The organism is Reyranella sp. (genome assembly GCF_004296935.1).
Classification (GTDB): Bacteria; Pseudomonadota; Alphaproteobacteria; order Reyranellales; family Reyranellaceae; genus Reyranella.
Genome location: NZ_SCVH01000083.1, coordinates 52,697 through 96,074, shown reverse-complemented (window position 1 = coordinate 96,074; position 43,378 = coordinate 52,697). Strand labels below are relative to the sequence as shown.

At 66.5% G+C, this 43,378-nt stretch carries 45 protein-coding genes (1 of these 45 only partly in view); 27 read left to right on the top strand and 18 right to left on the bottom strand.

Annotated elements, in window-relative coordinates:
• Positions 1–139 precede the first annotated feature (139 nt).
• Genes EPO55_RS12050 through EPO55_RS12025 form a run of 6 tightly spaced genes read left to right on the top strand, consistent with a single transcriptional unit; the run spans position 140 to position 5,489 of the window.
• On the top strand, positions 140–664 hold the full coding sequence (locus EPO55_RS12050) for a gamma carbonic anhydrase family protein (protein WP_296337063.1): 525 nt from the start codon (positions 140–142) through the stop codon (positions 662–664).
• A 4-nt stretch (positions 665–668) separates the two neighbouring features.
• The gene (locus EPO55_RS12045) at positions 669–1,370 is read left to right on the top strand and encodes a VOC family protein (protein WP_296337061.1); all 702 of its coding nucleotides are present in this window, start codon (positions 669–671) and stop codon (positions 1,368–1,370) included.
• A 2-nt stretch (positions 1,371–1,372) separates the two neighbouring features.
• A complete protein-coding gene (locus EPO55_RS12040; protein ID WP_296337060.1) occupies positions 1,373–2,113 on the top strand; it encodes a DUF2272 domain-containing protein in 741 nt (246 codons plus the stop codon).
• Positions 2,114–2,123: 10 nt separating this feature from the next.
• A complete protein-coding gene (locus EPO55_RS12035; protein WP_296337059.1) occupies positions 2,124–3,731 on the top strand; it encodes a choline dehydrogenase in 1,608 nt (535 codons plus the stop codon).
• 12 nt (positions 3,732–3,743) lie between these two features.
• Complete coding sequence (locus EPO55_RS12030; RefSeq protein ID WP_296337058.1) at positions 3,744–4,274, top strand: helix-turn-helix transcriptional regulator; 531 nt, start codon at positions 3,744–3,746, stop codon at positions 4,272–4,274.
• A 51-nt stretch (positions 4,275–4,325) separates the two neighbouring features.
• Positions 4,326–5,489 carry an MFS transporter gene (locus EPO55_RS12025; RefSeq protein ID WP_296337057.1) on the top strand — a complete coding sequence of 388 codons (1,164 nt, stop codon included), beginning with the start codon at positions 4,326–4,328 and terminating at the stop codon, positions 5,487–5,489.
• Positions 5,490–5,492: 3 nt separating this feature from the next.
• Here EPO55_RS12025 and EPO55_RS12020 read toward each other — a convergent pair whose 3' ends face one another.
• The gene (locus EPO55_RS12020) at positions 5,493–6,287 is read right to left on the bottom strand and encodes a DUF2272 domain-containing protein (RefSeq protein WP_296337056.1); all 795 of its coding nucleotides are present in this window, start codon (positions 6,285–6,287) and stop codon (positions 5,493–5,495) included.
• A 69-nt stretch (positions 6,288–6,356) separates the two neighbouring features.
• On the opposite strand from EPO55_RS12020, the gene EPO55_RS12015 reads away from it, so the two are divergent.
• From EPO55_RS12015 to EPO55_RS11990, 6 genes are all read left to right on the top strand, one after another.
• Positions 6,357–7,109 (top strand): GNAT family N-acetyltransferase, encoded by a 753-nt coding sequence (locus tag EPO55_RS12015; RefSeq protein ID WP_296337055.1) that lies wholly within the window; start codon positions 6,357–6,359, stop codon positions 7,107–7,109.
• Between the two features lie 47 nt (positions 7,110–7,156).
• Positions 7,157–8,878 (top strand): long-chain fatty acid--CoA ligase, encoded by a 1,722-nt coding sequence (locus tag EPO55_RS12010; RefSeq protein ID WP_296337053.1) that lies wholly within the window; start codon positions 7,157–7,159, stop codon positions 8,876–8,878.
• A 136-nt stretch (positions 8,879–9,014) separates the two neighbouring features.
• Positions 9,015–9,602: a hypothetical protein gene (locus EPO55_RS12005; RefSeq protein ID WP_296337051.1), complete on the top strand. Its 588-nt coding sequence runs from the start codon at positions 9,015–9,017 to the stop codon at positions 9,600–9,602.
• A gap of 12 nt (positions 9,603–9,614) precedes the next feature.
• The gene (gene ggt / locus EPO55_RS12000; protein ID WP_296337050.1) at positions 9,615–11,213 is read left to right on the top strand and encodes a gamma-glutamyltransferase; all 1,599 of its coding nucleotides are present in this window, start codon (positions 9,615–9,617) and stop codon (positions 11,211–11,213) included.
• Between the two features lie 2 nt (positions 11,214–11,215).
• Entirely contained in the window at positions 11,216–12,256 is a 1,041-nt protein-coding gene (locus EPO55_RS11995) for a hypothetical protein (protein ID WP_296337049.1), read from the top strand.
• Entirely contained in the window at positions 12,253–13,068 is an 816-nt protein-coding gene (locus EPO55_RS11990) for an alpha/beta hydrolase (protein WP_296337048.1), read from the top strand. The genes EPO55_RS11995 and EPO55_RS11990 overlap by 4 nt, the downstream gene beginning before the upstream one ends.
• A 4-nt stretch (positions 13,069–13,072) precedes the next feature.
• On the opposite strand, the gene EPO55_RS11985 is transcribed toward EPO55_RS11990, so the two are convergent.
• Entirely contained in the window at positions 13,073–13,444 is a 372-nt protein-coding gene (locus EPO55_RS11985; RefSeq protein ID WP_296337047.1) for a VOC family protein, read from the bottom strand.
• A gap of 92 nt (positions 13,445–13,536) precedes the next feature.
• On the opposite strand from EPO55_RS11985, the gene EPO55_RS11980 reads away from it, so the two are divergent.
• Positions 13,537–14,088 carry an ABATE domain-containing protein gene (locus tag EPO55_RS11980; protein ID WP_296337046.1) on the top strand — a complete coding sequence of 184 codons (552 nt, stop codon included), beginning with the start codon at positions 13,537–13,539 and terminating at the stop codon, positions 14,086–14,088.
• A 95-nt stretch (positions 14,089–14,183) separates the two neighbouring features.
• Here EPO55_RS11980 and EPO55_RS11975 read toward each other — a convergent pair whose 3' ends face one another.
• Complete coding sequence (locus EPO55_RS11975) at positions 14,184–14,480, bottom strand: SCP2 sterol-binding domain-containing protein (protein WP_296337044.1); 297 nt, start codon at positions 14,478–14,480, stop codon at positions 14,184–14,186.
• 150 nt (positions 14,481–14,630) lie between these two features.
• Here EPO55_RS11975 and EPO55_RS11970 point away from each other — a divergent pair, with 150 nt between their 5' ends.
• From EPO55_RS11970 to EPO55_RS11930, 9 genes are read left to right on the top strand one after another with little or no spacing between them, the layout of a single operon-like run.
• Positions 14,631–15,497, top strand: coding sequence for an SDR family oxidoreductase (locus tag EPO55_RS11970; RefSeq protein ID WP_296337043.1), 867 nt, complete (start codon positions 14,631–14,633; stop codon positions 15,495–15,497).
• Between the two features lie 3 nt (positions 15,498–15,500).
• Entirely contained in the window at positions 15,501–17,117 is a 1,617-nt protein-coding gene (locus EPO55_RS11965) for a carboxyl transferase domain-containing protein (protein ID WP_296337042.1), read from the top strand.
• Between the two features lie 4 nt (positions 17,118–17,121).
• Positions 17,122–18,282 carry an acyl-CoA dehydrogenase family protein gene (locus EPO55_RS11960; RefSeq protein WP_296337041.1) on the top strand — a complete coding sequence of 387 codons (1,161 nt, stop codon included), beginning with the start codon at positions 17,122–17,124 and terminating at the stop codon, positions 18,280–18,282.
• Position 18,283: 1 nt separating this feature from the next.
• Entirely contained in the window at positions 18,284–19,444 is a 1,161-nt protein-coding gene (locus EPO55_RS11955; protein ID WP_296337040.1) for an acyl-CoA dehydrogenase family protein, read from the top strand.
• Positions 19,445–19,458: 14 nt separating this feature from the next.
• Positions 19,459–20,277, top strand: a complete 819-nt coding sequence (locus EPO55_RS11950) for an enoyl-CoA hydratase-related protein (protein ID WP_296337039.1) — start codon at positions 19,459–19,461, stop codon at positions 20,275–20,277.
• On the top strand, positions 20,277–22,148 hold the full coding sequence (locus EPO55_RS11945; protein WP_296337038.1) for an acetyl-CoA carboxylase biotin carboxylase subunit: 1,872 nt from the start codon (positions 20,277–20,279) through the stop codon (positions 22,146–22,148). Before EPO55_RS11950 ends, EPO55_RS11945 begins: the two co-directional genes overlap by 1 nt.
• Positions 22,132–22,905: an ABC transporter ATP-binding protein gene (locus EPO55_RS11940; RefSeq protein ID WP_296337037.1), complete on the top strand. Its 774-nt coding sequence runs from the start codon at positions 22,132–22,134 to the stop codon at positions 22,903–22,905. The genes EPO55_RS11945 and EPO55_RS11940 overlap by 17 nt, the downstream gene beginning before the upstream one ends.
• Positions 22,898–23,686, top strand: coding sequence for an ABC transporter permease (locus EPO55_RS11935; protein ID WP_296337036.1), 789 nt, complete (start codon positions 22,898–22,900; stop codon positions 23,684–23,686). Before EPO55_RS11940 ends, EPO55_RS11935 begins: the two co-directional genes overlap by 8 nt.
• 52 nt (positions 23,687–23,738) lie before the next feature.
• The gene (locus EPO55_RS11930) at positions 23,739–24,710 is read left to right on the top strand and encodes a tripartite tricarboxylate transporter substrate-binding protein (protein WP_296337035.1); all 972 of its coding nucleotides are present in this window, start codon (positions 23,739–23,741) and stop codon (positions 24,708–24,710) included.
• A gap of 4 nt (positions 24,711–24,714) precedes the next feature.
• Here EPO55_RS11930 and EPO55_RS11925 read toward each other — a convergent pair whose 3' ends face one another.
• Positions 24,715–26,172 (bottom strand): amidase, encoded by a 1,458-nt coding sequence (locus EPO55_RS11925; RefSeq protein WP_296337034.1) that lies wholly within the window; start codon positions 26,170–26,172, stop codon positions 24,715–24,717.
• Positions 26,173–26,253: 81 nt separating this feature from the next.
• Here EPO55_RS11925 and EPO55_RS11920 point away from each other — a divergent pair, with 81 nt between their 5' ends.
• Together EPO55_RS11920 and EPO55_RS11915 are read left to right on the top strand one after the other, a co-directional pair.
• Positions 26,254–27,108, top strand: a complete 855-nt coding sequence (locus EPO55_RS11920; RefSeq protein ID WP_296337033.1) for an NAD(P)-dependent oxidoreductase — start codon at positions 26,254–26,256, stop codon at positions 27,106–27,108.
• Positions 27,109–27,116: 8 nt separating this feature from the next.
• Positions 27,117–27,836 (top strand): alpha/beta fold hydrolase, encoded by a 720-nt coding sequence (locus EPO55_RS11915; protein WP_296337032.1) that lies wholly within the window; start codon positions 27,117–27,119, stop codon positions 27,834–27,836.
• 3 nt (positions 27,837–27,839) lie between these two features.
• Here EPO55_RS11915 and EPO55_RS11910 read toward each other — a convergent pair whose 3' ends face one another.
• From EPO55_RS11910 to EPO55_RS11865, 10 genes are all read right to left on the bottom strand, one after another.
• Positions 27,840–28,697, bottom strand: a complete 858-nt coding sequence (locus EPO55_RS11910) for a CmcJ/NvfI family oxidoreductase (protein ID WP_296337031.1) — start codon at positions 28,695–28,697, stop codon at positions 27,840–27,842.
• A 120-nt stretch (positions 28,698–28,817) separates the two neighbouring features.
• Complete coding sequence (locus EPO55_RS11905; RefSeq protein WP_296337030.1) at positions 28,818–29,333, bottom strand: 2,4'-dihydroxyacetophenone dioxygenase family protein; 516 nt, start codon at positions 29,331–29,333, stop codon at positions 28,818–28,820.
• 18 nt (positions 29,334–29,351) lie between these two features.
• Positions 29,352–30,113 carry an SDR family NAD(P)-dependent oxidoreductase gene (locus EPO55_RS11900; RefSeq protein ID WP_296337029.1) on the bottom strand — a complete coding sequence of 254 codons (762 nt, stop codon included), beginning with the start codon at positions 30,111–30,113 and terminating at the stop codon, positions 29,352–29,354.
• Positions 30,110–30,829: an ABC transporter ATP-binding protein gene (locus EPO55_RS11895; RefSeq protein ID WP_296337028.1), complete on the bottom strand. Its 720-nt coding sequence runs from the start codon at positions 30,827–30,829 to the stop codon at positions 30,110–30,112. The genes EPO55_RS11900 and EPO55_RS11895 overlap by 4 nt, the downstream gene beginning before the upstream one ends.
• Positions 30,822–31,550: an ABC transporter ATP-binding protein gene (locus EPO55_RS11890; RefSeq protein ID WP_296337027.1), complete on the bottom strand. Its 729-nt coding sequence runs from the start codon at positions 31,548–31,550 to the stop codon at positions 30,822–30,824. The genes EPO55_RS11895 and EPO55_RS11890 overlap by 8 nt, the downstream gene beginning before the upstream one ends.
• The gene (locus EPO55_RS11885; RefSeq protein WP_296337026.1) at positions 31,547–32,464 is read right to left on the bottom strand and encodes a branched-chain amino acid ABC transporter permease; all 918 of its coding nucleotides are present in this window, start codon (positions 32,462–32,464) and stop codon (positions 31,547–31,549) included. The genes EPO55_RS11890 and EPO55_RS11885 overlap by 4 nt, the downstream gene beginning before the upstream one ends.
• Positions 32,461–33,333: a branched-chain amino acid ABC transporter permease gene (locus tag EPO55_RS11880; protein ID WP_296337025.1), complete on the bottom strand. Its 873-nt coding sequence runs from the start codon at positions 33,331–33,333 to the stop codon at positions 32,461–32,463. Before EPO55_RS11880 ends, EPO55_RS11885 begins: the two co-directional genes overlap by 4 nt.
• Positions 33,334–33,404: 71 nt before the next feature.
• Positions 33,405–34,607, bottom strand: coding sequence for an amino acid ABC transporter substrate-binding protein (locus tag EPO55_RS11875; RefSeq protein ID WP_296337024.1), 1,203 nt, complete (start codon positions 34,605–34,607; stop codon positions 33,405–33,407).
• 112 nt (positions 34,608–34,719) lie between these two features.
• Positions 34,720–35,895, bottom strand: coding sequence for an iron-containing alcohol dehydrogenase (locus EPO55_RS11870; protein ID WP_296337022.1), 1,176 nt, complete (start codon positions 35,893–35,895; stop codon positions 34,720–34,722).
• 10 nt (positions 35,896–35,905) lie between these two features.
• Positions 35,906–36,649, bottom strand: coding sequence for a dienelactone hydrolase family protein (locus EPO55_RS11865; protein WP_296337021.1), 744 nt, complete (start codon positions 36,647–36,649; stop codon positions 35,906–35,908).
• Positions 36,650–36,723: 74 nt separating this feature from the next.
• On the opposite strand from EPO55_RS11865, the gene EPO55_RS11860 reads away from it, so the two are divergent.
• Both EPO55_RS11860 and EPO55_RS11855 read left to right on the top strand, forming a co-directional pair.
• Positions 36,724–37,932, top strand: a complete 1,209-nt coding sequence (locus EPO55_RS11860) for a CaiB/BaiF CoA-transferase family protein (protein WP_296337020.1) — start codon at positions 36,724–36,726, stop codon at positions 37,930–37,932.
• A 10-nt stretch (positions 37,933–37,942) separates the two neighbouring features.
• Positions 37,943–38,800 (top strand): SDR family oxidoreductase, encoded by an 858-nt coding sequence (locus tag EPO55_RS11855; RefSeq protein ID WP_296337019.1) that lies wholly within the window; start codon positions 37,943–37,945, stop codon positions 38,798–38,800.
• A 209-nt stretch (positions 38,801–39,009) separates the two neighbouring features.
• Here EPO55_RS11855 and EPO55_RS11850 read toward each other — a convergent pair whose 3' ends face one another.
• Entirely contained in the window at positions 39,010–40,092 is a 1,083-nt protein-coding gene (locus EPO55_RS11850; protein WP_296337018.1) for an AI-2E family transporter, read from the bottom strand.
• 126 nt (positions 40,093–40,218) lie between these two features.
• Between EPO55_RS11850 and EPO55_RS11845 the strand changes: the two genes are divergently transcribed.
• Positions 40,219–41,814: a GMC family oxidoreductase N-terminal domain-containing protein gene (locus EPO55_RS11845; RefSeq protein WP_296337017.1), complete on the top strand. Its 1,596-nt coding sequence runs from the start codon at positions 40,219–40,221 to the stop codon at positions 41,812–41,814.
• 7 nt (positions 41,815–41,821) lie between these two features.
• Here the strand turns inward: EPO55_RS11845 and EPO55_RS11840 are convergent, their stop codons facing one another.
• The 3 genes in view from EPO55_RS11840 to EPO55_RS11830 are tightly spaced (at most 4 nt apart) and all read right to left on the bottom strand, a layout consistent with a single transcriptional unit that may run on beyond the window.
• Positions 41,822–42,244 (bottom strand): acyl-CoA thioesterase, encoded by a 423-nt coding sequence (locus tag EPO55_RS11840; RefSeq protein WP_296337015.1) that lies wholly within the window; start codon positions 42,242–42,244, stop codon positions 41,822–41,824.
• A gap of 4 nt (positions 42,245–42,248) precedes the next feature.
• Positions 42,249–42,656 carry a hotdog fold thioesterase gene (locus EPO55_RS11835; RefSeq protein ID WP_296337014.1) on the bottom strand — a complete coding sequence of 136 codons (408 nt, stop codon included), beginning with the start codon at positions 42,654–42,656 and terminating at the stop codon, positions 42,249–42,251.
• Positions 42,653–43,378 carry the 3' end of an indolepyruvate oxidoreductase subunit beta family protein gene (locus tag EPO55_RS11830; RefSeq protein ID WP_296337013.1) on the bottom strand. The gene runs 780 nt beyond the window's last position, so the window shows 726 of its 1,506 coding nt (coding positions 781–1,506); its start codon lies beyond the right edge, outside the window; its stop codon occupies positions 42,653–42,655. Before EPO55_RS11830 ends, EPO55_RS11835 begins: the two co-directional genes overlap by 4 nt.

Sequence of the window (43,378 nt, the reverse complement as noted above, 5' to 3'; positions counted from 1 at the left end):
GCTCTTCCGATCTGTCGCGAGATGCGGAGCTCTCGGCCGTGGAAGCGGCCGGCGGGGCGGCGACGGACATGATGGAAGACTTCATAGTTAACGTTTACGTAAACGTCAATGTGGGTTTACGTAAACGGAAGGGAGCGAAATGGCGATCTATCAGCTGAACGACCGCAAGCCGGTCATCCCCGCGTCCTGCTACATCGCCGAGGAGGCCACGATCATCGGCTCGGTGATCCTGGGTGAACGCGTCAACATCTGGTTCGGCGCGGTGCTGCGCGGCGACAACGAACCGATCGTGATCGGCGACGACAGCAACATCCAGGAACTCTGCGTGCTGCACACCGATCCCGGCGCGCCGCTCACCATCGGCAAGGGCGTGACGGTGGGTCACCAGGTGATGCTGCACGGCTGCACCATCGGCGACGGCGCGCTGATCGGCATCCAGTCGGTGGTGCTGAACCGCGCCGTGATCGGCAAGGACTGCCTGGTCGGCGCCGGCGCGGTGGTGACCGAGGGCAAGAGCTTCCCCGACCGCTCGGTGATCTTCGGCGCGCCGGCCAAGGTGGTGCGCGAGCTGAACGAGGAGAACGCCACGCGCCTGCGCATGAGCGCCGAGAGCTACGTCGTGCGCGGCCAGAACTACAAGGCGAACCTGAAGCGCATCGGCTGACGCCATGATCGAGGCGCTGGATCACCTCGTCATCGGCGGATCGGCGGCGGTCTACGAGGCGCTACTGGGCCGCCGCGCGCACGACGGCCGGCTGCGTACCGGCAATGTCGGCCTGGCCTTTGCAGGCGGCGCTCCGGGGCTGCAGTCGATGGTGTTCGCCACACCCGACCTCGACAAGGCGGCGAAGCTGCTCGAGAGGCGCGCCGTTGCCACGACGCGCGTGGGCGATGCGCTCGCACTCACCGGCCACGGCGTGGCGATCGGGCTCGCGGCGAAAGAAAGCGAAGCGCCCTCGCCGCTCGCGGCCGACGAGGCCGCGTGCGTTTCCGCGCTCGACCATGTCGTGGTGCGCACGCCCAACCCCGAGCGGGCGATCGCCTTCTATGCCGGCCGGCTGGGACTCGATCTTCGGCTCGACCGCAGCAACCCGCAGTGGGGCGCGCGGCTGCTGTTCTTCCGCTGCGGCGACCTGGTGGTCGAGATCGCACATGACCTGAAGAAGGGCATGTCCGACGCACCCGACCAGCTCTGGGGCCTCTCGTGGCGCGTGCCCGACGTCGCCAAGGCGCATGCGCGCCTGAAAGCCGCCGGCCTCGACGTCAGCGAGCCGCGCGACGGCCGCCGGCCCGGCAGCCAGGTCTTCTCGGTCAAGAACAGGACCGAGGGCGTCCCCACTCTGATTATTGGCGGCATCGGGCGCTGGTAGTCATGCGACGGCTGGCACTTCTGCTTTTTCTGACCGTCGCTGCCTGCGCCGCCCAGCCGACGGTGACCAAGCAGGCGAAGGACCTGGCTCCGCTCGGACCCTGCCCGCCCTCGTCGTGGAAGCCGGAGGCGCCGCCGCCGACGGCAAGCGCCAAGACCTCGATGGTCCTGCTCGCGGTCGGCGAATGGGCGCGCTTCGGCCGCCAGGTCACGATCTATTCCGCCGACGCGCCGCCACGCACCGAACAATTGGGCGTCCAGGAACGCGACGCGCCGGAACGCATCGCCGACTATTGGCGCGCCGTCGACAAGCCCAACCGCACCGGCCTCGACGACATTCCCTGGTCGGCCGCCTTCATTTCCTGGGACATCGAGAGCGCCGGCGTGCCGCGCAGCCTGTTCTGCCCCAGCCAGACCCACACGATCTATGTCGAGCGCATGGTCGAACGAGCGCGCCAGCCCAACGCCGTCTTCATCCCGCAGCCGCCCCAGGCGCGCGCACCGCAGGTCGGCGACCTGATCTGCGCCTCGCGCAACGGCGGCGGCACCACGCTCGACAACCTCAACCGCGGCGCCGGACACTGCGATATCGTGGTCGAAGTCCGGCCCGGCGAGGTCGACGCCATCGGCGGCAACGTGGGCGACTCGGTCACACGCAGCGTCTTTCCACTGGACGAAAGCGGGTTTTTGTCGCCCATTTCCGCCCGTCCGGTATTCACCGTGATCGAGAATCGTCTGCCTTAGGGAATCGTCCATGTCAGCGCTGTCGCTCTACGACTACGTCATCATCGGTGCCGGATCGGCCGGCTGCACCATGGCCAACCGGCTCGCCGCAAAGGACGGATTGCGGATCCTGGTGCTCGAGGCGGGCGGGCCCGACAAGTCCTTCATGCTCAGGATGCCGGCGGGCTTCGCCAGCCTCGGCGAGAAGTCGCCCTACAACTGGCACTACGAGACCACGCCGCAGAAGCACTGCAACGACCGGCGCATGTACTGGCCGCGCGGCAAGACCTTGGGCGGCTCATCCTCGATCAACGCCATGCTCTACGTGCGCGGCCACGCCTGGGACTACGACCAGTGGCGCCAGCTCGGCAACGAGGGCTGGAGCTACAACGACGTCCTGCCCTACTTCAAGAACGCCGAGAACAACGAGCGCGGCGCCGACGATTTTCACGGCGCCGGCGGGCCGCTCAACGTCGCCGACCAGGTCGACCCGAGCCGGCTCAACGAGGCATTCCTCAAGGCCGCAGAGCAGGCCGGCCACAAGCGCGTCACCGACTTCAACGGCGCCGAGCAGGATGGCGTCGGCTACTACCAGGTGACGCAGAAGGACAAGGCGCGCTGGAGCACGGCCAGTGCCTACCTGCGGCCGGCGGTGGCGCGCGGCAACAGCCATGTCGAAATCATCACCAATGCGCTCGTCGAACGCATCATCTTCGACGGCACACGCGCCATGGGCGTGCGCTACGTCGTCGACGGCCGCGATGAAGTCGCGCGCGCCAACCGCGAGATCATCCTGTGCGGCGGCGCCGTCAATTCACCGCAGCTGCTGATGCTGTCGGGGGTCGGCCCGGCCGATCACCTGACGTCGCTCGGCATCACGCCGATCGCCGACCTGCCCGGCGTCGGCGGCAACCTGCAGGATCATCTCGACGCGGCGCTGCTGCAGTTCTGCAAGACGCACGACACCTACGACACCGCCAACAAGCTGGTCTCGCTCTACCAGTACGTGGTCAACAAGAAGGGCCCGGGCACCTCGCCGATCGCCGAGTCGGGCGGTTTCCTGCGCACGCGTTCGGGCCTCGCCGCCCCCGACGTCCAGCTCCATTTCCTTCCCGTGCTGGTGATGGATCACGGCCGCACCAAGCTGAACAAGAACGGTTTCAGCCTGCATGTCTGCGCGCTCAGGCCCGAGAGCGCCGGCACCATCCGGCTGCGCAGCAATGACCCGAAAGACACGCCGCTGATCGATGCCAACTACCTGGCCGAGCGCAAGGATCTCGATACGCTGATCGCTGGCGTAAAGATGGGCCGCGATATCTTCGCCCAATCCGGGCTCGATCCCTACCGCGCCGAGGCGCTCCAGCCCGGCGCTGCCGCCAAGACCGACGCCGAACTCGAGCAGTGGATCCGCGCCAGGTGCGAGACGATTTATCACCCGGTCGGCACCTGCAAGATGGGCCCGGCCACCGACAGCATGGCGGTCGTCGACGACAAGCTGCTGGTGCGCGGCATCGAGGGCCTTCGCGTGGTCGATGCCTCGGTGATGCCGACGCTGGTCGGCGGCAACACCAACGCCCCGACCATCATGATCGCCGAACGCACCGCCGCCATCATGCACGCGGCGGGGCTCACGAACTGAGCGCGAGCCGCCATGAATGAGTTCGGGCGGGCGCTGAGACGATGGCGCCGCCTGCGCGGCGTCAAGCAGAGCCATGCCGCGGAGTTATTCTGCGTCACCCAGGCGACACTGTCGCGCTGGGAAAGCGGGCGTCACCGCATTCCGGGCAAGGCAGCGCATGAGCTCTCGCGCCTGCTCCGCGCGCCGCTCGACGCCGCGGGCGATGCCGGGTTGCGGCGGCTGGTCGAGAGCTCGGTGCTTCCGGTCCACCTGATCTGCGACCTCTCGCACCGCTTGCTGGCGGCTTCGCCCGCCCGCTTCGCCACCTGGAACGCAGATGCGGCCGAGCTGCGCGGCGTGTCGCTGTGGGGCTTCGCCACCGACGAGATCCGCCTGGCCGAGAGCCGGCTGGGCGAACTCGGCTGGTACGACGACAACGTCGCGCAGGTGAGCTTCCGGACCGGCGCCAACGACAACCCGATCGATCCGGGCATCCTGATGTGGGAGCGGCTGCAACTCAGCGACGGGACCCTGGCCCGTCTGGTGACCACCATCAGGCACTAGCGAATACTTTATTCGTGGGCCGGCGCGTGGCGCGTCCCTACAGTCGCCGGCATGACGACCTCCTGGGGACGAATTTCCCTGCTCTACGGGATCGGCGTGCTGTCGGCCGGCCAGCTCGGCATCGTGCCGCCGCTGGTGCCGGCGCTGCAGCGCGACCTCGGACTGTCGCTCGCCATGGCCGGCATGGCCGTGTCGATCATCACGCTGGTCGGTGCGGTGCTGGGCCTGCTGGCCGGCGGCTGGTCCGAAAGGGTCGGCCACGCGCGCGCGCTGCGCATCGGCATCCTGACCATGGCGTCGGCGGCGGCACTCTGCGCCGCGTCGCACGACGCCACGACCCTGCTCGCCGCACGCGGCCTGGCGGGCATCGGCTATCTGCTGGTCGTCGTCGCCGGCCCCTCCTTGATGGCCAGCACCTCGGAGCCGAGGCACCACGCCTTCACGCTGTCGCTGTGGGGAACATTCGTGCCGGTCGGCATCGCGATCGCGGGACTCGTCGCGGCCGGTTTCGCCGATCGTGCGGGCTGGCGGATGGTCTTCGCCGGCGACGCCGTTGTCCTGGCCCTTGCCTTGATCGTGGCCCTGATCGTGGCGCGGGGCGCCGCCCCGGACCTTCGCGCGCCCCAACCAAGCCCCAGCGCCGTCACGCTCCGATGGCTCGGTCCTGCGGTCCCGCTGTCGCTCGGATTCTTCTGCTTCGCGCTGCTCTTTCTCGCGCTCGCCGGTCTGTTGCCGACCTATCTCGTCGAACGGTGCGGCCTGGCTGTCGCAGAAGCCGGACGATTCATCGCCATCGCCACCGCCTTCGGAATCGCCGGCAGCCTTCTCGCCGCCTGGATGATGCGGCGCGGCGTGTTGCCCGGCATGCTGATCGCGGTCGGGCTGATCACCTCCACCGTGATCGCCGCCTTCGCCTTCAGCGCTGCGGCGCCGGTGCCGCTCGCCGTCACGGGCTTCGCCGTCTCGTTTGCCCTCGGCGGGCTGGTGCCGGCGGCGGCCTTCGCCTCGGTGCCGCTGATCGCCGTGGACCCGCGCGCGATCGGGCCCATCAACGGGCTGCTGGCGCAGGCAGGCAGCCTCGGATCGCTGGCCGGCCCGCCACTCCTGGCATTGTGGGTCGAGTGGGCCGGCTGGTCGCTGGCGCCGGTGCTCCTGCTGGCCGTCGCGGCGATCGGTGCTGCGAGCGCACTCGTCGTTGCCGCGCCTCGGCGCTGAGACCTAGCTGCGCTTCTCGACCACCAGCAGCCACGGCCTTCCGCCGACCGGCTGCAGCCGGCCGCGCGAGTCGACCGGATAGAGGCTCATGGTGACGCTGTTCTTCACATTGCCGCCCACGGCATGGACGAAACCGCCGCGCACGTCGGTGACGACATCGCAGTGGTTCGCTGTGTTGTCGATGCGCCGGTGCGCGGTGCGCGAATCGGCGTGGCGCCAGGTCGGGCCCGCCGTGCCGCTACAGACGAGGTCACCCGGCTTGGGCGAGTATTCGTTCGGCGCATGAAGGTAGAACGGAGCGCCTCGCTGCTTCTCGCGATCGTAGAGCGCGGCGAGGTAGCTGCCGTGGCGACCGTCGCGCGGGAACTGCTGGGGCGTGTAACCGGACCTGGCCATCACCCAGGACACGAACGCGCCCGACCACGGCTTGCTGGACGTGCGGCCGTTCCAATCCGGCTTACCGCAGGCGCCCCAGTAATCGCCGACGCGGCTGGCGAGCGGCTCGCTGCGTTCGCTGACGCCGGTCCGGTTGGTGTAGCCATTGGCCTGGCCGCCGTAGACGACGGTCGAGCGGCCGAATTTGGTCCATTCCTGCCACGCCGTCAGGGCGACGCGGTCGGTCGGCGGCCGTTCGCTGTAGCCACCGCCGTAACGGGAGCTTCCAGAACTGCCGCAGGCGGCCAGAAGAAGGGTGAGCAGAAGAGTTGCTGGCAGCCGGAGACCGAACACACGGGAGGAGGGTGCGGCGGGCGACTGCCAGCGAACACGAACACCGACGAAGGGGCTGCCGTAGTTCATGTATAACTTGCAGGGGAAAAAATAAACGATTGTTATTATTGCTTATTAAACTAACACGAATACTGAACAATGTCATGCTTGGATAATCCTGCCGAGGTCCGCCGCCTGGAAGAACTGGCCTTCCGGGGCTGGCCCGCCCTGGAGAGCCGCGATTTCGCCGGCTGGCGCCTGCGATTCTCCCACGGCTATACAAAAAGAGCGAATTCGATCAATCCCTTGGGCCCGGAGGCTCAGTGTGACCCTGAGGTCGTCTCGGCCTTGGAGGCGCCCTATGTCGACCTCGGCCAGACACCGACCTGGCGACTGACACCGCTGGCGCCGCCAGCCATCCGTCCCCTCCTGGCCGTTCGCGGCTATCGGGCGATCGAGCGCAGCCTGCTGCAGGTCTGCCCGCTGCACGCGCGCTTCGCCGCCGACGCCGCCGTTCACATCTACCCCGCGCCCACGGCCGCGTGGATAGAAGCCTTTTGCCTCCACAGCCCGGTGCCGCCGCAGCATCGCGAGACCATGCAGCGCATGCTGGCGGCAATCGCGGCGCCGGCGGGCTTCGCCTTCGTCGAGGAAGCCGGCCAGCCGATGGCCATGGCGATCGGGGCGATCGAGGGCGATCACATGGGCCTGTTCGACGTGCTGGTGATGCCGGCAGCCCGCCGTCGCGGGCTGGCGCGACGGGTCACCGAAAGCCTCTATGCCTGGGCGTGGGGCCATGGCGCACGCTTCGCCTATCTGCAGGTCGTCGCCACCAACGCTGCGGCGTTGCCGCTCTATGCCGACCAGGGCTTTCGCACGGTCTATGGCTACGAGTATCTGCTGCCGCCTTGACCCCCCGGCGCCTCGCCTCACATAGTCGGCGCCGGGAGGAACATAAAATGTCGAACTATCCTTGGGAGAAGAGCTATCCGCCCGGCGTGAAGTGGGAGCTCGAGATCCCGAAGAAGACCATCCACCAGACCTTCGAGGACAGCTGCGCCCAGTACGGCGACCGGCCGTTCACCGATTTCCTCGACAAGGTGATGACCTTCCGCGACTACAAGGTGGCCTCCGACAGGGCCGCCGCCGGCTTCCAGAAGCTCGGCGTCAAGCCCGGCGTCCATGTCGGCCTCTACCTGCCCAACACGCCGCACTACATCATCGCCTTCTTCGGCGTGCTCAAGGCCGGCGGCATCGTCGTCAACTACAGCCCACTCGATGCGGCGCGCGAATTGGAGCACAAGATCGGCGATTCCGAGACCGACATCCTGGTGACGCTCGACGTCAACGCCCTCTACCCCAAGATGGCGGCTATGCGCGGCAAGACCCGGCTGAAGAAGCTGATCGTGGGCTCGATCGCCGACTACCTGCCGTGGCCCAAGAGCTGGCTCTATCCGATCGCCAAGAAGAAGGAGCTCTCGACCTGGCCGCGCGACGACTGGCACATGTCGTTCAAGGACCTGCTGGCCAACGACGGCAAGTACGCGCCCCATGCCTCGAACGACAACCTGTGGGACGAGGTCGCCATCCTGCAGTACACCGGCGGCACGACCGGCCTGCCAAAGGCCGCCATGCTGACGCACGGCTGCGTCATGTCGGCGATGAGCCAGGGCATGGCCTGGACCAAGCCCTACACGACCCCGGGCACGGAAAAGGTCGTGTGCGTGCTGCCGCTGTTCCACATCTACGCACTGTCGGGAATCATGCTGGGCGCGGTGGCCAACGGCAACCAGCTCATCCTCTACCCGCGGCCCGATATCGACATGATCGTGGCCGATCTCTCGACCAAGAAGCCGACCTTCCTGCCCGGCGTGCCGACACTCTATACCGCGATCCTGAAGCATCCCAAGGCGCAGGGACTCGACCTCAAGTCGCTGAAGATCTGTATGTCGGGCGGCGCGCCGCTGCCGGTCGAGGTGCAGCAGAGCTTCGAGAAGCTGACCGGCGCCACGCTGATCGAGGGTTACGGCCTTACCGAAACGTCGCCGACCGGTGCGATCTGCCCGGTCGACAAGACCGTGCGCCGCACGGGCTCGTGCGGCCTGCCGATGCCGGGCACCATCATCGAGATCCGCGACATGGAGAACAAGGACCGTGTCCTGCACGCCGGCAAGGACCAGGTCGGCGAGGTCTGCATCATCGGCCCGCAGGTCATGAAGGGTTACTGGAAGAAGACCGAGGACACCGAGCAGGTGCTGTTCAGCCATCCCGCCAGCAACTGGAAGGGCCTGCGCACCGGCGACATGGGCTACATGGACGAGGACGGCTGGCTCTACCTGGTCGACCGCTCCAAGGACCTGATCATCTCGTCGGGCTACAACGTCTACCCGCGCATGATCGAGGAAGCGGTCTACGAGCATCCGGCGGTCGACGAGTGCATCGTCATCGGCATCCCCGATCCCTACCGCCAGGAAGCGCCCAAGGTGTTCGTGAAGCTGAAGCCCGGCGCCTCGCTCACCTTCGAGGAGCTGAAGAAGCATCTGGAAGGCAAGATCGGCAAGCACGAGATGCCGGTGGCGCTCGAGATCCGGGCCGAACTACCCAAGACTCCGGTCGGCAAGCTCTCCAAGAAGGAACTCAAGGAGGAAGAGCGCGCCAAGGCGAAAGCCAAGGCGGCGTGAACTTTTCGGGCTCCTCTCCCCCTTGGGGGAGAGGTAGGGTGAGGGGGTGATGCGGCGCATGACCCACCTCACCTCCCCCACGCTCACGCGTGGGTCCCCTTCCTCGCCCCCCGCTAAAGCGGGCGGAGAGGACGTTTTGCGGAGATCGTTCCTGTTGGGCGGTGCCGGCGTCGTCCTCGGCGGCTGCTTCGACCGGCCCTGCCACGAGCGCATTCCGGCGCAGAAGGCGTTCCTCAACGGACTGCAGGCGCTGGCCAGGCCCGCGCTCGGCTCCAACAATCCGCTCGCCGTCGAGGAGGCGGCGCGGCAGAGCGTGGCGCTGGCTGACAAGGTCGGCGCCTTTTCCGACTGGTGCGGCACCATCCGGAAGATCGAGGGCACCGCCCAGACAGCCGCCGTCACCATCGAGGTCGGCGGCCAAGTTTCGCTCTACGCATTCAACGACTGGGCGCTGGCCTTTGCCGGCTCGGTAACGGACCTTTTCTCCACACGATCGCGTCAAACGCCGCCGCCGGGCCTTTCCGAAGCGGCCATCGCGGCGCTAAAAACCCTGCGGCTCGGTGAACGCGTGACGCTCTCCGGACGGATGGGCGAGATCGCGGGCTCCGGCGTGTTCGATCTCTCCCGCCTGTTCGGCAAGAGCGACGCGGAGCACCGCCAGTTCCTGCAGACGCCACGCTTCGTGGCGCGCATCGAGGCCCTCGCGGCATCGAAGAAGACCTAGAAAGGACTCCGAGTGCCGTCTTTCAATTACGATTTCCCCTACTCGACCAAGAAACTCCCGATCTTCGCCGGCAACGTCGTGGCTTCCTCGCAGCATCTCGCGGCGACGGCCGGACTGCGCATGATGGCCAGGGGCGGCAACGCGGTGGATGCCGCGATCGCCAGCGCGATTGCCATCACGGTGGTGGAGCCGACCATGAACGGCATCGGCGCCGACGCCTTCTGCATCCTGTGGGACGGCAACAAGCTCGTTGGTCTCAACGCGTCGGGCCATTCGCCCGGGCTGATGACGCCCGACCAGTACAAGGGCCAGGACAAGATGCCCAACGTCGGCTGGGGCAGCGTCACCACGCCGGGCGCGGTGTCGCTCTGGATGGAACTGCACAAGCGCTACGGCAAGCTGCCCTTCGCCGACCTGTTCGAGCCGGGGATCAAGTATGCGCGCGACGGCTTTCGCGTCTCCTACATGGTCTCGCGCCAGTGGGAGCGCGCCATCGACCGGCTGAAGGGCCAGGAGAGCTGGGTGAAGGCCTTCCTGCCCGGCGGCCGCGCGCCCAGGCCGGGCGAGTTGTGGAAATTCCCGGACCAGGCCAAGACGCTCGCCAAGATCGCCGAGAGCAAGGGCGAGGCCTTCTATCGCGGCGAGCTCGCCGAGGCGATGGACAAGTACGCCAAGGAAACCGGCGGAGCTCTGCGCAAGGAAGACCTCGCCGCACACAAGCCCGACTGGGTCGACCCCATCGGCCTCAGCTACCGCGGCACGACGCTGCACGAGATCCCGCCGTCGGGTCAGGGGATCGCGGCCTGCATGGCGCTCGGCATCCTGGAGAATTTCGACATCGCCGGCCACGATCCTGATGGCCCGGAGGTCGCGCATCTCCGCATCGAGGCGATGAAGCTCGCCTTCGCCGACATCTATCGCTACGTGGCCGATCCGCGCTTCATGGAAGTGACGCCCAAGCAGATGCTCGACAAGGCATACCTCAAGAGCCGCGCCAAGCTGATCGACGCCAAGAAGGCCAAGGACTTCGGCCCCGGCACGCCCAAGGACGGCGGCACGATCTATCTCGGCACCGCCGACGAGTCCGGCATGATGGTGTCGCTGATCCAGTCGAACTACACGGGCTTCGGTTCGGGCATCGTCGTGCCGGGCACCGGCATTGCGCTGCAGAACCGCGCCACCGGGTTCGTCACGACCAAGGGCCATGCCAACGAGGTCGGCCCCAAGAAGCGGCCGTTCCACACCATCATCCCGGCCTTCATCACCAAAGACGGCAAGCCGGTGGCGACCTTCGGCCTGATGGGCGGCGCCATGCAGCCGCAGGGCCACATGCAGGTCTTCTCGCGCATCGTCGACTACGGCCAGAACCCGCAGGCCGCCATCGACGCGCCACGCTGGCGCGTGCACGAGACCGACGGCACGGTCTGGACCGAGGATCACATGCCGGCCGACACGGCGACCGGCCTCGAGGCGCGCGGCCACAAGCTCACGCGCACCAAGGCGCCGAGCTTCGACTTCGGCTCGAGCCAGATCATCTGGCGCTATCCCGACGGCGGCCCCTATCTCGGCGCGTCCGAGAGCCGTCGCGACGGCGCTGCGGTCGGCTTCTAGCCATGAGCGGCACCGTCGTCTCGATCCAGGACGGCGGCTTTGCGATCAACGGCCGGCCGACTTACGCCGGCCGGAGCTGGAAGGGCCATCGCATCGAAGGGCTGCTGTTCAACAGCCGCATGGCCAATGCCATCGCCGACGACGAGAACCCTTCTACCCGCGGCGGCTGGGCCTATGCCGACGGCGACTGGGATGCCGAACGCAACACGGCGGAGTTCATTGCGGCACTCCCCGCCTACCGTGCGCACGGCCTGCTCGCGGTCTGCCTGAACATCCAGGGTGGCAGCCCGCAGGGCTACTCGTGGCATCAGCCGTGGAAGATCGGCGGCTTCACCTCCGAGGGTACGCTGAAGCCCGCCTGGGCGGCGCGATTGGCAAAGGTGATCGAGGCCTGCGACCGCCACGGCATGGCGGTGATTCTGGGTCTCTTCTACGGCAAGCAGAGCGGCACGCTGAAGGACGAAGCTGCCGTGAAGGCGGCCGTCACCAACACGGTCGACTGGCTGGTCGAAAAAGGCACGACCAACGTGCTGCTGGAAATCGGCAACGAGGTCGACCTCGAGAATGTCTGGGCGCACCCCATCATTGCCGCCGCGCGCTGCCACGAGCTGATCGAGCTGGCGCAAAGGCGCAGCAAGGGAAAATTGCTGGTGAGCACGAGCCTGATCGGGCTCGACGCGCCACCCGCCAGGGCCGTGGCGGCGGCCGATTTCCTGCTGCCGCACGGCAATCGTGTCCACGGACCCGACGGCCCTTTCCAGCCGAGCCCGCACGGCATCCGCCTGCAGGTCGCGCGCTGGCGTGCGGCACCGGACTATCGCGGCCAGCCGATCGTCTACAACGAGGATGATCACTTCGAGTTCGACAAGGCCGACAATCACTTCGTGGCCGCCGTCGAGAGCGGCGCGAGCTGGGGCTTCTTCGACTACCGCCGCTCGCGCGAACGCTTCGAGGACGGTTTCCAGTCGCTGCCGGTCGACTGGACGATCTCGTCGGCCCGCAAGCGCGGCTTTTTCGGATTGCTGAAGGAAGTCACGGGATGAACTGGGGCATGATGAGCCGGGCCGAACGCGACGCGGCCTACAACAATTCGATGGCGGTGAAGAACAGCGCCGAGCTCAGCGCCGCCCGCGAGGCCGCGTCCGCCGCCTTTCGCAAGGCACATCCCGGGCATCTCGACCTGCGCTACGGCGCCCGCGAGCGCAACACCTGGGACCTGTTCCCCGCCGCCAATCCCAATGCGCCCTGCATCGTGTTCATCCACGGCGGCTACTGGCAGCGCAACAGCAAGGACGGGTTCGCCAACCTGATCTCAGGCCTTCACGCCCGCGGCTGGGCCGGCGCGCTCCCCGGCTACACGCTGGCACCGGACGCCACGCTCAGCGAGATCGTGGCCGAGATCAACGCCGCGCTCGACTGGCTGGCGGCGAACGGCAAGGCGCACGGTATCGAGGGCAAGGTCGTGCTCTCGGGCTGGTCGGCCGGCGGTCACCTGACGGCCATGTGCCTCGGCCACAGGCGGGTGAGCGCCGGTCTGGCGATTTCCGGCGTCTACGAACTCGGGCCGATCCGCGACACCTACCTCAATGAAAAGCTGCAGCTCAGCGACGGCGAGATCGAGACGCTCTCGCCGATGCGCCTGCCGATGGTCGCCAAGCCGATGCTGATCACCTACGGCACGGCGGAGCTGCCGCCGCTGGTCTCGGACAGCCGCCATCTCCACGCCAAGCGCGCGGCGGGCCATTTGCCGGGCGCCCTGCTGCCGATCGCGGGTGCGGACCATTTCACCATCGTCCATGAGTTGCGCGACTCCGACGGCGCGCTCACCAAGCAGGCCCTTCTGCTCGCAGACTGAACGCTCACTTCCCGCAATATGCCTCGACCCTGTAGCCGTCGGGGTCGATCGCGAAGGCGGCGTAATAGTTCGGGCTGTAGTCGGCCCGCACGCCGGGTTTGCCGTTGTCCTTGCCGCCGGCCTTGAGGGCTGCGGCATGGAAGGCATCGACCGCCTTACGGTCGGGGGCGACGAAGCAGAAATGCAGGCCCGATTCCATGTCGGGCTTCACCGGCTTCTTGCTGGCACTGATCCACAGGCCAACCGCCTTGTCGCCGTAGCCCAGCGAACTCTCGCCATCGCTGAGCAGCGTGTAGCCCAGCGGCTTCAGCGCGGCGTCGTAGAACTTCCGGGTCCGGGCGATGTCGGCGACGCCGATGGAAACATGGTCGAACATGATCTGATCCTCCTATAACTTAATAACTGGTTATATGGTTATTCAGTCACATCAGCCTTGTCAACCACCCAACCGGTTACTAAGTCCTGATTATGAATCGCCCCGACCTGTGCCTGGAATTCGCCAATACGCGCTATTGGCGGGGGCAAGCCGCGCCGACCGAGACGCTGAACGCGCCCGAGGATCTCGCCGCCTGGACGGTGGCCAACGAGGGCCTGAAGGCCGCCAAGCCACCGGCGCGACGCGAGTTCGAGCGCGCACTCGAGTTGCGCGAGCTCGTCCATCGCCTGTTTGATGCCCACGCCCAGGCCAAGGCCCCGGCGGCACGCGACGTCGAAAGCCTGAACGCGGCGCTGGCAGAGGCGCCCGCGCGCACGATGCTGAAGCGCGAGCGCGGCGGCTACGCCTGGGATGTCGACATGCGCGCAGGCACGGCACTCGCCTTGCTCGCGCCGGTTCTTTGGACGGCGGGCGATCTGTTGGCCGGCCCCAGGCTCGGCCGCGTGCGGCGCTGCGCCAATCCCGAGTGCGGCTGGCTGTTTCTCGACGACAGCCGCGCCGGCAAGCGACGCTGGTGCTCGATGCAGAGCTGCGGCAACCGCGCCAAGGCGCGGCGGCATTATCACAAGAGTCGCGAGGCTTAGCGGGCAACAAAAAGGGGGCCATCGGGCCCCCTCTTCACAACTACTGTGCGGGCTTCCGCGCCTGTGAAGGCGCTGCCGCCCGCCCCATTTCGCGCTCAGCGCAAAATGGTTTGCAGTTTCATGGCGACGCCCATGTCGCCTTCGATCTTGAGCTTGCCGGTCATGAACGCGGTCATGCCGTCGAGCTTGCCGCCGATCAGATCGGCGAAGTCGCTGAAATCCATCTTGATCGTGCAGTCGGCGGCCTTGTCGTCATTGCTGACGGAGGGCGGGTTCTGCATGCCGTCGATATGGACAACGCCCTGATCGGTGCTGAACTTCACGGTATTGCCGAAGGCGGTCTTCTTCGACGCGCCTTCCTTCATCTTGGCGGTAATTTCCTGCAACGTCATGGTTTGCTCCCGGCTTTCGATGGACCCGCCCCGATTACTTGACCTTTACGTAAACGTCAACTACAGCCCGACCAACGAACCGCACATCACAACATGCTTTGATGCACGGGCTGCCGGCCGATAAGAGCCGGGGAGAAACGCGGAGGAAACATGTCGTATCGCTCGGTCTTCAAACCGGGGCTGTTTGAGGGCCAGACCGTCGTCGTGACCGGCGGCGGCAGCGGCATCGGCCGCTGCACGGCGCACGAAATCGCGGCCCTGGGCGCCCATGTCGTGATCACCGGACGCAAGGCCGAGAAGCTCGCAACGGTTAAGGCCGAGATCGAGGCGGCCGGCGGCTCCTGCGAGGGCCATACGTTCGACATTCGCGAGGAAGCGCAGGTCAAGGACGCGGTGGCAGCGATCGTGGCCCGCAACGGCCGCATCCACGGCCTGTTCAACAATGCCGGCGGCCAGTTCCCCTCGCCGGCCGCAAACCTCAGCGCCAAGGGCTTCGATGTCGTGGTGCGCAACAACCTCACCGGCGGGTTCATCGTCAGTCGCGAGGTTTTCACCCAGTCGATGCAGAACCACGGCGGCTCGATCGTCAACATGACCGCCGATTACCGCAACGGCTTCCCGAACATGGTGCATACGGGCGCCGCGCGGGCCGGCATGGCGAACCTCACAATGACGCTCGCCTACGAATGGGCGGTCGCAGGCGTGCGCGTGAATTCTGTGGCGCCGGGCTGGATCGCCTCCTCCGGCATGGACACCTACACCGGCGAGTTCAAGGCGCAGATCCCGAAGCTCAAGGGCTATAGCCCGCTTGGCCGGCTCGGCACCGAGAGCGAAGTCTCGGCCGCGGTCTGCTTCCTCTTGAGCGACGCCTCCGCCTACATCACCGGCACCGAAATCAGGATCGACGGCGGCGTGCCGCTTGCCAATCGCTCGGTCGACCTGCCGGTCGCCGACCGCTCCAAGCCTTTCAATGGCTTCCATCTCGCCACGACGCCCAAAGTGTTGGGAGGCGAGTGATCCATGCCGGTCCTTGAAAGCCAGATCGACATCAACAGCGACGAGTTCAGGCGCAACCGGGACGGGATGCTGGCGGCGATCCGGGAGTTCCGCGACGCCGAGGCCGTCGTGCAGGCCGCCACCGGAAAATCCCGCGCCCGCTTCGCCAAGCGCAAGCAGCTGATGCCGCGCGAGCGCATCGCCCTGCTGCTCGACCGAGGCGCGCCGTTCCTCGAGCTGATGAGCCTGGCCGGCTATCGCATGTTCGACGACAAGGACGGCACCGGTGCGGGCGGCGGCGCGATCGCCGGCATCGGCTACGTGCAGGGCGTGCGTTGCATGGTGTCGGCCTCCAACAGTGCGGTGAAGGGCGGCACCATCTCGCCGTCGGGCCAGCGCAAGGGCCAGCGCATGCAGCAGGTCGTGATGGAGAACAAGCTGCCGCTCGTCTACCTGGTCGAATCGGGCGGCGCCAACCTGATGTACCAGGCCGAGATCTTCATTCCCGGCGGCCGCGGCTTTGCCAACCAGGCGCGCATGTCGGCGCGCGGCATCCCACAGGTGACGGTCGTGCACGGCTCCTCGACGGCGGGCGGCGCCTACCTGCCCGGCCTCTCCGACTACGTCATCATGGTGCGCAATCAGGCCAAGGTGTTCTTGGCTGGCCCGCCGCTCCTGAAAGCCGCGACCGGCGAGATCGCCACCGACGAGGACCTGGGCGGTGCCGAGATGCACGCCACCGTCTCGGGTGTCGCCGAATGGATGGCCGAGAACGACGCCGACGGCATCCGCATGGCGCGCGAGGTGATCGCAACGTGGCACTGGAACGATCGCCTGCCGCCACGCAAGGACAAGCCGTTCAAGGAACCGCTCTACGACATCGCGGAGCTGTGCGGGGTCGTGCCGCCTTCGTACAAGGATCCGTACGACGTGCGCGAGGTGATCGCGCGCCTGGTCGACGGCTCGGATTTCCTCGAGTTCAAGGGCCTCTACGACCAGCAGACGATCTGCGGCTGGGCCGAGATCGAGGGCGAGCCGGTGGCCTTCATCGGCAACAACGGGCCGATCACCACCAAGGGCTCGGTCAAGGCCGCCCAGTTCATCCAGCTCTGCTGCCAGCAGGGCACGCCCATCGTCTACCTGCAGAACACCACCGGCTACATGGTCGGCACCGAGGCTGAGCGTGGCGGCATCGTCAAGCACGGCTCCAAGATGATCCAGGCGGTGGCCAACGCCACGGTGCCGCAGATCACGATCGTGATCGGCGGTAGCTTCGGCGCCGGCAATTACGGCATGTGCGGGCGTTCCTACGATCCGCGCTTCATCTTCGCCTGGCCCAACAGCCGGACGGCAGTGATGGGCGGTGAGCAGGCGGCGGGTGTGATGAAGACCGTGACCGAGCAGAAGTTCCTGCGCGAGGGCAAGGAGCCGCCCACGGAGCAGATCGACAAGATGTTCAAGGGCATCGTCGACCAGTTCGAACGCGAATCGACGGCGCTCTACGGTACGGCGCATCTGTGGGATGACGGCATCATCGATCCGCGCGACACGCGACGGGTACTGGCTTTCACGCTGTCGATCGCCCGCGAGTCGATCGTGCGGCCGCTCAATCCCATCACCTTTGGCGTTGCAAGGATGTAGCGAGATGAAATTCACGCCGGAACATGAGGCGTTGCGCCAGACCTGGAAGACGCTGATCGATCGCGAGGTCAATCCCTACGTCGATGAATGGGAGGCCGCCGGCCAATTCCCCGCCCATGAGCTGTTCAAGAAGATGGGCAATGCGGGCCTCCTGGGTGTCGACAAGCCGGTGCAGTTCGGCGGCTCGGGCCTCGATTTCTCCTACGCCATGATGTGCGCCGAATCGCTCGGCCTGGTGAACGGCGGCTCGATCCCGATGGCGACCGGCGTGCAGATTTCGATGGCGACGCCGGCCCTCGCCCGCTACGGCAGCGACGAGCTGCGCCAGGAGTTTCTCGCCCCGGCGATCAGCGGAGATTACGTGGCCTGCCTCGGCGTGTCGGAGACCGGCGCAGGCTCTGACGTGGCCTCGATCAAGACCACGGCCAACCGGGTCGGCGGCGACTGGGTGATCAATGGCGGCAAGATGTGGACGACCAACGGCGCCCAGGCCGACTGGATGTGCCTGCTCGCCAACACCGGCGACGGCCAGGCGCACAAGAACAAGTCGCTGATCATCGTGCCGATGAAAACCAAGGGCATCACCGTGGCCAAGAAGCTCGACAAGCTCGGCATGCGCGCCTCCGACACGGTGCAGACCTTCTTCGACAATGTGAAGGTGCCGGTGCGCAACACGGTCGGCCAGCCAGGCTCGGGGTTCATCTACCAGATGCAGCAGTTCCAGGAGGAGCGGCTGTGGGCCGGCGCCGGCACCTTGATGGGCTGCGACCGCATCATCAACGCCACCATCGACTATACGCGCGAGCGCAAGGTGTTCGGCCGGCCCCTGCTCGACAATCAGGTCGTCCATTTCCGCCTGGCCGAGCTCAAGAGCGAGGTCGAGGCGCTGCGTTCCCTCGTCTACCGAGCCTGCGAAGAATATCTCGCCGGCACCGACGTCACCATGCTGGCCTCGATGGCCAAGCTCAAGGCCGGACGGCTGCGCCGCGAGGTCTCCGATGCCTGCCTGCAGTACTGGGGAGGCGCCGGCTACCTCTGGGACAATCCCGTCGCGCGCAGCTACCGCGACGGCCGGCTGGGCTCGATCGGCGGCGGCGCCGACGAGGTCATGCTGCAGATCATTTCCAAATTGATGGGCACCCTGCCGCGCCTCGGGAATCGTTGAGATGCAGTTCACCCAGGAACATGACGAGATCCGCCGCACCCTGCGGAGCATCATCGACAAGGACATCAACCCGCATGTCGACAAGTGGGAAGAGGCCGGCATCTTCCCCGCCCATGAAGTCTTCAAGAAGCTGGGCGACGCCGGCCTGCTCGGCATCAACAAGCCGACCGAATACGGCGGCATGGGCCTCGACTATTCGTACGCCATGGTGATGGCCGAGGAGCTGGGCCACATCAACTGCGGCTCGGTGCCGATGGCGATCGGCGTACAGACCGACATGGCGACGCCAGCGCTCGCCCGCTACGGCAGCGATGCGCTGCGCCAGGAATTCCTGACGCCCTCTATCAGCGGCGACTACGTCGCCTGCCTCGGCGTCTCGGAAGTGGGCGCGGGCTCCGACGTTGCCTCGATCAAGACCACGGCCCGCAAGGTGGGCGGCGACTGGGTGATCAACGGCGGCAAGATGTGGACGACCAACGGCACCCAGGCCGACTGGATGTGCCTGCTTGCCGGCACCGGCGAGGGTCCGGCGCACAAGAACAAGTCGCTGATCTGCCTGCCGATGAAGACCAAGGGCGTGCAGATCGTGAAGAAGCTCGACAAGCTCGGCATGAGGAGTTCCGACACCGCACAGATCTTCCTCGACGAGGTCAAGGTGCCGGTGCGCAATCTCATCGGCCAGGAAGGCATGGGCTTCGTCTACCAGATGCAGCAGTTCCAGGAGGAGCGGCTGTGGGGCGCGATCAGTTCGGTTGTCGGGATGGGCCGGCTGATCGACCAGACCGTGGAATACACGCGCGAGCGCAAGGTGTTCGGCCGGCCGCTGCTCGACAACCAGGTGATCCACTTCAAGCTGGCCGAGCTCAGCACCGAAGTCGAGCTGGTGCGCTCGCTCTGCTACCGCGCCTGCGAGGACTATCTCGACGGCACCGATGTCACGATGCTGGCCTCGATGGCCAAGCTCAAGGCCGGCCGCATGGTCAGGCTCGTGACCGACGGCTGCCTGCAATACTGGGGTGGCGCCGGGTATCTCTGGGACTCGCCCACGGCGCGCGCTTTTCGCGATTCGCGCCTGGCCTCGATCGGCGGCGGCGCCGACGAGGTCATGCTGCAGATCATTTCCAAGCTGATGGGCACCCTGCCCCGGCTCGAGAACCGCTGATGTCGGAGCCTGCCATGCCCGAATTCGCCTCCAAGTACGACACCCTCCTGCTGCGGCGCGATCGGTCCCGTCTCTACGTGACGTTGAACCGTCCGTCGGTGAAGAACGCGCTCAATCCGACGCTGATCGGCGAGCTGCGCACGGTGTTCGAGAATCTGCGCGACCGCCGCGACATCAAGGTCGTGATCTTGCGGGGCGCCAGCGGCACCTTCTGCGCTGGCGCCGATCTCAAGAGCATGGAGCAGAGCTTTACCGACAAGCCGATGCCGGGCGAAAAGGACCCCATCGCGGTTTGGAATCGCCAGTTCGGTACGTTCCTGGAAATGGTGAACACGACGCCGCAGGTCGTGGTGGCGGCGGTCGAGGGCTATGCTATCGCCGGCGGCTTCGGCATCCTCTGCGTCTCGGACGTGGCGATCTGCACCGAGGACGCGGGCTTCGCCATGAGCGAGACGGCGATCGGCATCGTGCCGGCCCAGATCGCGCCATTCGTGGCCGCCCGCATCGGCGTGCCGCAGACGCGCCACCTTACGCTGACGGCCGCGCGCTTCAAGGGCCCCGAGGCGTTTCGGCTCGGCATCGCCCACTATCTGGTGAAGGATTCGGCAGCCCTCGACGCCAAGCTGGAAGAGCTGCTGAAGCAGATCGACAAGTGTGCGCCGATCGCCAACGCGCTCACCAAGCAGGTGGTGATGAAAGTCGGCACCGAGCCGCTGTCGCAGGTGCTCGATTTCGCCGCCGACAAATTCGCCGAGGCGCGGCGCGGCCCGGAAGCTTCCGAAGGCTTGCGCGCCTTTGCCGAGAAGCGCCCGCCGCGGTGGGCAGTCGAATAATGGCCTTCACGAAAGTCCTGGTCGCCAACCGCGGCGAGATCGCCTGGCGCGTCATGCGCACGGCCAAGGCGATGGGCTATCGCACGGTCGCGGTCTATTCCGACGCCGACAAGGACGCCCCGCACGTCGCCTTCGCCGACGAGGCCGTGCGGATCGGTCCGCCGCCGGTGGCCGAGAGCTATCTCAGCATCGACCGCATCCTGGAGGCCGCCCACAAGAGCGGCGCCGACGCGATCCACCCGGGCTACGGCTTTCTCTCGGAAAACGACGCCTTCGCCGCAGCCTGCGAGAAGGCGGGCCTGGTGTTCATCGGCCCGCCGGCGGCCGCCATTGCGGCGATGGGCAACAAGGCGGCCGCCAAGCGGCGCATGATCGATGCCGGCGTGCCCTGCGTGCCGGGATATCAGGGCACCGACCAGGGCGACGTCAACCTCGAGAAAGAAGCGCGCAAGATCGGCCTGCCGGTGATGGTGAAAGCCGCGGCCGGCGGCGGCGGGCGCGGCATGCGCCTGGTCGAACACGACGGCGATCTTCTGGAAGCCATCCGCACCGCGCGCGCCGAGGCGGAGAGCGCCTTCGGCTCGGGCGAACTGATCCTCGAGAAAGCCGTGGTCGATGCGCGGCACGTCGAGATCCAGGTCTTCGCCGACGCCCACGGCAACGTCATCCATTTGGGCGAGCGCGACTGCTCGGTGCAACGGCGCCACCAGAAGGTGATCGAGGAAGCGCCCTCGCCGGCCGTGAATGCCGATCTGCGGGCCCGCATGGGGGCGGCCGCCGTCGCCGCCGCCCGCGCCATCGGCTATCGTGGCGCCGGCACGGTCGAGTTCCTGCTGGCCGCCGACGGCGCGTTCTACTTCCTGGAGATGAACACCCGCCTGCAGGTCGAGCATCCCGTCACGGAGGCCATCACCGGCCAGGATCTCGTGGCCTGGCAGCTCCGAGTTGCGGCCGGCGAGCGCATGCCGTTCACCCAGGAACAGGTGCGTCTGGAAGGCCACGCCATCGAAGTCCGGCTCTATGCCGAGGATGCCTATGCCGGTTTCCTGCCGCAGACCGGCCGCATCGACGTGTGGCGGCCGGCGTCAGGGCCCGGCGTGCGCATCGACCACGGCATGAAGGACGGCCTCGCCATTTCGCCCTTCTACGATCCGATGATCGCCAAGGTGATCGCGCGCGGTGCGACCCGCGAGGAGGCGCGCACGCGCCTGATCCGCGCCTTGCGCGACACCGTGGTGCTGGGGCCGACCACCAACCGGCATTTCCTGATCCGCCTGCTGGAGCATCCCGAGTTCGCGGCCGGCAAGGCCACCACCGCTTTCCTGACGAAGCATGAATTTCCCGCGCCCGAAGTGAGCGAGCATCATTGGAAGCTGGCGGCGTTGCTCCTGTGGCGCCAATCTGCCGAACGCTACCCGCTGGCGCTGCGCGGCTGGCGCAATTCCAATCCCGAGCCGACACCGATCCGGCTCTCCGCTGCCGGCCAGGAACGGACGATCAACGTCACACCGGAGGACGCTCTGAGCGACGCCGTGCCGTTCCATATCGACGGCGACGATATCGTGATCGACCTCGATAGTTTTACCGTGCGCTTCACCGACAAGACCTATGCGCCGCCTGCTGCCGCGGCAGCCGGCAGCGATGGCAAGCTCCGCGCGCCGATGGACGGCCGCATCGTCGCCATCAAGGTCGCGGCCGGCGACACGGTCGCGCGCGGCCAGACCCTGGTCGTGCTCGAGGCCATGAAGATACAGCACCAGCTCAAGGCCGTGCTGGATGCCAGGATAGAATCCATTTCGGTGCAGGAAGGCCAGCAGGTCGCCAATCGCGCCGTGCTCATTACAATGGCGGCCGATGCCGCTGCACATTGAGAAGGTCTCGCACAGCTACGGCACCGTCGAGGCGCTGAAGGACATCGATCTCGATATCGCCGACGGCGAGACCGTCGTCCTGATCGGCCCCTCGGGCTGCGGCAAATCCACCCTGCTCGGCATCATCGGTGGGCTGCTGCAGCCCACGGCGGGGCGGGTGAGCCTGTCCGGGCCGCCACCGGCCGATTCGCTCAACCCCTTCACCTACATCTTCCAGGACTTCGCCCTGCTGCCCTGGCGCAGCGTGGCCGCCAACGTGGCGCTCGTCCTTGAGCACCGAGGCCTCGGGGCCGCCGAATGCCGCGAGCGGGTGGTGGCGGCGCTCGCCCTCACCGGCCTCACCGAGTTTGCCGCCGCCTACCCCAAGCAGCTCTCCGGCGGCATGCGCCAGCGCGTCGGCATCGCCCGCGCCCTTGTCGTGCGGCCGGCCGTGCTGCTGCTCGACGAGCCGCTGTCGGCGCTCGATGCGCAGACACGTGAGCTGCTGATGGAAGACCTGCTCGCGATCTGGGCCCGCGAGCAGAGCACGCGCGTCTACGTCACGCACAATCTCGAGGAAGCCGCCCGCCTCGCCGACCGTGTCGTGGTGCTGTCACGCCGGCCCGGCCGCATCCGCGAGGTTCTCAGGATCGACGTGCCGGTGGCCGAACGCGGCCGGCCCGAGCACGCAACGCTGCTGATCGACGTGCACCGCAGGCTGTGGGCGATGATCCGCGACGAGGCGGCCACCGCCGAACGCGAGATGCTGAATGTCTGAAAGACGCCCCGTTCCCTTCCGCGGCGGCGGCTTCGCGCCGGCACCCCGCCGTGCCGTGCCGTGGATCGTGTTCGCCGTGCTGATCGGCCTGTGGCAGGCGGCGTCGAGCAGCGGCCTGCTGCCGCCGCTCTTCATGCCGAGCCCGGCCGCCATCGTCCGCGCGCTCCGCGACCTGTGGTTCGACGGCACGCTGATGGAGCATGTGACGGCGTCATTGAAGCGCATCGTCCCGGGCTGGATCATCGGTACAGCCGCGGGCCTCGCCCTGGGTCTCGCCATGGGCATTTTCTCCTCGGCCCGGGCGGCCGGACTGCCGATCGTATCGGCGTTGTTCCCGATTCCCAAGATCGCGCTGCTGCCGGTGCTGATCCTGTGGCTGGGCATCGGTGAGCCTTCCAAGGTCGCCACCATCGCCCTCGGCGTTTTTTTCCCTACGGTCATATCGGCCTACAGCGCCTGCGATTCCGTGCCGCGCAACCTCATCCGCATGGCCCAGAGCTTCGGCCTGCCGGCGCGGGACATCGTGGCCAAGATCCTGCTGCCCGGCGCCATGCCCGGCATCCTTGCGGGCTTCCGCATCTCCGCCTCGGTGGCGCTGCTGCTGGTGGTCGCAGCCGAGATGATCGGCGCCCAGCACGGCATCGGCGCCTTTGTGCTCACGGCCGGCAACCTGATGCAGACCGACCAGCTCCTGGCCGGCGTGGTCGTGCTGTCGGTGTTCGGCCTGCTGATCTCCTGGGGCCTTGGACGGTTGGAGCGGTCTGTCCTGCGGTGGCGCTGACGGCACCGCCCGGCTAGTCTCCTGCCAACAAGGAGTTCAGGGAGGAATCGTCATGCTGCGCAGAACCGCGCTTGCCTTGCTGGCCGTTGCGGCTGCCGGGCCTGCTTTCGCCCAAGCCTACCCCACCAAGCCGATCAGCCTCATCGTGCCTTTCGCGGCCGGCGGCCCGACCGACGTCATGGCCCGCATCGTGGGCGAGCGCATGAGCCGGGAACTCGGCCAGCAGATGATCATCGACAACGTCGCCGGAGCCGCCGGCACCATCGCCATGGGCAAGCTCGCGCGCTCGGCGCCCGACGGCTACACGATCGGCATCGGCCACCTCGGCACCAACGTGGTCAACGGCGCGATCTACAAGAAGCTGACCTACGACCTGCAGAACGACCTGGTTCCGGTCGCACTGCTGCCGTCCAACCCGCTTCTGGTCGTGACTTCCAACCAGATCCCGGCGAAGGACCTCAAGGAACTGGTCGCCTACCTGAAGGCCAACGCCGATAAGGTCTCGGGCGGCACCGCCGGCATGGGCTCGGGCTCGCACATCGGTGTGCTCGCCTTCTTCGCCGCCACCGGCACCAACTACCAGCTCGTGCCCTATCGCGGCACGGGACCGGCCGTACAGGACCTGATCGCCAACCAGATCCAGATCATGATCGACCAGTCGTCGAATTCGCTGCCGCACATCCGCGCGGGCAAGATCAAGGTCTATGCGGTGACCGCCAAACAGCGCAACGCCGCCGCCCCCGACATCCCGACGACGGCTGAGGCCGGCTTCCCCGGCATCGAGGTCGCGATCTGGCACGGGTTGTGGGCGCCCAAGGGCACGCCGCCGGAGATCATCGCCAAGCTGAATGCCGCCGCCGTCGTGGCGCTGAAGGACCCGGAGATCCGCCGCAAGCTGGAAGACCTCGGCCAGGACATTCCGACACCCGAGCAGATGGCGCCGGCCGCCTTCACGGCTTTCCAGAAGGCCGAGGTCGCCAAATGGACGCCGATCATCGAGAAGGCCGGCGTGAAGGTCGAATGAGGCGTCAGTCCTTGTAGCTCGGCGGCACCGGACAGGGCGGTAGAAGCCTTTCCAGCACCTTGGCGACGCCCAGCAGCTTGGCCTCGCTCCAGCGCCTGCCCATGAGCTGCAGCCCGATGGGCAGGCCATCTCGCGAAAAGCCGCAGGGCAGCACGATCGACGGCTGACCTGTCAGGTTGGCCAGGTAGTTGTAGGACGTGCCGGCGAAAAAATACGGATACGCCACGCCGTCGATGTACAAAGGCTCACTCGACTTCTGGCGGATGAAGGCTGCGTCCGGCATCACCGGCATCAGCCAGGCGTCGTAGTCGTCGAGCAACGCCTCGCATTGGCGAATGACCCGATCCCGACGATCGAGCACGGCGAAGAATTGCGCCATGTCGAGACGGGCCGCGCGCGCCACCGAGCGCGCCGACGGATCGATGGCGCCGCCCATAGCATAGAAGCGCTCACGCTCGGCCAGGGGCTGAAGCGCGCGGACCTCGTACTGCAGCAGGTCGGACCAGTCGTCCCAGCTCTGCTGCCAATCGAACGCGGCGGGCTCGGCGCGCCTCACCTTGGCGCCGGCCTTGCCCAGCAGGCGGGCGGTTGCCTGGACCACGGCGGCGGTATCGGCCGATACCCGCACCAACGGATTGCTGTCGAGAACCGCGATGCACAGGTCGCCAGGCTTGAAGATGGGCGTCCGCCCCAGCGGCACCGGCGCCGCTTCGGCCTCGTTGCCGTCGGGACCGGCGATGATCCGGAGCGCCGTCTCGAGATCGGCGACCGAGCGCGCCAGCGGCCCGAATACGCCCATGTAGCGGACGGTCCGCGTCCGCCCCGGGAGATCGGGCACATGGCCGCGGCCGGGCACTCGCCATTCGCTGGGCTTCAGGGAAAAGATACCGTTGTAGTGGGCTGGATTGCGCACCGAACCGCCGATGTCGCTGCCAAATTCCAGCGGTGACAGGCGCGCCGCCACCGCGACGCCGCCGCCGCCCGTCGAGCCGCCGGCTGTGCGCCGCGCATCCCAGGCGTTCTTGGTCGTACCGAACAGCGGACTCTCGGTCTGAAAATCCATGCAGAGTTCGGGCACGTTGGTCTTGCCGAGGATGACCGCACCGGCGGCGCGCAGCCGCGCCACCAGACTGGCATCGGCCCTGGCGACATTGTCCTTGAGCGGCGGGTGGCTCGAGGTCGTCCTGAGGCCGGCGACATCGAAGGCCTCCTTGATGGTGATCGGCACGCCGTGCAGCGGCCCGAGCTTGGCCTCTTTCCCGGCGCCGCTCCTGCCGAGCGCACGATCCGCCGCCCGCGCGGCCTTCATCGCGCCGGCGCGGTCGACGACCACCAGCGCATTCAGCGGACCGTTAATCCGGGCAATCCGCTGCAGGTGCGCTTCGGTCGCTTCGGCCGAACTCAGGCGGCCGTTTCGTATAGCGCGTCCAAGGCCGGTAGCGGTCTCGAAACACGGGTCCATGCATGCCTCCCTTGCACCATGCCGAGACTAGTCGCCCCTCCCACACCCGGCTATAGAGCCCAAGGAATTCTTGGGGACGCCATGAGCCTGGGTAACAAGACACTGTTCATCACCGGCGCCAGCCGCGGCATCGGCCTTGCCATTGCACTGCGCGCGGCGCGCGACGGCGCCAATGTCACCATCGCCGCCAAGACAGTGAAGCCCGACCCGAGGCTCGCCGGCACGATCTTCACCGCCGCCGAGGAGATCGAGAAGGCCGGCGGCAAGGCGCTGCCGATCGCGTGTGACATCCGTGACGAGCAGAGCGTCGACAAGGCGGTGGCCGACACCGTGGCGAAGTTCGGCGGCATCGATATCCTGGTGAACAACGCCAGCGCCATCAGCCTCACCGGCACGCTCGCCACACAGATGAAACGCTACGATCTGATGCATCAGATCAACGGCCGCGGCACATTCATGGTGTCGCAGAAGTGCATCCCCCATCTGATGAAGGCGGCAAACCCGCACGTTCTGAACCTGTCGCCGCCGCTCGATTTCGACGTCAAATGGTTCGCCAACCATCCGCCCTACACGCTCGCGAAATATTCGATGTCGGTCTACGCTTGGGCGATGGCAGCGGAATTCAAGGACAAGGGGATCGCCTTCAACTGCCTGTGGCCCCGCACCGCCATCGCCACGGCCGCCATCCAGAACGTGCTGGGCGGCGACGAGGCGATGAAGCGCTGCCGCAAGCCAGAGATCATGGCCGACGCAGCCCACGCCATTCTCAATCGCCCGGCCAAGGACTGCAGCGGCAACTTCTTCATCGACGACGAGGTGCTGGCGGCCGAGGGGGTGACGAACTTCGACCCCTATGCCGTCTCGCCCGGCACGCCGTTGATCCCGGACTTTTTCGTGCCCGCCCCGGGCGCCCGCACCGTCGTCGGCCGAGGCTAGTCGCGGCCATGGCGACGTTCATGCTGGTCCATGGTGCGTGCACGGGCGGCTGGTGCTGGGAAAAGGTCGTGCCGCTGCTGGAGGCGAACGGCCACAAGGTTTGCGCTCCCGATCTGCCGGGCCTCGGCAAGGATCCGACGCCGCCCGCCAACGTCACCCTCGCCGACAACGTCGAGAAGCTGTCGCGGCTGCTCGACAAGATGGACGAGCCGGTCGTCCTGGTCGGCCATTCGCTGGGCGGCGTCACCATCAGCCAGGTGGCCGAGGCTCGCCGGCGCAAGCTCAAGGCGCTGGTCTATATTTGCGCTCTCCTGCCGCCATCCGGCAGCTGCGGCCGGGACATGACGTCGATGGAACCGGATACGATGTTCCGGCTGGCGCGGCAGGTCAGCCCAGACGGCGCGACCTACACCTTCGCCCGCGACAAGTTGCCGAGCCTTTTCTACGCCGACGTTTCGCCGGAGGATCGCTACCGTGCCATGGAGCGCCTGCGCCCGCAGCCGCTCGCCATCTCGACGACGCCGGTGACGCTCACCGAGGAACGCTTCGGTTCGGTGCCGCGCTGGTACATCGAATGCACGCACGATCACGCCATCCGAATCAACCTCCAACGGCTGATGGTGAAGTCGACCCCCTGCAAGGTCATCACCATGGAGTGCGGCCACTCGCCCTTCTTCAGCAATCCCGAGGAACTGGTCGAACACCTCGAGGCGATCGCGCGGGCCTAGTATTCAGTCAAAAAACGCGAAGGCGCGGCTCTCGATGCTCTGGCGCGGCTTGGGATTGGCGGGCGACGTCGGATCGTCGAAGGCCGAGTGCAGCGAGAAGCGGGCCCGGCCATCCTTCATCGAATCGTAGCACTTGATCAGGATCGCTTCGTCCCGGGTCATCTTGGGAAAGTAGTACCAGCGGTGGTCGGTGTTCCGGACGCCGATGTAGATCTCGCCTGTGCGGTCGGCATAGATGAGATCGCAGACGGCGAGGTCGCGCGGCGCGATGCTTTCGGCGTCGACGAAGCCCAGCGGCGCCATCTCGATCGGCTCATGGACGATGTTGCGCCAGACGTTGTATTCGGCGAAGCGCTTTTTGAGGCGCATCTCGGCTTCCTCGGGCGAGAGCAGGTCGCGCACGCGCTGCGGGCCTGATTTCTCCGTGTAGTCGTTGTGCACGCTGCGCACCGGGGCGCGCAGCCCGCGCTCGACGGCGCGGTCGGCAGTGCGCACGGTGTGGTCGAATACCACGACTTTGGAAGCGCCGGTCTCGCGCTTGATCAGCGCCTCGACCTCGGGCTCGTAGACGGTTCGCACCTCTTCCTTGTCGTAGAAATCGCGCACGACGGTGTCGTGGTGCGTCAGGACGAAGGCCTGGCGGTCGAGCGACAGGTCACGGACGATCGGCCGCGCATCGTGAATACGGACGGGAAAGTCGCGGTAGTTGCCGATCCGGCGCGGCACGCCGGTGCCGTTCGGGGGATTGTAGGTCACCGGCTTGATGCTGAGGTCGGCGAGATACTGGACCGGTGCCTCGACCCAAGGGGCCGTCGGCGGGCGGTTCACGATGGTCGGTTCGAGAGGTCGGATGTTCGGCATGGTCGCACCCACAACTGGCGTTGCCCCAATTACATGAGCAGTCAGATACCGGGTTCAAGCGGCAATGGCTCATGAGAAGACTTCATGAGCGCAAGACGAAACCAGCCCTGTGCGGCGGCCTCAGCGGTAGAGCTTGTCGATGGCGGCGGCACCCAGCCCGACCTTGTCATAATGCGCCTTGCAGAGCGCGATGTACTGGTGGACGTCGAAATAGCCCTCCGGCTCGCCCTTCTCGTCCAACCAGACCAAGGGCCCGGTCACGATGAAGAAGACCTTCATGGGATCGGGATGGTCGTAGGCCACCAGCGTATGGGCCTCGCCCGGCGTTTCGTAGATGAAGTCGCCGGCTGTCGCCGTCCAGTCGTGCTCGAGATAGCCCCACTTGCCCGAGATCGTGTAGGCGAAGACCTCGTGCGGATGATAGTGCCGGTTTACCAGGCCGGCGCTCTTGGCCATCAGGATGTCGCACCACTTGTTCTGGCTGGGCGAAATCCAGAGCGGCCGCGACGACACGGTCTCGGTGAAGGGCACGTAGTAGCGCTCGTCGTCAGTCGCGGCATTCGCGGTATAGACCTCGGGCAGGGCATCGGCCTGGAAGACCTTCTCGATCGGCTTGAGATCGCGCCAGAATTCCATCCCATCCTCCTGTTTTTGTCAGACGTGCATGCCGCCGTCAGCCATCAGCACGCTCCCCGTGGTGAAGGCGCTGCGGTCCGAGGCGAGGAACAGAACCGACTCGGCCACCTCCTCCGCCCTGGCGTGACGGCCGAGTGGAATGACGGAATCGAGGAATTTTCCCGCATCGGTGCCGAGCGCCAGGGTGAGGCCGCTCTCGACGTTGTGCTGGAATTCGTTGTCGATCGGCCCCGGCGCCACGACGTTGACGCGGATGCGCCGGGGTGCGGCCTCCTTGGCCACCGTGCGCATCAGGCCGATCAAGCCGTGCTTGGAAGCGGCATATGCCACGATGCCGGGATCGCTGGTCACACCCACGACGCTGGAGGTCATGATGATGCTGCCGCCATCGCGCATCCCCGGCAGGCCGTACTTGCAGGCGAGGAACGAGCCCTTGAGGTTCACTGCCATCACCGCGTCGAACACGTCCTCGGGATAGTCCGTCACCGGCCGGATGACGCCGCTGACGCCGGCATTGCTGAACAGCACGTCGATCGGACCCCAGCGCGCGACCGTGGCGCTCACGTAGGCCGCCGTCTCCCTGGCATCGGAAACGTCAGCCAGCATGGCGGTGGCGCGTCCTTCGGGCAGCGTCTTCAGGGCGGCGTCGAGCCCGGCGCGGTCGAGATCGACCAGCATGACCCGGGCGCCCTCGTCGGCGAAGCGGCAGGCGCTTGCGAGGCCCAGGCTGCCGGCCGCGCCGGTCACGATGCAGGTCTTGCCGTCGAGGATACCCATCATGCCCGCCTTGCGCCGCCGAGATAGGCGCGTTGCACCGCCGGATCACTGGCCAGATCCTGCGCACGGCCTGTGCCGACGATATGGCCATTCTCGATCAGGTAGCCGCGATCGGCGACGGCGAGGCTGCGTCTTGCGTTCTGCTCGACCAGCAGCACGGAAATGCCGTCGCCGCGGATTTGTCCCAGCGCGCGGAACAGCTCGCCGCAGAGCAGCGGCGACAGGCCGAGCGAGGGTTCGTCGAGCAGCAGCACTTCGGGCGCCGACATCAGGGCCCGGCCGATGGCCACCATCTGCTGCTCACCGCCGCTCATGGTGCGGGCCGTCTGCTCCAAACGTTCGGCCAGTCGCGGAAAAAGCGCGAGCACGCGCTCACGGTTGCGCGCCTCGTCCGCCCGGGCGCGGCGCGCGAAGGCACCGAGCAGCAGGTTTTCGCGTACCGTCAGCTCGCCGAAGATTCCGCGACCCTCCGGGACCAGCGCCAGCCCTGCCTCGACGATGGCATGGGCCGGCAGGCCGGCGAGCTGGCGCCCCGCCAACGTCACCCGCGCCTGCACGCCCGGCGGCTGCAGACCCGCCACAGCCTTCAGGAGCGATGATTTTCCGCTCCCGTTGGCGCCCAGGATGACCACGATCTCGCCCACGGCCACGGTGAGCGCCACGCCGTCGACGGCGCGATGCTGCCCGTACTGAACGGAGAGGCCCGCCACCTCAAGCATCATCGTCTCCAAGGTAGGCGCGGACCACTTCCGGATGGGCCAGGACTTCGCCCGGCAGGCCGGAGGCGATCAACCGGCCGGTGTTCATGACCAGGCAGCGGTCGCAAAGCGAGCGGATGGCGTCCATGACGTGCTCGACCAGCAGAATGGTGATGCCCTGGCCGCGCAGTGACTGGATGAGAGCGATGCCCTGCTCCAGTTCCGTCGGATTGAGTCCGGCCAGCCATTCGTCGAGCAGCAGCAGGTCCGGCTGCAGCGCCAGCGCGCGGGCGAGTTCCAGCCGCTTCTGGTCGATGTAGGTGAGCGCTCCCGGCAGGGCGTCGCGGGCGCGTGCCAGCCCGACACGGTCGAGCAGCGTGTCGGCATCGGCACGGGCCTGGGTGCCCCAGGCGCGGCGCTTGCCGAACGCAAGGCCGGTCAGGACATTGTCGTGACAGGTAAACGATGCCAGTGGTCGCACGATCTGGAAGGTGCGGGCCACACCAAGCCGGGCGATGCGGTGCGCCGGCATGCCGGCGATGGCCTGACCGCGCAGCGCGATGCTGCCGAGATCTGGACGCAACGCGCCCGACAGCAGATTGAGCACCGTCGTCTTGCCCGAGCCGTTGGGGCCCAGCAGCCCCATGATCTCCCCCGCACCGACGGAGAAGCTCAATCCATCGACGGCCACAAGCCCGCCGAAGCGGCGCGTCAGGCTCTCGACCTCGAGCAGGCCGCTCATGCCGGCCGCCGCACGGTCTGTTCCACCAGCCCCACGATGCCGCGCGGGATGGCGTAGACGATGAGGATGAAGACAAGCCCAACCATGATGCTGAAATGATTGGGGAAACGCGCCAGCAGGAACTCAAACAGCAGCGCCAGCGGCACCACGCCCATCACCGGCCCGTAGAGCCGGTGGACGCCGCCCAGCAAGGCCATGATCAGGACGGTGAAGGAGATCACCGGATTGAAGGCAATGGCGGGATCGATGTAGGTCCAGCGCGGCGCCATGATCGCGCCCGTCAGCGTCATAAACACGGTACTGAGCACGAACAGCGCGACCTTGGCCTGGGTTGCATCGATGCCCGAGTGGCGGGCCACGGTCTCGTCATCGCCGATGGCGCGCAGCGCCAGCCCGAGCCTGGACCGGCCGATCAGGAATCCGGCGGCGAACACCAGCACCGCAAGGATCAGCAGTTGCCAGTAGATCTGGGCGGCGGTGATGTCGGTGAAGACGTAGCGGCCCAGAGTGCGCGTCTTGTTGACCTCGTACCAGGTGACGAGTTGGCGGACGAGTTCGGCCAGGCCCAGGGTGAAGATCACGAAGTAGACGCCGGAGAGGCGGAGCGTCGAGAGGCCGACGATGCCCGCCACCAGGATGCCGATACCGGCCGCGATCAGCAGCACCAGCGGCCAGGCGAGCGTCTCGGCAAATACGGCCGTGGTGTAGGCGCCGATGCCGAAGAAGGCGACGGTGGCCAGCGAGACGTAGCGCGTCGGGCCGGAAAACAGGCTCCAGGCCGTCGCCAGCACGGTGTAGCTCACGATGTTGATGGCGAGCGACAGCCCGTAGTCGCCCAGCAGGAACGGCACGCACGCGAGGCCGGCGATGGCCGCCGCCACGCCCAGAACCCGGAGTGCATCCTGCGTCATCATCGATTGGCCCGGCCGAGCAGGCCCTGTGGCCGCACCAGGAGCACGAGCAGGAAGATCGCGTAAGTGGCGGCGAGCGTCAGGCCGGGATCGATGAAGGTGGCGACGTAGTTTTCGGTGAGCCCCAGGATCAGCCCGGCGATCAGCGCGCCCAGAAGATTGCCGACGCCACCCATGATGACGACGATCAGTGCCTTCAGGGTGAAAACGACGCCCAGATTGGCATTGAAGGTGAGGAACATCGAGACCAGCACGCCGGCCGCCGCCACCAGCGCACCGCCCAGCGCGAAGGCCAGCGCCGAGGCGGTGCGCACGTCGATGGCGACGAGTTGGGCCGCCACCGGATCGACCGCGACGGCGCGGACCGCGGTGCCGAGCCGCGTACGGGTAAGGCCGAGGTAGAGGCCGAGCCCGATCACGACGGCCAGCACCAGCGCCAGCAGGCGGTTGGCGGCGACGGTGGCGCCGGCGAACTGCAGCGGCACGGAGAGGAAGGAGTAGCTGTAGTAGGCGCCGCCGAACAGCGCCAGCATGACGCCCTGGATCACGAACAGCAGCCCGAAGGTGGCGAGGATGCTGTCGACCTCGAGCTGGTCGCGCGACTTGGCGCGGCGCACCAGCGGCTGCAGCAGGTAGCGGTAGATGGCGTAGCTGGCGGCAAAGGCCAGCGGCGGCACGACGATCAGGCCGAGCAGCGGGTTGAGCGCCAGGCCGGAATAGAACCAGAAGGCGGCGAAGGCGGCGGCGATCAGCAGCTCGCCGTAGGAGAGGTTCATGATGCGGGCGACGCCGTACTGCAGCGTCAGCCCCATGGCGACCAGCGCATACATGCCGCCCAGCGTCACGCCGGAGAGCGTCACTTCGAGCAGCATCGCCGATCACCCGTACGCAGGACGAAGGATAGGGCGGATGCCGGCGGCATCCGCCCGCCCAAATGAACCGACTAAGGCTTCCAGGCCGGCTTCGGCACCACGACGGAACCGACACCGGCGCGTTGAGGTGCCACGCCAACGAAGAAGCCGTCCTGCCACTGGCCGATCAGCCAGAAGTTGTCCTTCATCATGTTGTCGACCATCTTCACCTTGCCGAGCACGGTGTCGAAGGTGCCGGTCTGCAGCTCCTTGATGATGGCGGCACGATCGATCTTGCCGACCTTCTCGATCGCCTGCTCGAGCATCTGCAGCGAGGAGTAGCCGATCTGGCTGCCCCAGCGATCGGGCCCGCGCTTGAACATTTCCTCGTGCTTCTTGGCGTAGGCCAGGGTCGAGGCATTGTCCTTGGACCAGCCGCCGAGCGACATGATGCCCTCGACATTAGCGCCGAAGCGCTGGGCATACATCGGGAAGCCGACGCCCACACCCAGGAACATCACCTTGGGCGCGTAGGATGCCACCTTGGACTGCTCGGTGAGCGCCATGGTGTCGGGCGGGTAGCTGAAGGCCACGAACGTGTCGGCGCCGGAACGCGACGCCTCGCCGATCAGCGGCGAGAGGTCCTGGGTGCCGATGGGATAGCTCTTGTCGTAGGCGAGCTTGAAGCCCGCGGCGGTGAAGCCCTTGCGGGCGGCCTGCGAGAGGTCGATGCCGAAGCCATCAGCAATCGAGATCATGGCGATGTTGGGTCCGATCTTGCCTTCGTCGCGCAGCTTCTTCAGGAGGCCGACCAGCGAGTCGACATATTGCGTGCTGGTGCCGAGCAGCCAGAAGCTGTTGGGCCAGCGCTTGACCAGATCGGGCGCCCGATCCGTGACGGCGCTGAAGGCGAGCTGGGGATAGCCGTACTTGTTGAACACCGGCCCCACCGCAAGATTGAGACCGGTGCCCCACGGCGGGAACAGCAGGTCGACCTTGTCCTGGGTCACCAACCGCTCGACGGCCCGCACGGCCTCCTCGGAGTTGGAACGGTCGTCGTATTCAATCACCTCGATCGGGACGCGCTTGCCGCCGATCATGAGGCCGCCCTTGGCGTTCACATCCTTGACCCACATCTCGTAGTTCGGGATCTGGGTGATGGTGGCGCCGCCGGCGTTGGGACCGGTCTTGGAGATGGCATAGCCGATCTTGACCTTGTCCTGCGCCACGGTGGGCGCAGCGGCAAGCGCGGTCGCGGCCAAGGCCGCAAGCGCGCACAGAGTCAGTCGCATCATGGCGTGTCCCCTCTTGGTTGGCGTTTCCCTGATTCTTTTTTGCTTTTGCGAGCGAATCTCTACTCTAGATTGACTCTAGACTATATCGTTTGGAGGGCAAATCAATTGCCAACTAGGCGGCGAGCTCGAGAATCTCCATCACCTGCTCCGGCCCCTTGATCGGGCGAGGATTGTTGAGCACGGCCCGGTCGTGCATCGACTTCTCGGCGATCTCGCGGAAGCGATCCTTGCCCACACCCACTTCCGAAAGCCGGCCCGGCAGGCCGAGCGCCTTCACCAGGCCAGCCACCAGGTCGGCCGCCGCACTCTCCGGCTTGCCAAAAGCCTCGCTCACCCGCTTCTGGCGCTCGGCATTGGCGGGCAGGTTCCAGCGCAGCACCGAAGGCAGCATCACACACGAAGTATGGCCGTGCGGCACATGGCAGGCGGCACCCAGCACGTGGCCGATGCCGTGGCTCGCGCCGACGCCGACGCCGGAGGTGCCTGCGCCGATCGACAGCCACATGCCGAACTGCAGGTTGAGCCGCGTTTCCATGTCCTCCGGCCGCGCCTTGTGCCCGGGCAGTGCGCGCGACAAGAGCCTCAACGCCTCCGTCGAGGTACCGATGGCAAACGGATTGGCCTGCTGCGAGCATAGCCGCTCGACGGCATGGTCAACCGCCTTGAGCCCGGTCGAGAGCATGAGGTCCATCGGCGTGGCCAGCGTCGCGCCGGGATCGAGAACGATGACGCGCGGCACGACCAGGCGATGGCCGAAGCTTTCCTTGATACCATGGCGCGGATCGGTGATGCCGGCGAAGGCGTTGAACTCGGCGGCCGACAGCGTGGTCGGCACAGCCAGCATGCGGATCGCCTCGGCCGGTGGCTTGATCGCCTCGGCGGGCGGCGCGGCGCCCTCCTTCGGCTTGCCGGCGCGATAAAGATCGAGATCCTCGATCCTAGTCGCGTTCTGCCACAGCGCGATCAGCATCACCTTGGTGGCGTCGATTGCCGAGCCGCCGCCCACCGCCACGATCAGGTCGGCCTTGGCCTCGCGCGCGAGTGCCGCGCCCTCGATCACGCAGGGCCGGGGCGAATGGGCGGTGATGCCGGCATAGACGCCTGCGTAACGGTCGCCGAGGTCGCGGATCACGTCGGCCAATAGGGCGCTTTGGGCCACGGACCTGGTGGTGGTAATGAAAACACGTTTGGCGCCCAGCCGTTCGGCCTCGGCTCGAAGAGCCGCGCCCGCCGGCTTGCCGTAGACCACGCGTTCGATGTCCTGGTGTCCGTGGATGCCGCTCAACATGGGAGACTCCTCAACCGATGTGGCGGCGATAAAGCGCCAGCATGCGCTCATAGTGCTTTTCGCGGGCGGCCTCGTGCAGGTTGCCGCGGTCGGAGAAGGCGTAACCGTGATGCGTGCCCATCTCGGTTTCGACACGCGAGGGAAACGGCGCCGAGGCCAGCAGCTTCTCGAACCTGGCGACACCGGACAACGGCACGTAGGCGTCGTGCTCGGCGAACGAGTAGTAGCCCTCGGCCGTGATGTCCGAGAGCATCAGGTGCGGCGAGTCGGACTTGTCGGTGAGCAGTCGCGTTCCGTAGTAGGAGGCGAAACAGGCGATACGGTCGGGATGCATGGCCGCAGCCGCCGTGACGAAGGCGCCGCTCATGCAGTAGCCGACCAGGCCGATCTTGCCCGGCTTGGCGTCAGGCATCGATGGCAGCCTGTCGAGGATCACGCCGGTATCGGCCGTGACCTTGGCGTTGGAGATCGACTCCAGGAACCCGAACATCCTGGTGCGGTTCGCTTCCGCGTCGGGATGATCCCGCGTCGGCCCGCACACGAAGTCGCGGATGGTGCGGTAGTAGAGGTTGGGCAGCAGCACGTAATAGCCGGACTGCGCGATCCTGCGGCAGATCTCCTTCAGGCCCTCGCGCACGCCGGGTGCATCCATCAGCATCAGGACGACCGGCAGCGGCCCGCCATCGTCAGGCCGCACGGTGTAGGTGTTCATCGCGCCATCTTGCGTGGCGATATCCAGGTCACGTTCGATCATGGCCGGACGGTACCGGGCCAGTGCCCCATGGTCTATAACCGCCGCCTCTCATTGAATTCGAGGAGTGGAATGAGATGCCCGACGCCAGCAAAGGCGCTTTGGACGGCCTGAAAGTCATCGACCTGTCGCGCGTGCTGGGCGGCCCCTATTGCGGGCAGATGCTGGCCGACCACGGCGCCGAAGTGATCAAGATCGAGCCGCCGCAGGGCGACGAGACGCGGCTCTGGGGCCCTCCGTTCGACCAGGAAGGCATCTCGGCCTACTTCGCCGGCATCAACCGCAACAAGCGCACGATCGCGCTCGATCTCTCCAAGCCCGAGGGCCGCGAGGTATTGCTAAAACTGCTCGCCGAGGCCGACGTGCTGATCGACAATTTCAAGACTGGCACCATGGAGAAATGGGGCATCGGCTATGCTGACACGCTGGTGAAGAAGTTCCCGCGCCTCGTTCACGCCCGCGTCTCGGGCTTCGGCGAGGACGGCCCGCTGGGTGGCTTTCCAGGCTACGACGCCATGGTGCAGGCTTCGGCCGGGTTGGTCTCGGTGAATGGCTCACCCGAGAGCGGCCCGGTGCGAGTCGGCGTGCCGGTGGTCGATCTCTCGACCGGCATGAATGCCTGCATCGGCATCCTGATGGCGCTCTACGAGCGCAACCGCTCCGGCAAGGGCCAATTCATCGACGCCACTCTCTATGACAGCGCCATCGCGCTCCACCAGCCGCATGCGCCGAACTACTTCACCGCGGGGCAGAAGCCCAAGCTCGTGGGCAACAGCCACGGCAGCCTGGTGCCATACTCGAACTTCCCGACCAAGGGTCGCAACATCGCAATCGCCGCCGGCAACGACGGCCAGTTCCGCAAGCTTGCGCAGATGCTGGGCAAGCCCGAGCTGGCCCAGGATCCGCGCTTCAAGACCAACAAGGATCGGGTGGCACATCGCCTCGAGCTAGAGGCCGAGTTGCGTGAGTTGCTAAAGGACCGCGACGCCGACAGCTTCTCGATCGAGCTGATGAAGGGCGGCGTGCCGTCGGGCGCGGTGCTGGAGGTGCCCGACGTGATGGAGCATCCACACACCAAGCACCGCGGCATGGTGTGGGAGAAGGACGGTTATAGGAACGTCGGCAATCCCGTGAAACTGTCGCGGACACCCGCCGGCGTGCGCAGCAAGCCCAAGAAGTTCGGCACCGACACCAGGGCGGTGCTGGCGGAGGTGGGTTATTCGGCGGCTGAGATCGACAAGCTCGTCACCTCGGGCATCGCGCTCACCGAGATCAAGAAGGCCTGAGGAGACGGCGATGTTTCAACCCGACCTCCTGAAGGGCAAACGCATCCTGGTGACAGGCGGTGGCACCGGCCTCGGCCGCTCGATGGCCCACCGCTATCTCGAGCTCGGCGCCAACGTGGTGATCTGCGGCCGGCGCGAGGATGTGCTGAAGCAGACCGCCGAGGAATTGGCCAAGGAGACCGGCGGCGAGATCGAGACCGTGGGCTGCGACGTGCGCGTGGCCGATGCCGTCGAAGCCATGATGGACAAGATCTGGGAAAAGCGGCCCCTCGATATCCTGGTCAACAACGCCGCCGGGCAGATCCTGGCACAGACCCACAAGATGTCCTCGCGCGCCATCGACGCCGTTCTCGGCATCGTGCTGCACGGCTCGGCCTATTGCACCGTGGCCGCGGGGCGGCGCTGGATCGACGCCGGCGAGCGCAACAAGGTGGTGATGTCGATCCTCACCGTCTCGTCGCTGACCGGCGCGCCCTTCACGGTGCCTTCGGCGATGGCCAAGGCGGGCGTGCTGGCCATGACCAAGAGCCTCGCCGTCGAATGGGGCCCCAAGGGCATCCGCACCTGTGCGATCGTCCCCGGCCCTTTCCCGACCGAAGGCGCGTGGAGCCGGCTGATGCCCAAGGAGCGTGGCGGCCAAGAGGAGATGATCAAGGCGATCCCGATGCGCCGGGTCGGCGAGCACATCGAACTGGCCAACCTTGCGGCCTTCCTAGTGAGCGATGGGGCGGCCTACATCAACGGCGATGCCATCGTGATCGACGGCGGCAAGATGCTGCAGTCCGGTGGCGGCGGTGCCAACACCTCGGCCATGCTCGATTGGACCGACGCGCAATGGGATGCCATCCGGCCGAAGAAGAAAAAGTAGGTCAGCGGCTCTGTCTTGATTGTCCACCGCGGACGCCCCTACGTTCTTTCCTAGCAGGAGGGTAGGTAGCGCCTATGACTCCACCGAATCGAAGCGGGTGACGCGGCACCGAAATTCCGCGACCGGATCGTTCCCAACCTTCTGAATCAGGGAGGGGACCATGTCCCGAGCGAACCCCGTCTGCCGCAAGTGGGCGGGGTTCTCGTTGGCTACGACTTTCCGTCGACCCTCCGCCCCGCCACGATCCAGGCGATCACAAGGTCGTAGAAGACCGCCAACACGACCGGCCCGACAAACAGTCCGATCAAGCCACCGGCCAGCGTGCCGCAAATCACGCCGGCCAGGATGACGACCATCGGCGTCTGCAGACCACGCGCCATCACCACTGGACGCAGCACGTTGTCGACCAGCAACAGCGGCGCAGAATAGACGGTGAAAATGCCGGCATTCAGGGCCGGCATGGCGAACCACGCCCAAATGATCACCGGAATCATCACGATGTTGGGGCCAACCTGGACGATCGCCAGCACCAGGCAGGCGAAAGTGATGGCACCGGCAAAGGGGACGCCGGCGATCAGCATGCCGATGCCCAGCAAAGCAGATTGCAGAACGGCGATGCCGATCACGCCCTGCGACACGTTGCGGATGGTCGAGCCTGCGATTTCGAGAAAGTGCCTTCCCTTTGCGTCAGCGACGCGGCCGGCCAGGTCGCGGGCGGTGGCGGTCAGGGTGTCGGAATAGGCGAGCACCACGCCCGCGATGATGATGGCGGTGGCAAACTGCAGGACCTCGAGCGCCACGCCGGCCGCGACGCCACCAACCCAGCGCCCCACCGCGGCGAGCTGGCCGACATGGGTCTTCAGGAGGGCGCGCATGTCGTTCGCGGCATTGAGCCAGAGTTCGTGGAGGCGCTGGCCGATGATCGGCCAGCTCTGGACCGTATCGGGCGGCTGCGGCAGCAGATGGTCGCCCCGCATCAGGTCCCGCGCGTAGCCTTCAAGCGTCTCGACGGCGGATCCCGCCAGCATGATCACCGGGGTTACCAGCAGCACCAGGAGCAAGGTCGACAACAAGCTCGCCGCAATCCAACCGCGCAAGCCGAGGCGCCGACGCAACAGCGCGAAAAGCGGATAGACGGCCACCGCCAGGATCACCGCCCACAGCAGCATGGGCGCAATCGGGCGAAGAAGCTGCAGGCTGCCGTAGATCACGCCGCCAAGCAGTGCGATGCGAATAGCGAGATCGATCGCGAACCGCGACACATCCGCCCTGCCTTTTTCGGTATCGATCATCACTGCCCCCGTCGTTTTCTATATTTCGCTGTTCCTACCGAGCGCTGCCGCCCACGTCCAACGGCCAGCCCTTGTCGTGACCCAGACAGATCGCTGATACTCGCCGCTCCGGGGGAGGTATCAGGCATGGACCAGTACGACTACATCATCGTGGGCGCGGGCTCGGCGGGCGGCACACTGGCCGCACGGCTCTCAGAAAATCCGGCGACCAAGGTCCTGTTGCTGGAGGCCGGTGCCGCCAGCCATCCCTATACGCGCATGCCGCTCTCCTTCGGCCTGCTGATCGACAACCCGGCGGCCAACTGGCTCTACCAGTCCGAGCCCGAACCCAACACGGCCAACCGCGTCATTCCGGTGCCGCGTGGCAAGCTCTTGGGCGGCTCCAGCTCGATCAACGGGCTGGTCTGGGTGCGTGGCCAGCCGCTCGATTTCGACACCTGGGCGCAGATGGGCAACCGCGGCTGGAGCTGGCGCGAAGTGGCGCCGCTGTTCACCCGTATCGAGAATTTCGTCGACGGCGACGGCTCGAACGGCCGCGGCACCGGCGGACCGCTGAAGGTCTCGACCGTGCCCGATCAGAATCCGCTCTACGACGCGCTGTTCGCAGCCTCGAAGGCAGCCGGATTCAAGCTCAATCCCGACTACAACAGCGAGGACCAGGAAGGCGTCGTGAAGACGCAGACCTCGATCTACAAGGGTCGTCGCATGAGCGTCGCCCATTGCTACATCGAACCGGCGATGAAGCGGCCGAACCTGCATGTCGTCACCAACGCCATGACGCTCCGCGTGCTGCTGGACGGCAAGCGCTGCACGGGCGTGGAGTACGAGAAGGACGGCAAGGTGGTCCAAGCCAAGGGACGCGAGACCATCCTGTCGGCCGGCGGCGTCGCCTCGCCACAGATCCTGGAACTCTCGGGCATCGGCCAGCCGGAGCTGCTCCGGCAGCACGGCATCGAGGTGAAGCACGAGCTGAAGGCGGTGGGCGAGAATTTCCGCGACCACATCAACGCCCGCATCATCTGGCGCCTGAAGGTGGCCAACGTCTCCTACAACCACATGGCGCGCGGCCTGGGCGCCGTCACCCAGATGATGAAGTATCTCGCCACCGGCGGTGGCTTCATGAGCCTGCCCTCGGCACCGCTGCTGGCCTTCCTCAAGACGCGGCCGGAACTGGCGACGCCCGACGTGCAGATGCATCTCGTGCCCTACTCGATCAAGGATCCGAAGACCCGCAAGCTGCAGGACTTCCCGTCGATGACGATTGCCTGCTACCAGCTCCGGCCCGAGAGCCTGGGCTCCATCCACATCCGCTCGGCCGACCCCAAGGCGCAGCCGGCCATCCGCTTCAACTTCCTGGCCGACAAGATCGACCAGGATGCGATGGTGGGCGGCTTCCGCATGATGCGGAAGATCGTCGACGCGGCGCCGATGGATGCCTATCGCGACGCCGAATTTTCGCCTGGTTCATCGGTGAAGAGCGACGAAGAGATCCTGACCTGGATCCGCAACAACTCGCAGACCGCCTACCACCCGATCGGCACCTGCCGCATGGGGCCGGCGGGACAGAACACCGTGGTCGACGACAAGCTCAAGGTGCACGGTATCGAGGGCCTGCGTGTGGCTGACGCCTCGATCTTCCCGACCATGCCCTCGGGCAACACCAATGCGCCCTCGATCATGGTGGGCGAGAAGATGGCGGATATCCTGAAGGCGGCGGCGTAGTTCGTCGCTAGGGGCTGCCCAGCCGCTGCTTCACATCCTCGGGGATGGCGATCGCCTTCAGCGAGCGGGCGTCGCCGTCCTTGCGCGCCCAGATGCGCGTCTCCGTGCCTTCGGCGGCGATCTCGCCGGTGGCGTCGCGGAAGACGTGGCTGATCGTAAAAGAGCTGCGGCCGAACTTCGCGACGTGGCTTTCGACGACGAGCGTCTCGCCGGTCTGTGAGGCGCGCTTGAAGGAGCATTCGGCATGAACCAGCGGCGTGCCCTCTTTCCACTGGCCGCTGGTGATGTCGTCGCGCTTGAGGCCGGCGGCCAGGAACAGGCGATAGGTCGCCTGGTCAAACCAGCGGAAGTAGGCGGGATAGTAGACGATGCCGGCGGGATCGCAGTCGCCCCACTCGACGATGACGGTATGGCTGCTCTTGAGAGTCATGCACCTAGGCCGCTGCCGGCTTGCCGGTGATGAAGGCCGTGCCCGACATGCCGGCGATCAGCGTGCCGTCGGCACGGACGACATCGATGCGGTAGTTGGAGAGTTTGGCCGAACGCGCGATCTCGACGGCGGTGGCGGTGAGTACGTCGCCCACCCGCGCCGCGGTGTTGTACATCATGTGGACATCGACGCCGGCCGACTTGATGCCATGCGAATTGCAGGCATAGCCAAAGGCGGCATCGGCCAGGGTGAAAGTGAGCCCGCCGTGGCAGATGCCGTTGAAGTTGACGTGACGTTGCTCGACGCGGACCCGGGTGACGGCCCGGCCTTGCCCCACTTCGACCACCTCGATGCCGAGGTCGCGCGTGAAGGTGTCCCGTCCGGCGAGGGCAAGGGCGTCGAACTTGGTCATTCCGCGGCGTTCCGCAACGGAAGAGACACCGAAGCGATGGCCGCCAGCGTCCTCGACAGTGACTCGCCCTCGGGATCGGCCAAGGCCGCCACGCGCGCATTGGCCACCGCATCGGCAGCGGCCCGCGGCGCCATGCGCCCGGCGAGCGCAGGCGCGATCACCTCATTGGCGATCCGGTGATAGTTCTGCAGGCCGCGCTTATAGGTGTCGCCATAGCCCTTGATCAGACGTGCCGACTCCGCGATCTCGCGTGCCAGATCGATGCTGAGCGGCGCCGCCGCGCGGATCGAGGCGAGCCAGCTTTCGATCTCGGCCTGTTCCTCGACGAAGCGGAAGCTGCGCGGCCGCCACCAGCGTAGCGACGCCAGGAATCGCAGCCTTGCGAACCCCCAGATCGTCGTCGTGCGCACATGCATCGAGAGATAGACCTTGCCCAGCCGACCGGTGCGCTCGGCCCAGGCGAGGATGCGCCGTGCCAGCGACGGCGGAAGCATGGCGCAGATCTCCTCGATCCCCGGCTTGAAATGCTCGGTGATCTCCAAAGGTTCATGCTCTTTCGCACGAACCTCGCTCCGCACGCGCCCAATACGCTCGGCCGAGGTCTTGGCCTGGGCAACGCGGATCACATCCTCGAACGACATGCGGACGGCGAGATGCCGCGCCGTCTCGCGCAGCAGTTCGGCCGAACCCAGCGCCTGCACGGTATCGAGCCGATCGAGATA

Excerpts from the sequence above, each read along its gene's own strand:
- EPO55_RS12050 (WP_296337063.1), top strand. The coding sequence starts at position 140 with ATGGCGATCTATCAGCTGAACGACCGCAAGCCGGTCATCCCCGCGTCC.
- EPO55_RS12045 (WP_296337061.1), top strand. The coding sequence starts at position 669 with ATGATCGAGGCGCTGGATCACCTCGTCATCGGCGGATCGGCGGCGGTC.
- EPO55_RS12040 (WP_296337060.1), top strand. The coding sequence starts at position 1,373 with ATGCGACGGCTGGCACTTCTGCTTTTTCTGACCGTCGCTGCCTGCGCC.
- EPO55_RS12035 (WP_296337059.1), top strand. The coding sequence starts at position 2,124 with ATGTCAGCGCTGTCGCTCTACGACTACGTCATCATCGGTGCCGGATCG.
- EPO55_RS12030 (WP_296337058.1), top strand. The coding sequence starts at position 3,744 with ATGAATGAGTTCGGGCGGGCGCTGAGACGATGGCGCCGCCTGCGCGGC.
- EPO55_RS12025 (WP_296337057.1), top strand. The coding sequence starts at position 4,326 with ATGACGACCTCCTGGGGACGAATTTCCCTGCTCTACGGGATCGGCGTG.
- EPO55_RS12020 (WP_296337056.1), bottom strand. The coding sequence starts at position 6,287 with ATGAACTACGGCAGCCCCTTCGTCGGTGTTCGTGTTCGCTGGCAGTCG.
- EPO55_RS12015 (WP_296337055.1), top strand. The coding sequence starts at position 6,357 with ATGTCATGCTTGGATAATCCTGCCGAGGTCCGCCGCCTGGAAGAACTG.
- EPO55_RS12010 (WP_296337053.1), top strand. The coding sequence starts at position 7,157 with ATGTCGAACTATCCTTGGGAGAAGAGCTATCCGCCCGGCGTGAAGTGG.
- EPO55_RS11995 (WP_296337049.1), top strand. The coding sequence starts at position 11,216 with ATGAGCGGCACCGTCGTCTCGATCCAGGACGGCGGCTTTGCGATCAAC.
- EPO55_RS11990 (WP_296337048.1), top strand. The coding sequence starts at position 12,253 with ATGAACTGGGGCATGATGAGCCGGGCCGAACGCGACGCGGCCTACAAC.
- EPO55_RS11985 (WP_296337047.1), bottom strand. The coding sequence starts at position 13,444 with ATGTTCGACCATGTTTCCATCGGCGTCGCCGACATCGCCCGGACCCGG.
- EPO55_RS11980 (WP_296337046.1), top strand. The coding sequence starts at position 13,537 with ATGAATCGCCCCGACCTGTGCCTGGAATTCGCCAATACGCGCTATTGG.
- EPO55_RS11975 (WP_296337044.1), bottom strand. The coding sequence starts at position 14,480 with ATGACGTTGCAGGAAATTACCGCCAAGATGAAGGAAGGCGCGTCGAAG.
- EPO55_RS11970 (WP_296337043.1), top strand. The coding sequence starts at position 14,631 with ATGTCGTATCGCTCGGTCTTCAAACCGGGGCTGTTTGAGGGCCAGACC.
- EPO55_RS11965 (WP_296337042.1), top strand. The coding sequence starts at position 15,501 with ATGCCGGTCCTTGAAAGCCAGATCGACATCAACAGCGACGAGTTCAGG.
- EPO55_RS11960 (WP_296337041.1), top strand. The coding sequence starts at position 17,122 with ATGAAATTCACGCCGGAACATGAGGCGTTGCGCCAGACCTGGAAGACG.
- EPO55_RS11955 (WP_296337040.1), top strand. The coding sequence starts at position 18,284 with ATGCAGTTCACCCAGGAACATGACGAGATCCGCCGCACCCTGCGGAGC.
- EPO55_RS11950 (WP_296337039.1), top strand. The coding sequence starts at position 19,459 with ATGCCCGAATTCGCCTCCAAGTACGACACCCTCCTGCTGCGGCGCGAT.
- EPO55_RS11945 (WP_296337038.1), top strand. The coding sequence starts at position 20,277 with ATGGCCTTCACGAAAGTCCTGGTCGCCAACCGCGGCGAGATCGCCTGG.
- EPO55_RS11940 (WP_296337037.1), top strand. The coding sequence starts at position 22,132 with ATGCCGCTGCACATTGAGAAGGTCTCGCACAGCTACGGCACCGTCGAG.
- EPO55_RS11935 (WP_296337036.1), top strand. The coding sequence starts at position 22,898 with ATGTCTGAAAGACGCCCCGTTCCCTTCCGCGGCGGCGGCTTCGCGCCG.
- EPO55_RS11930 (WP_296337035.1), top strand. The coding sequence starts at position 23,739 with ATGCTGCGCAGAACCGCGCTTGCCTTGCTGGCCGTTGCGGCTGCCGGG.
- EPO55_RS11925 (WP_296337034.1), bottom strand. The coding sequence starts at position 26,172 with ATGGACCCGTGTTTCGAGACCGCTACCGGCCTTGGACGCGCTATACGA.
- EPO55_RS11920 (WP_296337033.1), top strand. The coding sequence starts at position 26,254 with ATGAGCCTGGGTAACAAGACACTGTTCATCACCGGCGCCAGCCGCGGC.
- EPO55_RS11915 (WP_296337032.1), top strand. The coding sequence starts at position 27,117 with ATGGCGACGTTCATGCTGGTCCATGGTGCGTGCACGGGCGGCTGGTGC.
- EPO55_RS11910 (WP_296337031.1), bottom strand. The coding sequence starts at position 28,697 with ATGCCGAACATCCGACCTCTCGAACCGACCATCGTGAACCGCCCGCCG.
- EPO55_RS11905 (WP_296337030.1), bottom strand. The coding sequence starts at position 29,333 with ATGGAATTCTGGCGCGATCTCAAGCCGATCGAGAAGGTCTTCCAGGCC.
- EPO55_RS11900 (WP_296337029.1), bottom strand. The coding sequence starts at position 30,113 with ATGATGGGTATCCTCGACGGCAAGACCTGCATCGTGACCGGCGCGGCC.
- EPO55_RS11895 (WP_296337028.1), bottom strand. The coding sequence starts at position 30,829 with ATGCTTGAGGTGGCGGGCCTCTCCGTTCAGTACGGGCAGCATCGCGCC.
- EPO55_RS11890 (WP_296337027.1), bottom strand. The coding sequence starts at position 31,550 with ATGAGCGGCCTGCTCGAGGTCGAGAGCCTGACGCGCCGCTTCGGCGGG.
- EPO55_RS11885 (WP_296337026.1), bottom strand. The coding sequence starts at position 32,464 with ATGATGACGCAGGATGCACTCCGGGTTCTGGGCGTGGCGGCGGCCATC.
- EPO55_RS11880 (WP_296337025.1), bottom strand. The coding sequence starts at position 33,333 with ATGCTGCTCGAAGTGACGCTCTCCGGCGTGACGCTGGGCGGCATGTAT.
- EPO55_RS11875 (WP_296337024.1), bottom strand. The coding sequence starts at position 34,607 with ATGATGCGACTGACTCTGTGCGCGCTTGCGGCCTTGGCCGCGACCGCG.
- EPO55_RS11870 (WP_296337022.1), bottom strand. The coding sequence starts at position 35,895 with ATGTTGAGCGGCATCCACGGACACCAGGACATCGAACGCGTGGTCTAC.
- EPO55_RS11865 (WP_296337021.1), bottom strand. The coding sequence starts at position 36,649 with ATGATCGAACGTGACCTGGATATCGCCACGCAAGATGGCGCGATGAAC.
- EPO55_RS11860 (WP_296337020.1), top strand. The coding sequence starts at position 36,724 with ATGCCCGACGCCAGCAAAGGCGCTTTGGACGGCCTGAAAGTCATCGAC.
- EPO55_RS11855 (WP_296337019.1), top strand. The coding sequence starts at position 37,943 with ATGTTTCAACCCGACCTCCTGAAGGGCAAACGCATCCTGGTGACAGGC.
- EPO55_RS11850 (WP_296337018.1), bottom strand. The coding sequence starts at position 40,092 with ATGATCGATACCGAAAAAGGCAGGGCGGATGTGTCGCGGTTCGCGATC.
- EPO55_RS11845 (WP_296337017.1), top strand. The coding sequence starts at position 40,219 with ATGGACCAGTACGACTACATCATCGTGGGCGCGGGCTCGGCGGGCGGC.
- EPO55_RS11840 (WP_296337015.1), bottom strand. The coding sequence starts at position 42,244 with ATGACTCTCAAGAGCAGCCATACCGTCATCGTCGAGTGGGGCGACTGC.
- EPO55_RS11835 (WP_296337014.1), bottom strand. The coding sequence starts at position 42,656 with ATGACCAAGTTCGACGCCCTTGCCCTCGCCGGACGGGACACCTTCACG.